Source organism: Spirabiliibacterium pneumoniae, from assembly GCF_014884995.1.
Taxonomy (GTDB): Bacteria; Pseudomonadota; Gammaproteobacteria; order Enterobacterales; family Pasteurellaceae; genus Spirabiliibacterium; species Spirabiliibacterium pneumoniae.
On the sequence record NZ_JABMII010000008.1, the window covers coordinates 1 to 57,671 of the forward strand.

Annotated in this window: 51 protein-coding genes and 1 riboswitch (1 of these 52 running past the window's edge); of the genes, 31 read left to right on the forward strand and 20 right to left on the reverse strand. The window is 47.2% G+C overall.

Going from position 1 to position 57,671, the window contains the following annotated elements; all coding sequences use genetic code 11:
* Positions 1–128 precede the first annotated feature (128 nt).
* Both lolA and HPC38_RS06180 read left to right on the forward strand, forming a co-directional pair.
* Entirely contained in the window at positions 129–740 is a 612-nt protein-coding gene (gene lolA, locus HPC38_RS06175; protein ID WP_208120420.1) for an outer membrane lipoprotein chaperone LolA, read from the forward strand.
* Between the two features lie 14 nt (positions 741–754).
* Complete coding sequence (locus tag HPC38_RS06180; protein WP_208120421.1) at positions 755–2,095, forward strand: replication-associated recombination protein A; 1,341 nt, start codon at positions 755–757, stop codon at positions 2,093–2,095.
* A 52-nt stretch (positions 2,096–2,147) separates the two neighbouring features.
* Here HPC38_RS06180 and lysC read toward each other — a convergent pair whose 3' ends face one another.
* Entirely contained in the window at positions 2,148–3,500 is a 1,353-nt protein-coding gene (gene lysC / locus HPC38_RS06185) for a lysine-sensitive aspartokinase 3 (protein ID WP_208120422.1), read from the reverse strand.
* A 73-nt stretch (positions 3,501–3,573) separates the two neighbouring features.
* A riboswitch (Lysine riboswitch) is annotated at positions 3,574–3,739 on the reverse strand.
* Between the two features lie 145 nt (positions 3,740–3,884).
* Positions 3,885–6,149, reverse strand: coding sequence for a 5-methyltetrahydropteroyltriglutamate--homocysteine S-methyltransferase (gene metE, locus HPC38_RS06190; protein WP_208120423.1), 2,265 nt, complete (start codon positions 6,147–6,149; stop codon positions 3,885–3,887).
* Positions 6,150–6,273: 124 nt separating this feature from the next.
* Between metE and HPC38_RS06195 the strand changes: the two genes are divergently transcribed.
* Positions 6,274–7,200, forward strand: a complete 927-nt coding sequence (locus tag HPC38_RS06195; protein ID WP_208120424.1) for a LysR family transcriptional regulator — start codon at positions 6,274–6,276, stop codon at positions 7,198–7,200.
* A 37-nt stretch (positions 7,201–7,237) separates the two neighbouring features.
* On the opposite strand, the gene HPC38_RS06200 is transcribed toward HPC38_RS06195, so the two are convergent.
* On the reverse strand, positions 7,238–8,095 hold the full coding sequence (locus HPC38_RS06200) for a fructosamine kinase family protein (protein ID WP_208120425.1): 858 nt from the start codon (positions 8,093–8,095) through the stop codon (positions 7,238–7,240).
* 255 nt (positions 8,096–8,350) lie between these two features.
* Here HPC38_RS06200 and thrS point away from each other — a divergent pair, with 255 nt between their 5' ends.
* The 9 genes from thrS to HPC38_RS06245 all read left to right on the forward strand — a co-directional run bounded on the left by thrS (position 8,351) and on the right by HPC38_RS06245 (position 14,848).
* Positions 8,351–10,282, forward strand: coding sequence for a threonine--tRNA ligase (thrS, locus tag HPC38_RS06205; protein WP_208120426.1), 1,932 nt, complete (start codon positions 8,351–8,353; stop codon positions 10,280–10,282).
* A 174-nt stretch (positions 10,283–10,456) separates the two neighbouring features.
* Complete coding sequence (locus HPC38_RS06210; RefSeq protein ID WP_235977671.1) at positions 10,457–10,783, forward strand: hypothetical protein; 327 nt, start codon at positions 10,457–10,459, stop codon at positions 10,781–10,783.
* A gap of 212 nt (positions 10,784–10,995) precedes the next feature.
* Positions 10,996–11,526: a translation initiation factor IF-3 gene (gene infC / locus HPC38_RS06215; RefSeq protein WP_328805247.1), complete on the forward strand. Its 531-nt coding sequence runs from the start codon at positions 10,996–10,998 to the stop codon at positions 11,524–11,526.
* Positions 11,527–11,611: 85 nt separating this feature from the next.
* Positions 11,612–11,809 carry a 50S ribosomal protein L35 gene (rpmI, locus tag HPC38_RS06220; protein WP_208118049.1) on the forward strand — a complete coding sequence of 66 codons (198 nt, stop codon included), beginning with the start codon at positions 11,612–11,614 and terminating at the stop codon, positions 11,807–11,809.
* A gap of 34 nt (positions 11,810–11,843) precedes the next feature.
* Positions 11,844–12,197: a 50S ribosomal protein L20 gene (gene rplT, locus HPC38_RS06225; RefSeq protein WP_208120427.1), complete on the forward strand. Its 354-nt coding sequence runs from the start codon at positions 11,844–11,846 to the stop codon at positions 12,195–12,197.
* Between the two features lie 57 nt (positions 12,198–12,254).
* On the forward strand, positions 12,255–12,941 hold the full coding sequence (locus tag HPC38_RS06230) for a hypothetical protein (protein ID WP_208120428.1): 687 nt from the start codon (positions 12,255–12,257) through the stop codon (positions 12,939–12,941).
* 86 nt (positions 12,942–13,027) lie between these two features.
* Positions 13,028–13,609 (forward strand): LemA family protein, encoded by a 582-nt coding sequence (locus tag HPC38_RS06235; protein WP_208120429.1) that lies wholly within the window; start codon positions 13,028–13,030, stop codon positions 13,607–13,609.
* Between the two features lie 10 nt (positions 13,610–13,619).
* Complete coding sequence (locus HPC38_RS06240) at positions 13,620–14,075, forward strand: TPM domain-containing protein (protein WP_208120430.1); 456 nt, start codon at positions 13,620–13,622, stop codon at positions 14,073–14,075.
* Entirely contained in the window at positions 14,072–14,848 is a 777-nt protein-coding gene (locus HPC38_RS06245) for a TPM domain-containing protein (protein ID WP_208120431.1), read from the forward strand. The genes HPC38_RS06240 and HPC38_RS06245 overlap by 4 nt, the downstream gene beginning before the upstream one ends.
* 47 nt (positions 14,849–14,895) lie before the next feature.
* Here HPC38_RS06245 and artM read toward each other — a convergent pair whose 3' ends face one another.
* The 9 genes from artM to erpA all read right to left on the reverse strand — a co-directional run bounded on the left by artM (position 14,896) and on the right by erpA (position 24,130).
* Positions 14,896–15,582, reverse strand: a complete 687-nt coding sequence (artM, locus tag HPC38_RS06250) for an arginine ABC transporter permease ArtM (RefSeq protein ID WP_208120432.1) — start codon at positions 15,580–15,582, stop codon at positions 14,896–14,898.
* Positions 15,579–16,250, reverse strand: coding sequence for an arginine ABC transporter permease ArtQ (gene artQ, locus HPC38_RS06255; RefSeq protein WP_208120433.1), 672 nt, complete (start codon positions 16,248–16,250; stop codon positions 15,579–15,581). Before artQ ends, artM begins: the two co-directional genes overlap by 4 nt.
* Positions 16,251–16,262: 12 nt before the next feature.
* Complete coding sequence (locus HPC38_RS06260) at positions 16,263–16,985, reverse strand: arginine ABC transporter substrate-binding protein (RefSeq protein ID WP_208120434.1); 723 nt, start codon at positions 16,983–16,985, stop codon at positions 16,263–16,265.
* Positions 16,986–17,010: 25 nt separating this feature from the next.
* A complete protein-coding gene (artP, locus tag HPC38_RS06265; RefSeq protein WP_208120435.1) occupies positions 17,011–17,742 on the reverse strand; it encodes an arginine ABC transporter ATP-binding protein ArtP in 732 nt (243 codons plus the stop codon).
* Positions 17,743–17,924: 182 nt separating this feature from the next.
* Entirely contained in the window at positions 17,925–18,500 is a 576-nt protein-coding gene (gene lpcA, locus HPC38_RS06270) for a D-sedoheptulose 7-phosphate isomerase (RefSeq protein WP_208120436.1), read from the reverse strand.
* A 49-nt stretch (positions 18,501–18,549) separates the two neighbouring features.
* Positions 18,550–21,972, reverse strand: a complete 3,423-nt coding sequence (gene mfd, locus HPC38_RS06275; RefSeq protein ID WP_208120437.1) for a transcription-repair coupling factor — start codon at positions 21,970–21,972, stop codon at positions 18,550–18,552.
* 75 nt (positions 21,973–22,047) lie between these two features.
* Positions 22,048–23,412: an L-serine ammonia-lyase gene (locus HPC38_RS06280; protein ID WP_208120438.1), complete on the reverse strand. Its 1,365-nt coding sequence runs from the start codon at positions 23,410–23,412 to the stop codon at positions 22,048–22,050.
* Complete coding sequence (locus tag HPC38_RS06285; protein ID WP_208120439.1) at positions 23,412–23,786, reverse strand: YacL family protein; 375 nt, start codon at positions 23,784–23,786, stop codon at positions 23,412–23,414. The genes HPC38_RS06280 and HPC38_RS06285 overlap by 1 nt, the downstream gene beginning before the upstream one ends.
* 5 nt (positions 23,787–23,791) lie before the next feature.
* Positions 23,792–24,130: an iron-sulfur cluster insertion protein ErpA gene (gene erpA, locus HPC38_RS06290; protein ID WP_208120440.1), complete on the reverse strand. Its 339-nt coding sequence runs from the start codon at positions 24,128–24,130 to the stop codon at positions 23,792–23,794.
* Positions 24,131–24,265: 135 nt separating this feature from the next.
* Between erpA and map the strand changes: the two genes are divergently transcribed.
* Positions 24,266–25,069 carry a type I methionyl aminopeptidase gene (gene map, locus HPC38_RS06295; protein ID WP_208120441.1) on the forward strand — a complete coding sequence of 268 codons (804 nt, stop codon included), beginning with the start codon at positions 24,266–24,268 and terminating at the stop codon, positions 25,067–25,069.
* A complete protein-coding gene (glnD, locus tag HPC38_RS06300) occupies positions 25,062–27,635 on the forward strand; it encodes a bifunctional uridylyltransferase/uridylyl-removing protein GlnD (RefSeq protein WP_208120442.1) in 2,574 nt (857 codons plus the stop codon). Before map ends, glnD begins: the two co-directional genes overlap by 8 nt.
* Here the strand turns inward: glnD and HPC38_RS06305 are convergent.
* On the reverse strand, positions 27,632–28,294 hold the full coding sequence (locus HPC38_RS06305; RefSeq protein WP_235977672.1) for a histidine phosphatase family protein: 663 nt from the start codon (positions 28,292–28,294) through the stop codon (positions 27,632–27,634). The two genes, glnD and HPC38_RS06305, sit on opposite strands and share 4 nt — an antisense overlap.
* Complete coding sequence (cls, locus tag HPC38_RS06310) at positions 28,295–29,755, reverse strand: cardiolipin synthase (RefSeq protein WP_208120443.1); 1,461 nt, start codon at positions 29,753–29,755, stop codon at positions 28,295–28,297.
* 36 nt (positions 29,756–29,791) lie between these two features.
* Between cls and HPC38_RS06315 the strand changes: the two genes are divergently transcribed.
* Positions 29,792–30,460 (forward strand): TIGR01621 family pseudouridine synthase, encoded by a 669-nt coding sequence (locus HPC38_RS06315; protein ID WP_208120444.1) that lies wholly within the window; start codon positions 29,792–29,794, stop codon positions 30,458–30,460.
* A 2-nt stretch (positions 30,461–30,462) separates the two neighbouring features.
* On the forward strand, positions 30,463–31,299 hold the full coding sequence (gene ypfJ, locus HPC38_RS06320) for a KPN_02809 family neutral zinc metallopeptidase (RefSeq protein WP_208120445.1): 837 nt from the start codon (positions 30,463–30,465) through the stop codon (positions 31,297–31,299).
* Between the two features lie 26 nt (positions 31,300–31,325).
* Here the strand turns inward: ypfJ and HPC38_RS06325 are convergent, their stop codons facing one another.
* Entirely contained in the window at positions 31,326–33,170 is a 1,845-nt protein-coding gene (locus HPC38_RS06325) for an ABC transporter ATP-binding protein (RefSeq protein ID WP_208120619.1), read from the reverse strand.
* The gene (ttcA, locus tag HPC38_RS06330; protein ID WP_208120446.1) at positions 33,170–34,105 is read right to left on the reverse strand and encodes a tRNA 2-thiocytidine(32) synthetase TtcA; all 936 of its coding nucleotides are present in this window, start codon (positions 34,103–34,105) and stop codon (positions 33,170–33,172) included. The genes HPC38_RS06325 and ttcA overlap by 1 nt, the downstream gene beginning before the upstream one ends.
* 145 nt (positions 34,106–34,250) lie before the next feature.
* Between ttcA and HPC38_RS10575 the strand changes: the two genes are divergently transcribed.
* The 6 genes from HPC38_RS10575 (at position 34,251) to sbcB (ending at position 44,392) form a co-directional block, all read left to right on the forward strand.
* Entirely contained in the window at positions 34,251–35,414 is a 1,164-nt protein-coding gene (locus tag HPC38_RS10575) for a polysaccharide deacetylase family protein (RefSeq protein WP_208120447.1), read from the forward strand.
* Between the two features lie 87 nt (positions 35,415–35,501).
* The gene (gene mukF / locus HPC38_RS06340) at positions 35,502–36,830 is read left to right on the forward strand and encodes a chromosome partition protein MukF (RefSeq protein WP_208120448.1); all 1,329 of its coding nucleotides are present in this window, start codon (positions 35,502–35,504) and stop codon (positions 36,828–36,830) included.
* Positions 36,831–36,844: 14 nt separating this feature from the next.
* A complete protein-coding gene (gene mukE / locus HPC38_RS06345; RefSeq protein WP_208120449.1) occupies positions 36,845–37,606 on the forward strand; it encodes a chromosome partition protein MukE in 762 nt (253 codons plus the stop codon).
* On the forward strand, positions 37,606–42,087 hold the full coding sequence (gene mukB / locus HPC38_RS06350) for a chromosome partition protein MukB (protein WP_208120450.1): 4,482 nt from the start codon (positions 37,606–37,608) through the stop codon (positions 42,085–42,087). The genes mukE and mukB overlap by 1 nt, the downstream gene beginning before the upstream one ends.
* Positions 42,088–42,089: 2 nt before the next feature.
* Complete coding sequence (locus HPC38_RS06355; protein ID WP_208120451.1) at positions 42,090–42,968, forward strand: EamA/RhaT family transporter; 879 nt, start codon at positions 42,090–42,092, stop codon at positions 42,966–42,968.
* The gene (gene sbcB, locus HPC38_RS06360) at positions 42,965–44,392 is read left to right on the forward strand and encodes an exodeoxyribonuclease I (RefSeq protein ID WP_208120452.1); all 1,428 of its coding nucleotides are present in this window, start codon (positions 42,965–42,967) and stop codon (positions 44,390–44,392) included. Before HPC38_RS06355 ends, sbcB begins: the two co-directional genes overlap by 4 nt.
* Before the next feature lie 59 nt (positions 44,393–44,451).
* Here the strand turns inward: sbcB and asnS are convergent, their stop codons facing one another.
* Positions 44,452–45,855, reverse strand: coding sequence for an asparagine--tRNA ligase (gene asnS, locus HPC38_RS06365; protein ID WP_208120453.1), 1,404 nt, complete (start codon positions 45,853–45,855; stop codon positions 44,452–44,454).
* A gap of 223 nt (positions 45,856–46,078) precedes the next feature.
* Between asnS and HPC38_RS06370 the strand changes: the two genes are divergently transcribed.
* From HPC38_RS06370 to HPC38_RS06380, 3 genes are all read left to right on the forward strand, one after another.
* Complete coding sequence (locus HPC38_RS06370) at positions 46,079–47,287, forward strand: ROK family protein (RefSeq protein WP_208120454.1); 1,209 nt, start codon at positions 46,079–46,081, stop codon at positions 47,285–47,287.
* A gap of 92 nt (positions 47,288–47,379) precedes the next feature.
* A complete protein-coding gene (bioD, locus tag HPC38_RS06375; RefSeq protein WP_208120455.1) occupies positions 47,380–48,102 on the forward strand; it encodes a dethiobiotin synthase in 723 nt (240 codons plus the stop codon).
* Positions 48,103–48,265: 163 nt separating this feature from the next.
* Entirely contained in the window at positions 48,266–49,075 is an 810-nt protein-coding gene (locus tag HPC38_RS06380; RefSeq protein ID WP_208120456.1) for a hypothetical protein, read from the forward strand.
* A 36-nt stretch (positions 49,076–49,111) separates the two neighbouring features.
* Here HPC38_RS06380 and HPC38_RS06385 read toward each other — a convergent pair whose 3' ends face one another.
* The 3 genes from HPC38_RS06385 to HPC38_RS06395 all read right to left on the reverse strand — a co-directional run bounded on the left by HPC38_RS06385 (position 49,112) and on the right by HPC38_RS06395 (position 53,324).
* Positions 49,112–49,414 (reverse strand): HI1450 family dsDNA-mimic protein, encoded by a 303-nt coding sequence (locus HPC38_RS06385; protein ID WP_208120457.1) that lies wholly within the window; start codon positions 49,412–49,414, stop codon positions 49,112–49,114.
* A gap of 46 nt (positions 49,415–49,460) precedes the next feature.
* Complete coding sequence (gene ppc, locus HPC38_RS06390) at positions 49,461–52,100, reverse strand: phosphoenolpyruvate carboxylase (protein WP_208120458.1); 2,640 nt, start codon at positions 52,098–52,100, stop codon at positions 49,461–49,463.
* Between the two features lie 201 nt (positions 52,101–52,301).
* On the reverse strand, positions 52,302–53,324 hold the full coding sequence (locus HPC38_RS06395; RefSeq protein WP_208120459.1) for a branched-chain amino acid aminotransferase: 1,023 nt from the start codon (positions 53,322–53,324) through the stop codon (positions 52,302–52,304).
* Between the two features lie 386 nt (positions 53,325–53,710).
* Between HPC38_RS06395 and HPC38_RS06400 the strand changes: the two genes are divergently transcribed.
* The 6 genes from HPC38_RS06400 to argG form a co-directional block, all read left to right on the forward strand.
* On the forward strand, positions 53,711–54,592 hold the full coding sequence (locus HPC38_RS06400; protein WP_208120460.1) for a transcriptional regulator GcvA: 882 nt from the start codon (positions 53,711–53,713) through the stop codon (positions 54,590–54,592).
* Between the two features lie 10 nt (positions 54,593–54,602).
* Entirely contained in the window at positions 54,603–55,013 is a 411-nt protein-coding gene (locus HPC38_RS06405; RefSeq protein ID WP_208120461.1) for a DUF423 domain-containing protein, read from the forward strand.
* A gap of 2 nt (positions 55,014–55,015) precedes the next feature.
* On the forward strand, positions 55,016–56,101 hold the full coding sequence (gene rlmM, locus HPC38_RS06410) for a 23S rRNA (cytidine(2498)-2'-O)-methyltransferase RlmM (protein ID WP_208120462.1): 1,086 nt from the start codon (positions 55,016–55,018) through the stop codon (positions 56,099–56,101).
* 4 nt (positions 56,102–56,105) lie between these two features.
* Positions 56,106–56,921 carry a 4-hydroxy-tetrahydrodipicolinate reductase gene (dapB, locus tag HPC38_RS06415; protein WP_208120463.1) on the forward strand — a complete coding sequence of 272 codons (816 nt, stop codon included), beginning with the start codon at positions 56,106–56,108 and terminating at the stop codon, positions 56,919–56,921.
* A 37-nt stretch (positions 56,922–56,958) separates the two neighbouring features.
* The gene (locus HPC38_RS06420; RefSeq protein ID WP_208120464.1) at positions 56,959–57,402 is read left to right on the forward strand and encodes an META domain-containing protein; all 444 of its coding nucleotides are present in this window, start codon (positions 56,959–56,961) and stop codon (positions 57,400–57,402) included.
* 152 nt (positions 57,403–57,554) lie between these two features.
* On the forward strand, positions 57,555–57,671 hold the 5' end (the start) of the coding sequence (gene argG / locus HPC38_RS06425) for an argininosuccinate synthase (RefSeq protein ID WP_208120465.1). Its footprint extends 1,221 nt past the window's final position; 117 of the gene's 1,338 nt are visible here — the first part of the coding sequence; the start codon lies at positions 57,555–57,557; the stop codon falls past the right edge of the window.

Below are 57,671 nucleotides of genomic sequence, written 5' to 3' on the forward strand. Positions count from 1 at the left end.
AAGCACAGGGGATTGTCTCTGCGCCAACCAATGGCAAGCGCGAGATTTTAGCGCCGCGCAGCGACATCTAAGAAACTTCAACGTCAAAGTGCGGTCTAAGCAGCTAAGAGGTAACCAAGAGGATAGTTATGAAAGTGATGAATAAAGCCATGTTTGCGCTCGCATTGGGGGCGATTTCCAGTGTTGCGTTGGCAGATGCAGCGGGTGATTTGCAACAGCGTTTGTCGCAGGTGTCATCATACAAAGCAGATTTTGCTCAGCGTGTGACCACCGCGCAAGGCAAGCTGGTACAAGAAGGCAGCGGTAAGTTTCAAGTCAAACGCCCGAATTTATTTCGTTTAGATACCAAAGCGCCGCAAGAAACGCACATCATCGCAGATGGTAAAACCTTGTGGTATTACGATCCTTTTGTGCAACAAGTGACGGCAAAAAAAGTGACCGATGCCATTGTCAATACGCCATTTATTTTGCTCACCACCAATGATCCTGCTAAATGGCAGCAGTACCAAGTGAGCCAACAGGGCGATAATTTCACACTGGTGCCAAAGGCGAAAAATAGTAATATTAAAAAATTCCAGATTCGCATTGATGCTAACGGCTTGCTGAAAAATTTCAGCACCGTTGAGCAAGATGGGCAAGCTAATTTGTATCAATTGCGTAATATCAACAATTTACCGATTGACGCAAGTGTATTTAGCTTTAAAGTGCCAAAAGGCGTGGAATTAGACGACCAACGTTAATCAAAAGTGCGGTGATGAGCAATTTAACCTTCGACTTCGCCCCTGATTTCCGCCCGCTGGCAGCGAGAATGCGCCCACAAACGCTGGATCATTACTACGGGCAAGAACATCTTTTAGCACCTGATAAGCCGTTGCGGCGCGCCATTGAGGCAGGCTTTATTCATTCCATGATTTTGTGGGGGCCGCCTGGCACGGGCAAAACGACATTAGCGGAGATTATGGCGCAGCGCATTCAAGCGGAAGTGGAGCGCATTTCTGCGGTCATCTCAGGGGTAAAAGAAATACGCGCTGCGATTGAAAAAGCACAGCACAACCGCACTTGTGATAAACGCACCATTTTATTTGTTGATGAAGTCCATCGCTTCAATAAAAGCCAGCAAGATGCTTTTTTGCCCTATATTGAAGACGGCACTATTATTTTTATCGGTGCGACCACCGAAAACCCCTCTTTTGAGCTCAACAGCGCGATTTTATCCCGTGCACGGGTGTATCGTCTAAAAGGGCTGGATAGTCAGGCCATTTTGCAAGTGCTTGAACGGGCATTAAGTGATGAAAAGTGCGGTTATGGTGGACAGGCGATCACTATGGATGAAAATGTGCTGACCATGCTGGCGGATTATGTCAACGGTGATGCGCGTCTTGCCCTGAACTGCCTTGAATTGATGCTTGATATGGCGCTAGAGCAACAAGGTGCTAAACACTTGAGTGTACAACTGCTCACAGATGTGCTTGGCGAGCGACAAGCGCGGTTTGATAAACAAGGTGATCGTTATTACGATCTTATCTCTGCGCTGCATAAATCGGTGCGTGGTTCAGCGCCTGATGCCGCACTTTATTGGTATGCACGCATTATTACAGCAGGGGGCGACCCGCTTTATGTGGCGCGGCGGCTGCTCGCTATCGCCTCTGAAGATGTCGGCAATGCAGACCCGCGCGCGATGCAAGTGGCCATTGCCGCGTGGGATTGTTTCACCCGCGTGGGGGCGTATGAAGGTGAGCGCGCCATAGCGCAGGCGATAGTCTATCTTGCGGTTGCACCGAAAAGTAATGCGGTGCATACGGCGTTTAAAGCCGCCAAGCAGCTCGCCCTTGAAAGCCCTGATTTTGATGTGCCCGCGCACCTGCGTAATGCGCCAACGCGACTGATGAAAGATCTTGGCTTTGGCGCAGAATACCGCTATGCCCACCACGAAGAACACGCGTATGCCGCAGGCGAGAATTATTTCCCCCCTGAGCTTGCCGACACCCAGCTCTATTTCCCCACCGAGCGAGGCATGGAAGCAAAAATCAAACAAAAACTCGATTGGCTCAATGCGCTGGACGAAAACAGCGACACCAAACGCTACTCAAAATAAACCGCACTTTAACGTGCGGTTTGATTTTCTATTTTCTGCGGCAACCGCACTCTTATTCAAATAATTCGCTGTGCAATTTTACCACAATTTCATTAGCGTGTTCGCTTGGTACCAGTAGGCAGACATTGTTGGTGCTGGCGCCATAGCCGATCATTCGCACATTATATGGCTCAAGGGTGGTGAACAGGCGTTTTGCCACACCTGATGTCAGGTGCAAGTCGTTGCCGATTAACGCAACCAAATCTAGCCCTGAGTCCACCTTAACATGGCACACTTCACTTAATGCGTCCATCAATTCGCTAGATAGCATTGATGCGCCTGAAGAGGCTGAACCTGTTTTATCCAGCGTCACTGCAACGCTCACTTCGGACGTGGTCACGGTGTCAACTGAGATTTTGTATTTCGCTAAAATTGCAAAGACATTGGCTAAAAAGCCTTGTGCGTGCAGCATACTCAGGCTGGTCAGCGTGAGGAGTGTTTGATCACGGCGCAGCGCAATGGCGCGGAAGGTTGGGCGCGGTTGCGGATCGCGTGTCACCCAAGTGCCACCCGCTTCTGGCGCTTTACTTGAACCAACATAAACAGGAATATTACTGCGCACCGCAGGCAGCAAGGTGGCAGGGTGTAGCACTTTTGCACCAAAGGTTGCCATTTCGGCGGCTTCAGCAAAGCTCATGGTATCAATTTTTTGCGCTTGTGGCACAATGCGTGGGTCGGTAGTGTAGATGCCTGGCACATCAGTCCAAATCAGTACATCTTTAGCGTTAAGCATTTCGGCTAAAAGTGCAGCAGAATAGTCACTACCACCGCGACCGAGAGTGGTGGTTTTACCTAATTCATCACGCCCAATGAAACCTTGCGTGATCACCAGTTCGCCTTGATCGATCAAGGGTTTTAAGATGTTGTCACAGTTTTTCTGGGTTTTGGCATCATCAGGTGCAGCTTTACCGTAGTGACTATTGGTAGCGACCAGTTGGCGCACATCCACCCAAGTAGCACGGGTATTGAGTTCGTGTAGGATTTCAATAAAAATCTTGGTTGACATCATCTCACCATGGCTAATCAACTCATCGGTCAATGCAGGTGATGTGGCAAGGCTAGCAGCTTCCGCAAGGCCTTTGATGTTTGCTAATAGGCGGTCAATGTCAGTACAAATAGCGTGATTGTCTTTAATTTCATCTAAAATGGCATACTGAATTTGGTGTAATTGTGCAAGTAGTTCTTCACGTCGGGCGGCATCACAGCCGTTGGCCAGTTCAACTAAAATATTAGTGACGCCAGCAGAGGCGGAGAGCACCACTACACGGGTGTTAGGATCATTAATGACAATGCGAGCACAGGCTTGCATGGCAGGGTAGTTGGCAACACTGGTGCCGCCAAATTTTGCAACTGAAAGATGTGACATAAAATTTCCTGTAAAGTTAAACGATAAATAATGTTGTTATAGATTGCGTAAACAGAAAGGAAAGTGCGGTTGATGAGATTGAAGCACTCCATCACAAGCGTGATGACAGCCCTAGGGATTCAGCCCTAGCAGCCGATAAATGATATTGTCGGATATCACTCACCTCGGCAACGTTCCCCTGATTATCTCCGCCCGACGCGTTGAGATAACTGCCTGACCGTTGCGCCTCTTCTGTTCACTCGCAAACGTGAACCTGTATAGAAATAACGTTTTATCCGTGAGTTGTCAATACAAAAGTGATTCAACTGGCGAAAAACCGCACTTTACCTTTTTGATCAAAAAAAGCCACTGCAAGCAGTGGCTTTGAGGTTGTGTTTTGGTTGGTTAGTTCAACTCTTTACGTAATTGTTTGGTCACGCTTACCATCACTTCTAACGCGGCGTTGGTTTCAGGCCAAGCACGAGTTTTTAAGCCGCAGTCTGGGTTGACCCATAGGCGTTCAGCTGGAATAACATCTAAGGCTTTGCGCAATAGATGCTCAATCTCGCTGGCTTGTGGTACGCGCGGGCTGTGGATGTCGTAAACCCCTGGGCCAATGTCGTTTGGATATTTGAAGTCACCAAAGGCGGTGAGCAGTTCCATATCTGAACGTGAGGTTTCGATGGTGATCACATCGGCATCCATTGAGGCAATCGCTGGCAGAATGTCGTTGAACTCAGAATAACACATGTGGGTGTGAATTTGAGTGGAGTCTTCTGCACCGTGTGACGTCAAACGGAACGCTTCAGTTGCCCATTTAAGGTATTCATCCCAATCAGCACGTTTGAGTGGCAAGCCTTCACGAATGGCTGGCTCATCAATTTGAATGACTTTGATGCCCGCTTTTTCAAGATCAAGCACTTCGTCATTCAATGCTAAACCGATTTGTTTACAAACTTGTGAACGCGGAATGTCGTTGCGCACAAATGACCATTGCAGCATGGTAACTGGGCCTGTGAGCATGCCTTTCATTGGTTTTTTAGTCAGGCTTTGCGCATAGGTTGACCAAGATACTGTCATCGGCTCTGGGCGCACTACGTCACCAAAAATAATCGGTGGTTTAACACAGCGGCTACCGTAGCTTTGCACCCAACCAAATTTAGTGAAGGCGTAGCCATCGAGCAATTCACCGAAGTATTCCACCATATCGTTACGTTCGGCTTCACCGTGAACTAACACATCAAGATCCAATTTCTCTTGTTGTTCGACCACATAAGCGATCTCTTTTTTCATCGCTGCTTCATAGTCTTCAGCCGACAATGTGCCTTTTTTGAAGGCCGCACGGGCTTGGCGAATCTCGGTTGTTTGCGGGAATGAACCGATATTGGTGGTTGGCAATAATGGAAGTTTTAACCACTCTTGCTGTAATTTGATACGCTGTGCAAATGGAGATTTACGTTGATCTGCATTAGCTGGCAAATCTTTCAAGCGGGCAGCCACTTCTGGGCGGTGAATTGCTTTAGAGCTTGCACGCGCATCCGCAGCTGCTTGGCTGGCGTCTAATTCAGATTGTACTGCCGCGCGGCCTTCATTAAGTGCGGTTTTCAACACACGCAATTCATCAACTTTTTGCAAGCAGAAGGCAAGCCATGAGTAGAGATCTTGATCCAATTTGGTTTCAACCGATAAATCATACGGCACATGCAACAATGAGCAGCTTGGGGCAATCCATAAGCGGTCACCCAATTGTGCTTTTAATGGCTCAAGCACATCAAGCACCGCATTTAAATTCGCACGCCAGATATTACGTCCGTCGATCACGCCCGCAGACAGGACTTTGTCGTAGTCTTTGAACGCATCAATTTGTTCAGGCGCGCGCACCAAATCCAGGTGCAAGCCGTCCACTGGCAAACTTTTCAGTAAAGCCGCGTGTTCAGCAACTGAGCCGAAATATGTCGCAAGCAATAATTTAGCATCCACTTTGCTGAGTTGTGAGTAAGTGTCTTTGAAGGCATCTAGCCACGCTTGTGGCAAGTCAACGGCCAAAATTGGCTCATCGATTTGAATCCACTCGCAGCCAGCCTCGGCAACAGCACTTAGGATTTCAGCGTACACAGGTAACAGTTTTGGTAACAATGATAAACGGTCAAACGCCTCTTTACCTTTTTCTTTACCCAAGAATAAGAATGAAATTGGGCCTACCAAGGTCGCTTTCGGGGTTAAGCCGAGCGCTTTGGCTTCTTGCACTTGTTGCATATAATGCGCTGGATTGGCTTTAAATTCGGTGTCTTTTAAAAATTCTGGCACAAGGTAGTGATAGTTAGTGTCGAACCATTTTGTCATTTCAATCGCGTGCTGAGTTTTGTTGCCGCGCGCCAGCTCGAAAAATTGCTCTAACGTCAATTTTTGGCTGTCGAATCCAAAACGCGCTGGGATGGCGCCAGTGGCCACTTGTAGATCTAAAATATGATCATAAAAGGTAAAATCAGCTACAGCGACGTAGTCTGCGTTCGCCTCGGCTTGGTGTTTCCAGTTTTTCTCACGCAGCGCTTTGGCGAGATCCAATAAATCTTGCTCACCCAATTCTTTGCGCCAATAACGTTCTTGCGCGAATTTTAATTCACGTTTTGCACCCACACGCGGAAAGCCGCTTAAATGAAATGTCGTCATAGTTTTCTCCAGTTTTATTTTTTTAATCTCAAATAGACGTCTAAATGTCTATCTGTGATGCAGAATGCAAGATTTTAGGGTATTATGCAACATCATAATTTTCACATAACTATGAATTTGATTAATGAAGCCGATATTTTTAGAACTACGCCATTTGAAAACCTTAGTTGCTCTGAAAGAGGCGGGTAGTGTTTCGCTTGCCGCACAGCGAGTGTACCTTACGCAATCTGCACTGTCGCATCAAATCAAACAGCTTGAAGAGCAATACGGCTTAACACTGTTTGAGCGCAAAACCCAGCCGTTGCATTTCACCGCCGCCGGCGAGCGCCTGATCAAATTGGCCTACGACATTTTGCCGAAAATTGCCGAGGCGGAGCTCGACATTGTGCGGGTGAAGGAAGGTGATGCAGGGGAGCTGCGCATTGCGGTGGAGTGCCACACCTGCTTTGACTGGTTGATGCCCGCGATGGACGCCTTTCGTCAACACTGGCCGTTGGTAGAGCTGGATATTGTGTCAGGTTTTCACACTGATGCCATTGGGCTTTTGCTGACACACCGCTCGGACATGGCGATTGTGTCTGAAATTGAAGAAACGCCAGGTATTGTACATAAACCACTCTTTGCCTATGAAATGGTCGGGCTTTGCAGTAAAGATCATCCGCTAGCCAATAAAAACACTTGGCAGGCGGAGGATTTTATTGATGAAACCTTGATCACCTATCCTGTGCCTGATGACATGCTGGATTTGGTGCGCAAAGTGCTCAGCCCGAAAGGCATCCGCCCAGAGCGGCGCACCAGCGAGCTGACCATTGCCATTATTCAATTGGTGGCGAGCCGACGTGGCGTGGCCGCGCTACCGTATTGGGCGGTGTTGCCGTATCTTGAACGAGGTTATGTGGTGGCGCGCAAAATCACTCGCAAAGGCTTGTTCAGCCAGCTTTATGCTGCGATGCGTGAAACTGATGCTGAGCGCGCATTTATGCAGGATTTTTACCACACGGTTAAAGCCAAAAGTTTCGCCAGCCTACCAGGGCTTGCACCACTGGATTAAAATGCAAAGTGCGGTTTTTGACCGCACTTTCTGTCTTTTAGCTGATTAATTCGATATTTTCCATTGCGCGTTCAATATAGTCGCCCCCAAAACGGTGACTAAAATTGAGTAGATAATACAATTGATAAATGGTCTGGCGATAAGCATAGCCTTGATCGATTGGGCAAATGTCACTGTAGCCTTGATAAAACGCATCAAGATCACTCTCAAACAATGCATTGAGCGCTAAATCACACTCATGATCACCCCAATAACAAGCAGGGTCAAATAGTACTATGTCGTCGTCACTCACTCCACGATTTTTGGCATAAAATGCGCCATGTAAAAGTGCAGGTTTTGGTTGATGTTTGGCAAGGTGAAAACTCACCGCTGAGATAATGTTTTCAAAATTGCCAAAATGAATGCCTTGTTCTTTGCACAATTGCAACTGCCAACCGATACGATTTTCCGCAAAAAAGGTGCTCCAGTTTTTACGCCAAGCGTTAGGTTGGTAAACTGGCCCGAGCCAAGTGTCGTAGTCAAAACCATAGCTATCCGTTGTGCTATGGCTATGTAATTGGGCTAGTTTACGACCAAGCGCTTTTTGGTTTTTAGCAGAAATTGGGGAAAGTGGAAGATATTCCATCACAATAAAGCTGCTGTTTTCTGAGCAGCCTACGCCGTAAACGCGTGGCACGCGAACGGTTTTGGTCGCAGCCAGTGCTTCAAGCTGATCGGCTTCGGCGCGAAAAGTGGCGCGAAAAGTGCGGTCGTTGGCTTTCACAAACACGGGTAGCGTGCCGTCGTCAATCACCCACGCGTGGTGTTGCTCGCCGTCTTGCACCGCCTCTTTGGTTTTAATGGAATAATATGCACCGAGTTGATCGGCTAGCAATTGCGAAATGGCTTTCCACATAATCCACCCCCATGGCTATTATTCTAGTCTTATTGTATCCCATTTATCACTGTAAAAGGCGGATTTCCTAAAGCAAACCGCACTTTTGTGATCCAGCTCTCAATAAAAGTGCGGTTGGGCAAAAATGGTGCTATACTATTGCCCCTATTGGCTTGTGCTTGCCTCGACATTGTGGGTCAAGGCCGTGCAAGCTGTGATCATTTTTTCAACCACAAGTTGCCTTACGTAGGGGTGACCACTGTAAAAGGATATTTTATGCCAGTTATTACTTTACCCGATGGCTCAAAACGTGAATTTGAGCATGCTGTTTCCATTTATGACGTTGCCGCCAGCATTGGCAGCGGCTTAGCCAAAGCCTGCATTGCAGGGCGTGTGAATGGCGAGCGCAAAGACGCTTGCGATCTCATCACCGATGACAGCACATTGGAAATCATCACCGCCAAAGACGAAGACGGTTTAGAAATCATCCGCCACTCTTGTGCGCACTTATTGGGGCATGCCATCAAGCAGCTCTTCCCAGATGTGAAAATGGCGATTGGACCGACGATTGACAATGGCTTTTATTATGATGTGGATCTCGACCGTTCTTTGACCGCTGAAGATATCGAGGCACTTGAAAAACGCATGCTTGAGTTGGCAAAAACCGACTACGACGTGGTGAAAGAAGTGGTTGACTGGCAAAAAGCTTACGACACATTTAAAGCGCGTGGTGAAGAGTATAAACTGGCGATCTTGGATGAAAATATTCCAAAAGATGCCACTCCAGCGCTTTATCATCACCAAGAATATATTGATATGTGCCGTGGCCCACACGTGCCGAACATGAAATTCTGTCATCATTTCAAACTGCAAAAAGTGGCAGGCGCTTACTGGCGTGGCAATTCAGACAACAAAATGCTGCAACGCATTTACGGCACCGCATGGGCGGATAAAAAACAACTTTCTGCCTATTTGCAACGCCTAGAAGAGGCGGCCAAACGGGATCACCGCAAAATCGGTAAAGCACTTGACCTTTACCACATGCAAGAAGAAGCACCTGGTATGGTGTTTTGGCACAATAACGGCTGGACGATTTTCCGTGAGTTGGAAACTTTTGTACGCACCAAGTTGAAACAATACGACTATCAAGAAGTGAAAGGCCCCTTTATGATGGACCGCGTATTGTGGGAGCGCACAGGCCACTGGCAAAACTACGGTGATTTAATGTTCACTACCTCATCGGAAAACCGTGAATATGCCATCAAGCCGATGAACTGCCCAGGGCACGTGCAAATTTTCAACCAAGGCTTGAAATCCTACCGCGATTTGCCACTGCGCATGGCAGAGTTTGGCTCATGTCACCGCAATGAACCATCAGGCTCACTGCACGGCTTGATGCGTGTGCGCGGTTTCACCCAAGATGATGCGCATATTTTCTGTACTGAAGAGCAAGTGGAAGGCGAGGTGACCTCGTGCATCAAAATGGTGTACGACATTTACAGCACCTTTGGCTTTAAAGACATCGACGTCAAGCTCTCCACTCGCCCAGAATCGCGCATCGGCAGTGATGAAATGTGGGACAAGGCAGAGGCTGACCTTGCCGCCGCGCTTGAGCACAATGGCTTGCAATTTGAAATTCAAGAGGGTGAAGGTGCGTTCTATGGCCCGAAAATTGAATTCACACTGCACGACTGCCTTGATCGTGAATGGCAATGCGGCACTATCCAGCTCGACTTTGCGCTGCCTGGCCGCTTGAATGCCTCTTATGTGGCGGAAGACAACGAGCGCAGAACTCCGGTGATGATTCACCGTGCGATCTTAGGCTCCCTAGAGCGCTTTATCGGTATCATCACCGAAGAATACGCGGGCTTCTACCCAGCGTGGCTGGCGCCAACCCAAGCGGTGGTGATGAACATTACCGACAGCCAATCAGATTATGTGCACCAAGTGGCGAAAAAACTCTCTGACGCAGGCTTGCGGGTAAAAACCGACCTACGCAATGAAAAAATTGGCTTCAAAATCCGCGAACACACCTTGCAACGCGTGCCGTATATGCTCGTGTGCGGTGACAAAGAGATGGCGGAAGGCAAAATCGCCGTGCGCACTCGCAAAGGTAAAGATCTCGGCGCCATTGCTGTGGATGAGTTTGTGGAACAACTCAAACAACAAGTCCACAACCGTGAACTCAAGCTGACTGGCGAAGAGTAGTGAGAGAAAAAGCAAGCCTTGGGCTTGCTTTTTTATTGCGAAGAATAAACTATGAACAAGTTATTGAATTTTTTTATCCAAATGTAAACCAAGGCATTTCGTCTGTTTGTTCTTTGCCTATCTTTTTTATTTACCGTTGCAACTCCTTCGACTCCACCATTAGAGTGGAGATCTTTGCAAGATGTTGAACATAGCGATGTTCAATTTCCTAAAACGCTGGAGTTTGAAGGGCGAATTTATGAGGTCAGGTTTATGGATGAAAAAACACGTATTATTTTATATAATCATTATAATCGAAAGGATAGAAAAAGCTTTGGGGGCTGTGTTTTTGGTGCAACTTATTATCTGTACTATGATCCGATAATTCATAAAATTATAGCTTCAGTTCAAGATGTTTATGGGCTTTATCCTGCATATCTTGCTGGTGGTTATAAAAGCGTTGGAGATACAGATAATGATGCAAAATTAGACGACTATTTACAGCAATATTATAATTTCTAATAAGGAACTCTTTTATGAGTACTGGGAATAAAAGATTGTCAGCATCTGCCTTGTATTCTGATAGCCCACGAAAGCAAAGTGCGGTCAGCGCTTGCAAATCACTTGAAGAGTGCGTATAATCCACACGTTATGCTTTTTCTAAAAGCGGATCGCTGTTGTCTTTTTGAAGGCGACGATTATTTGACTAGTAAAGGAATGAGATTATTAAGACTGTGAAAAGAGTTCAAACAAACCGCCCGAATCGTATTAATGATGAAATCAAAGTGAAAGAAGTTCGTTTGATTGACGCCGAAGGCGAGCAAGTTGGGATTGTCGATATTCAAGAAGCGTTGGACAAAGCGGAAGCTGCCGCGCTTGATTTAGTGGAAATCAGCCCGAATGCGGAGCCACCTGTGTGCCGCATTATGAACTACGGTAAATTCCTCTACGAAAAAAGTAAAATTGCCAAAGAGCAAAAGAAAAAGCAAAAAGTTGTTCAGGTCAAGGAAATCAAATTCCGACCTGGTACAGACGAGGGTGACTATCAGGTAAAACTACGCAGCCTGACTCGTTTCCTCGAAGATGGGGATAAAACCAAAATCACTATCCGCTTTCGCGGACGTGAAATGGCCCATCAACAAATCGGGGTCGATCTGCTTGAGCGTGTAAAAAACGATCTCGCAGACATCGCCGTGGTGGAGTCCGCTCCATCAAAACTGGAAGGCCGTCAAATGGTGATGGTGCTTGCCCCTAAGAAAAAGTAATGAGGCTTGCAAGTTAAGAGTGCAACCGCACTTTTACGCCTGATTATCTTGTTTGATTAACATACAATGCGGAGTTATCCAAATTATGCCAAAAATTAAAACAGTACGCGGTGCTGCGAAGCGTTTCAAAAAAACAGCTTCTGGCGGTTTTAAGCGTAAACAATCTCACTTGCGTCATATTTTGACCAAGAAATCAACTAAACGTAAACGTCATTTGCGCCACAAATCCATGGTTGCAAAATCAGACCAAGTATTAGTCGTTGCTTGTTTGCCGTACGTCTAGTTCATCTTAGTTAAAATATTCAAGGAGATTCCCTATGGCCCGTGTAAAACGTGGTGTTGTTGCTAGAGCTCGTCATAAGAAAGTTCTTAAGGCTGCTAAAGGTTATTATGGTGCACGTTCACGCGTGTATCGCGTTGCTTTCCAAGCGGTTATCAAAGCAGGTCAATATGCTTACCGTGACCGTCGTCAACGTAAACGTCAATTCCGTCAATTGTGGATCGCGCGTATCAACGCAGCGGCTCGTCAAAACGGATTGTCATACAGCCGTTTCATCAATGGTTTGAAAAAAGCCTCTGTTGAAATCGACCGTAAAATTTTGGCAGACATTGCTGTATTCGATAAAGTGGCTTTCGCTGCTTTGGTTGAAAAAGCAAAATCTGCACTATAACTTGATTTTCAAGTGATAAAAAGGAACGCTTGCCGTTCCTTTTTTTATGGAGTTTTTATGCGATTAAGACAAATTATTATGTTAGCAAGTTTCGGTACGCTGTCATTTGCCGTGTGGGGAGAGGCGTTTGAGCCGATTCATTTTGCTAAAGGCAGCTCGAGTGCGCAGTTAGTCGGTGATATTCAAGCAAATAATAGCAAGGTGTATCGTTTTTGGGCGAAAAAAGGGCAATTATTGACCGTCGCGAATCTCGTTGATTCACCTGTGGAGTACGCGCTGTTGCCCATCAAGCATAATGTTGAGCAAATTTTATCTGGGCGTTATCAAGTGCTGCCTTATACGGGCATGTATGAATGGCGAGCGGTGCTTAACCGACAATTTGCACGCACCCATTCTAAAGACACATTTCATTACGCTGTCCGTTTTAAAATTGAGAATGTCACGGAGCCAAACGTGTTCCCGCCAATGCAGATAAATTACCGCTGCAGTAATGCACAATTTTTACCAGTACACTTTTTGTTGGAAGAAGGTAAAAGTGCGGTTGGGTTGAATTGGCAAGGTAAATCATTAAAATTAATCCAATCTGGGAAATACAGTCAGCCAAATAATCCTGTTTATGCCAATGAGCATTATATGTTAAGCCTAGGTACACTGGATAATGGCAATTTAATGCAATCGCAGGTGTATTCATTGTTATCATTAGATGATGACAAGGCGGTCCTGCAAGATTGTGTCGTAGAGTAGTCATTGCATTTTTAGCAAAACTTACGCACAATAGGGTTTTGACTTAACCGCACTTTGATAAGTGCTTTTTATTTTAAGGAAATATCATGAAAAAATGGTTGGTTATTATTGTCATCGCGGTGATTGCTGGCTTCACGTTGATGTCAAGCTACAACGGCTTAGTGCGCGCGGAAGAGCAGATTAACTCTGTGTGGGCGAATGTGGAAACCCAATATCAACGCCGCGCTGAATTAATTCCGAATTTGGTTAACACCGTGAAAGGGCAGGCCAATTTTGAGCGTGAAACGTTAACCGCCGTGGTTGATGCTCGCTCTAAAGCGTCACAAACACAAATTGATCCAGCGAATATGACGCAAGAGCAATTAAATCAATTCCAACAAAACCAAGGTGAGGTTAGCTCAGCATTGTCGCGTTTGTTGGTCACTGTTGAGCGTTACCCAGAATTACGCGCCAATGAGGGCTTTTTAAACCTGCAAGCTCAGCTTGAAGGCACTGAAAACCGCATTAATAAAGCACGTAACGATTTCAATGCCGCTGCGAAAGAATACAACCAAAAAGTGCGCCAATTCCCAACCAAATTGGTGGCAATGCTGTTTGGCTTTAAAGATAAACCGTATTTCAAAGCGCAAGCAGGCTCTGAAAACGCACCTGTCGTGAACTTTAACTAAAAGTGCGGTTATGCCTTTATTTGCTAAATCAGCTATTGACAGCCAAGCGGTAGAGTCTGCTATTGCGATGCTAGAAAATCGCACCTCGGCGGAGTTGCGTGTGGTTATTGAAAAAAATGCTAAGTTTAGTGATGTGCTTGCACATGAAAGTCCTGTTGTGGCGCGTGCTGAGCAAGTATTCAATGAACTTGGTATGCAACAAACTGCCGCCCATAATGGGGTGTTGATTTATGTGGTGCTTAATCAACGGCAATGTGCGGTGATTGGTGACTATGGCATTGATCGTTTTGTGCAGGCGGATTTCTGGCAGCAGTGTTGCGATGTGATTTCGCAACACGCCAGCGTTGATGCGCTTACGCAAGGTATTAGCCAAGCTATTGCGATGATTGGTGATAAGTTGGCGGTGCATTTCCCTTATCAGGATGGTGATGTCAATGAATTGCCCAATGAGGTGGTTATTCGATGAGATTATTTTACCGCACTTTGCTGTTGCTCCTTGCTTTTGTCGCTTGTGTTGCACAGGCGGCGTATGACTTTCCAAACGTGCCTAAGCCATTTCGTTATGTTAATGATTACACTCACACATTGACAGCGGCGCAAGCACAAACGTTAGAAAGTTATTTACAAGATTATAGCCGTAAGACCAGCTCGCAAATCACGGTGGTGATGCTCCCAAGTGTCGGGGATAATGATATTTCGGAATATGCTTTTGCGTTAGGTGATCACTGGGGTGTTGGGCGCAAAAATTTGGATAATGGCGTACTGATGCTGATTGCCAAAAACGATCGCAAAATGTTTATCGCCACAGGGCGTGGGCTGGAAGGTGCGCTGCCCGATGCGTTGCTCTCACAGCTCATTCGTCATGAAATCACGCCGCAATTTAAGCAAGGCAATTATTTTCAAGGCATTGCGAACGGTTTGCAAGCCATCATGAAAGCCAGCGTTGGTGAGTATGCACCACAAAAAGTAGAAGATGATGACAACATAGCAGGTTGGATTTTTGGCCTAGCAGTGCAGCTGTTTATTTTCTTTGTGTTTATTCAAATTTTGCGTGGGCATCGCAGCGTTTATGTCAGCCCAAGCAATGTGGAAAGTGCGCTAAGACGCTCTCGCTCTCGCCATGACCGTGGCGGATTTGGTGGTGGTTTTGGCGGCGGCTTCGGCGGAGGCGGCTTTGGTGGCGGCGGCGGATTCGGTGGTGGTGGATTCGGCGGCGGTGGTGCTGGCGGTAATTGGTAAAATAAAAAGTGCGGTCCGAAAAACCGCACTTTTATTTTAGGTAATCATCAGTTAGCTTTGCTAGTTTCTAACCGTTCAAACCGCAATACATAATTTTCTAGATAACGCAGTAGCACAGTGGCAATGGCGGTGATGACGAGATAAATCACCCCAGCTAAACCGTAGATCAGCAAAGCGTCGTATTGTGTGCCATAAAGCTGACGAGCATAGCCCATGATATCCATAATCGTGATGGTCGAGGCTAGTGATGTGCCTTTGAACACCAAGATGATTTCATTGGTATATGACGGCAGCGCACGTTTAAGGGCGAACGGCACCAAGATGCGCAAGGTCTGCCAGCGACTTAAGCCCAGTGCCGCAGTGCCTTCCCATTGGCTTTTTGGAATAGCTTTTACTGCGCCATAGAACAATTGGGCGGAATAGGCGGCAGAATTCAGTGCCAGTGCTAACATAGCGCAAAACCATGCATCAGAGAGCAGATGCCAAAATGGGCTGTCGATAATCCACTGAAATTGCCCAGGACCTGCATAGATCAAAAAGATTTGCACCAATAGTGGCGTGCCAGTGAACACGGTGATATAGCCATTGACCAGCATTTTGAGCCAGCGCAAATTGGAGGCCAAAACAAAGGTGAACACAATGGCAAGGACAAACGCCACAATCAGTGATACGAGAGTGAGCAATAAACTGGTTGGAATACCTTGTGCGATAGTGGAAAAATAGTCGCTGATCATGCGCCCTCCCGCTCAAAACGTGTAAAGCGTTGCTCAAGATGACGAATGCCCATTTTGCTGACGATCGTGATCAGTAAATACAACACTGCCGCCAGTCCATACCATGTGAAAGGTTGGTGCGTGTTGGCGTTATTCAGCTCAGCTTGACGCATAATATCACTGACTCCAATTAAAGATACCAGTGCAGTATCTTTGAGCAGTACTAACCATTGATTGCTCAGCCCAGGTAACGCATGGCGCCACACTTGTGGCATAATGATATAAATAAAGGCTTGTGCACGGGTTAATCCTAATGCCGCAGCAGATTCCCATTGCCCGAGAGCAATGGCTTGAATTGCTCCTCGTAGAGATTGCGAAGCATAGGCGGCGAAGATGATAGCAAGGGCAACCACCCCACAGCCAAAGGCGCCAAACTCCACATAGTCACCTGTTATCATAAACAGCACTTGAGTAGAGCCATAATAGATCAAGAACACCACCAAAATTTCAGGCAACCCCCGAAAGAGCGTAAGCAAAACGGAGGTGCTTACCCGTAACCATTTAAATTTCGCTGTTTCCAGCACTACAAAGAGGATGGCTAGCACCATTCCCAATAGCAATGCACACAACGCCAGCCCTATGGTCATAAGGGTGGCGTTGCCCATCAGCGAAAGGAAGTTATTAAACATAATGCCAGCTTATTATTTTCCGCTCATCCATTTATCATAGATTTTTTGATATTCACCGTTGGCTTTGATCGCTGCTAGACCTTTGTTTAGCTCATCTAAAAGTGCGGTATTACTTTTATTAACTGCAATCCCCATGCCTGTGCCGAAGAATTTCGGATCAGTGACTTTTTCACCAGCAAAAGCAAGATTGTCATCTGATTTCATCCAATCGGCTAATACGGCGGTGTCACCAAAAATTAAATCAATACGACCATTTTTTAAATCCAAGACCGCACTTTGCAGTGTGGCGTAAGCATTGGCCTTATATTGTTTATCATTTTCAGCCACATATTGTTGGAAAGTTGTACCATTTTGTACGCCCACAGTTTTAGCACTTTCACGAGTGGCTTTGCCTTTCACGCCGATAAAGCTGGCAGAGCTATCGTAGTACGGGTTAGAAAAGCTGACTTGTTTCGCGCGATCTTCTGTGATGTCGATTGCAGAGATAGCTGCATCAAAGCGTTTAAATTTTAAACCAGGGATCAAGCTGTCAAAAGCTTGATTTTGGAAGCTACAGTTTGCTTTGATTTCAGCACAAATCGCGTTAGCAACGTCAATATCAAAGCCGACAATTTTGCCGTTAGAATCGGTGTTTTCAAACGGCGGATAAGTTGGCTCGGTTGCAAATGTAATGTCTAATGCGCTTGCGCTCATGGCAGTTGTGGCTAAAAGTGTGGTTAAAATAACTTTTTTCATGGTATCTCCTAGATAAATAGATTTATTAGTGGGATAGATATTGTGCAAAGGCCTCAGTTTTTGGATTTTCAAAGCAACTTGAGTCTCCAGTTTCAATAATGTGGCCTTTTTCCATATAAATGACTTTGGTTGCAACTTTGCGAGCAACGTTTACTTCGTGAGTAACAATCACCTGAGTGATACCCAACTCTTGTAACTCCTGAATAATAGAAATGACTTGGGCTGTAATGGCTGGATCTAGTGCTGCAGTCGGCTCATCAAATAATAAGACTTGAGGCTTCATCATCAGTGCACGGGCAATGGCTACACGTTGTTGCTGACCACCAGATAAATGTAAGGGATAACGATCAGCATGCTCTTCAACTTGTAAACGCTTAAGTAAGCGTTGAGCCCGTTCAATTGCATCTGCTTTACTCATTCGAAGCACTTTCATGGGGGCCTCAATCAAATTTTGCATGACGGTATAGTGCGGCCACAAATTGTATTGTTGAAACACCATGCCAACATCAGTACGCAATTTTCGGATTTTTTCTACATCAGTTTTAGCTAAGCTTAAGTCAAACTCATTACCAGCAATGGTTAGTTGACCAGATTGAGGTGTTTCAAGCAGATTAAGGGTTCGAATTAAGGTACTTTTCCCCGCACCACTCGAGCCTAATAGAACGACAATGTCACTGCTTTTAGCCTCAAAATTAATATCAAAGAGGGCTTGTGTTTTGCCGTAGAAAAAATTGAGATTTTCAATACGAATACTCATCTATACTGCCTTTGCTAATAAATGTGACTAAATAGTAATGATAATTTACTTTTTATGCAAATAATTTTTCATAAAAAAGGCTAAACATGGCATAAAAATTCATTTATTTGCATTTTTTATGAATAAATAAGCGATGCAACACTATAAAAAATAAAGTAAACTGTACTTTTTATCTCTGATTATTACGCCATTTCCTGTTCAATTAGCATAATCAAAATATGAATAATTTTAATGTGCACTTCTTGAATACGATCGGCAAAACCAAAGTGCGGTACGCGAATTTCGACATCCGCAAGCCCCGCCATTTGCCCACCATCTTTGCCCGTTAGAAGAATAACTTTCATGCCTTTCGTGCGCGCAGCAGTAATAGCGTTGAGGATATTTTTCGAATTACCCGAGGTTGAAATGCCAAACAGCACATCATCTTGTTGCCCGACGGCTTCGATATAGCGCGAAAAGACAAAATCAAACCCAAAATCATTGCTCACACAGCTTAAATGACTCGGATCCGATATCGCAATGGCAGGGTAGCCTGGGCGATTTTCACGATAACGCCCTGTCAGCTCTTCAGCGAAGTGCATGGCATCACAGTGAGAACCGCCATTGCCGCAAGAAAGCACCTTGCCGCCTTGTTTAAAGCTCGCGCTCAATAATTTTGCGGCCTGCTCGATTTGCTCGATATGTTTGTCATCATTTAAAAACGCATTTAACACATCGGCCGCTTGTGTCAGCTCCGCTTTGATTTGATTGAAATACATATTTTCTCCTTTGTTGAAAATACAGCGTTCACGCTGTGATACTAACCTATTATTTGATTTTGTCCAACAACTCGCTGATAAATGCCAAGCGCTCAACCGCACTTTCAAGTGGCTTGTTAAAGCGAAACTTGCTTGGGCCGTCAAAGCGATAAACGCCGGGATCTTCACGAATTAGTGTTAAAAATGGCTGCGGATCGAGTTCAACCGACGGTTTAAATTCAATGTGCCCACCTTGCGCGTAGGCTTCGATTTTTTGGATGCCGAGCAATTTGGCAGATTGGCGTAGTTGAGCAATCTTGATCAAATTTTTGGCAGACTGTGGCAAGGCGCCAAAGCGGTCAATTAACTCGACTTTCAATTCATCTAGCTCCAGTTCGGAATGCGCGCTGGCAATGCGTTTGTAGAACGACAATCGCATATTGACATCGCCCAAATACGTTTCAGGCAACAGGGCGGGAATGCGCAGGTCAATTTCTACTTGCTGTGAGGTTAGCTCATCTAGGGTTGGCTCACGGCCATTTTTAAGGGCGTCGACCGCACTTTCGAGTAATTCCATATAAAGTGAAAAGCCAATGGACTCAATTTGCCCGCTTTGCTCCGCACCTAATAGCTCGCCAGCACCACGAATTTCCAGATCGTGGGTCGCCAACACAAAGCCTGCGCCAAGATTATCAAGGCTTTCAAGTGCTTCTAAGCGTTTGCGCGCATCAGCCGTCATGCGTTTAGGATGCGGGGTGAGCAAATAGGCGTAGGCTTGGTGATGCGAGCGCCCAACCCGTCCACGCAATTGATGCAACTGCGCCAGCCCGAATTTATCGGCACGTTCAATGATAATGGTGTTCGCCGTTGGCACGTCGATGCCTGTTTCGATAATGGTAGAGCAGACCAGAACATTGTAACGCTGGTGATAGAAATCACTCATCACGCGCTCCAGCTCACGTTCGCGCATTTGCCCATGCCCGATAGTGATGCGTGCCTCTGGAATAAGTTCCGCCAAAGACTCAGCACAATTCTCAATGGTGGAAACATCATTGTGGAGGTAATACACTTGTCCGCCACGCAGAATTTCACGCAACACCGCCTCACGAATGGTAAGCGGATCACTTTGACGTACAAAGGTTTTGATGGTCAGCCGTCTCGCTGGTGGTGTAGAGATGATCGAGAGATCTCGCATGCCGCTCATTGCCATATTTAAGGTGCGCGGAATCGGTGTAGCAGTGAGAGTGAGAATATCAATGTTGGCACGCAGCTGCTTGATTTTTTCTTTTTGCCGCACGCCAAAACGGTGTTCTTCGTCCACCACCAGCAGCCCAAGCTGTTTGAATTTCACATCGGATTGCAGCAATTTGTGCGTGCCGATCAAAATGTCCACCTTGCCTTCGGCCAGATCGGACAAAATCGCTTTTTGCTCTTTAGCGGTTTTAAAGCGTGACAGCATCTCTACATTCACGGGCAGGTTAGCAAAACGATCTTTAAAATTATCAAAGTGCTGTTGTGCCAGCAGTGTGGTAGGTACTAGCACGGCCACTTGGCGGTTGTTGTTGACCGCCAAAAACGCCGCGCGCATTGCCACTTCTGTTTTCCCAAAGCCCACATCGCCACACACTAAGCGATCCATCGCTTTTGGCTGGCACATATCGCTGATCACTGCATTGATCGCCATGGCTTGGTCGGGCGTTTCCTCAAAAGGGAAGGTGTCACAAAATTGTTTAAATTCGTCGCGCTGATAGTTAAAGGCAAAACCTGTTTGCGTTTCTCTTTTGGCATATACATCTAATAGTTCGGCGGCCACATCGCGAATTTTTTCCGCTGCACGGTTGCGTGCTTTAACCCAGGCATCACTGCCGAGCTTATGCAACGGCGCGGTTTCATCATTACCACCGACATAGCGGCTTAATAAGTGCAACGAGGACACAGGCACATACAACTTAGCGTCGTTGGCATAGTGTAACAATAAGTATTCTGCCGTAATACCACCCGCTTCAAGGGTAGTTAAGCCGCCATAACGCCCCACACCGTGTTCCAAATGCACCACAGGTTGCCCGATTTTCAGCTCAGCCAGATGGCGAATGAGGGTGTCTGGATTGATGCTTTTGCGTGCATCGCGTTTACGTTGCTGCACGCGCTCGCCAAGCAAATTAGTTTCCGTGATAAGGGCGTAGGCATCATTGGCGATAAAGCCGTGTTCAAGCTGGCTAATCATCAAGTTGACCGCACTTTTACATTCGCTCAACGTGGTGGCAAAGTGCGGTTTCAGTTTAAGTGGCTTGAGCAAGTCCAGCAAGGTTTCGCGCCGTCCTTCCGATTCCACGGAAAAGATAATCCGCCCCGTAAAGTGCTCTTGAAATTGGCGCAGCAATTGTAGCGGCTCTTTGCTTTGGTGCGCCAACGTCAGGCTTGGCAATGGCTCAACGGCTAGGTTGCTTTGTTTGACTGAGTTGCGTAAATTTTCAGGCGTAAAGGTGATTTGCGGGTAATTTTTCAGCGCATGATTGACAGCCTCTGCACGCAGCCACAAGTCGTCAGGTGGCAGCAGTGGGCGCATGGGGTCAACTTTGCGGCTTTCAAAGCGAGTGACCGCATCTTGAAAGAAACGCTCGCTTTTTTCAGCGCAATCACGGTAATTGATGAAAAGCGCCTTTTCAGGCAGATAATCAAACAAGGTGGCCATCTGCTCGAAAAAGAGCGGTTGCCAATACTCAATGCCTGCCGCCAGCGTGCCTTTGCTGATTTGTTGATAAATATGCTCGCTATCACGGCGAATTTCAAAGCGTTCACGAAATTGGGTGCGGAAAAATTCGATGGCTTTGTCATCGGTTGGAAATTCGTGCGCGGGTAAAAGATCGATTTTCTCAATTTTTTCTAGGCTGCGTTGTGAATCCACATCGAAGGTGCGAATAGTATCAATTTCATCATCAAAGAAATCCAAGCGAAAAGGCGTGTTGCTGCCCATCGGGAAAAGATCGACAATCGCGCCACGAATGGCAAATTCACCATGCTCAAGTACTTGCTCGACAGCGCGATAACCCGCACTTTCTAATTTGCGCCGAAATTGCTCAATGTTCAACTTGTCATTAGGTTTGATGAGCAACACATTATTTTGTAAAAAGTGCGGTGGGCACAAGCGCTGCATTAAGGTATTGACTGGCAAAATAAAAATACCGTCGCGCGCATGTTGTAAGAAAAAGAGTGCACTTAATCGCGCTGAAATAATGTCTTGATGAGGGGAAAAACTATCATAAGGCAAGGTTTCCCAATCGGGGAAAAAGCGAACGTGCTTGTCAGTGAGTGTGCGCAGTTTTTTTTCTAAATTCAGCGCGCTGCGGGTGTCGGTGGTGACCACAACACACAAGCCTGTGTGTTGTTGCGCCATTTGAGTAATGGCGAGTGCGTCACTGTCGCCAATATGATTGCCTAATCGTTTGTGATCCCCTGCTTTTTGTGGCAAGGGAAGGGAAAATAATGCGTGCATAGCGTCTCTGATAAACCCAAGAAAGGCATAGTTTACCCAAGCGCTTTGAGAAAAGCAAAGTGCGGTTGCTATGCGTTAATCACACGGCACAATTTTAATAGCAAGGCCGCCCGTTGAGGTTTCACGGTATTTCGCATTCATATCTTTGCCCGTTTCAAACATCGTTTCGATCACTTTATCTAGGCTCACCGATGGGCGCGTGGTGCGCCTTAACGCCATGCGGCTGGCATTAATGGCTTTAACCGCAGCAATGGCATTGCGCTCAATGCAAGGCACTTGCACCTGCCCGTTAACGGGGTCGCAGGTGAGGCCTAAATTATGCTCCATGGCAATTTCAGCGGCAATGCACACCTGCTCAGGACTGCCGCCTAAGATTTCAGTTAAGCCCGCCGCTGCCATAGAACACGCTACGCCCACCTCACCTTGGCAACCCACTTCGGCGCCTGAAATGGACGCATTCATTTTGTACAGAGAGCCAATAATGCCACAGGTGAGCAAATAACGCTCAATGGTGTCGTCATTGAGTGGGGAAATAAATTGCTGATAATACGCCAGCACCGCAGGCACAATCCCGCAGGCGCCGTTTGTTGGCGCAGTCACCACGCGCCCGCCGGCTGCATTTTCTTCATTGATGGCAAGGGCAAACATATTCACCCAATCGATAATTTTCATGGGGTCATTTGATAATGTGTTGTTTGATTCTAACACCCGACGAAGTGCGGTGGCGCGACGGGGGAGTTTTAATTTACCAGGCAGGATGCCTTCCGTGTGCATGCCACGTTGCATACATTCCCACATGGTCGCCCAAATGTGATGTAAATAGTGTTTGACTTCTGCTAGCGGGCGCAGGGCAGTTTCATTTTTTAACATCAGTGTTGAGATAGCAAAACCTTGTTCTTGGCAATAGGTTAAAATGTCCTCTGCACTGCGGTAGGGATAAGGCACACTTTGCGGATTGTCATCAACTTGGTTAAAGTGCGCTTCATCAACGATAAAACCGCCCCCGATAGAATAATAAGTTTGAGAGTAACAAAGTTGCTCGCCTTGAAATGCGCGAAAGCGCATGCCATTTTCATGAAGCGGTAAAAAAGTGCGGTGAAACACCAAATCGCGCGCCGTGTCAAACGCAATGCTTTTATCTTCACGCAAGCACAAACGCCGATGTTGTTGAATGCTGGCGATAAAGTGCGGTATGGTGTCAATCTCAACATTATCAGGGGTGAAGCCAGCCAAGCCAAGCAACAAGGCAGTGTCAGTATTATGACCAAGGCCTGTAAGTGACAATGAGCCATAAACACCGATTTCAATACGATCAATCGTGGCTAACAGATGTTGCGTTTCAAGTTCATCAACAAAGGCGCGAGCCGCTTTCATCGGGCCGACCGTGTGAGAGCTTGATGGGCCAATCCCCACTTTAAATAAATCAAAAACCGAGATCATCAACGCCCCGCTAAAAAGGCCTGAAGATGATCTAAAAACACCACAAAATCATCACTACCACAATAGGCTATCAACTCGGCGTCGTATTCATGCAGTGTGTCGTCAAGTGTGAGGGCATCACAAGGCAGGCTAAGGGCGTGGGCTTGTACACAAACATCCATTGCATCAAAGCTGAGATCAAATTCATGTCCATGTAGTATTTCAGGTGTGCGAGTGTGGTGTGCAATGGCGTGTTCAACGCGCGCTTTCAGCGCTGAGATGGCCGCTTGCGAGTGTGGCAGCTCATCACAAGCCCAACGCGCCAGTGCCTCATGCCCCATGGAGCATGTCACCACCAGCGCACGTTGAGCATCAAATGCAAATTGATAATCCATCAGCCTCAAATGCTAAATGACGAGCCACAGCCACAGGTGGTGGTGGCGTTAGGATTGTCAACAATAAAACGCGATCCTTCCAAGCCTTCGGTGTAATCTACAGTGCCGCCGATTAAATACTGCAAACTCATTGGATCAATCACCAAGCCAACACCATTTTTTTCAATGGTCAAATCACCATCGTTGACTTTTTCATCAAAGGTGAAACCATACTGAAAACCGCTGCAACCGCCGCCAGTGATATAAACACGCAGTTTCAAATTTGGGTTTTCTTCATCCGCAATCAGCGCCTTGACCTTGTTCGCTGCTGCATCTGTGAATGTTAAAGGAATTGCATCGTTCATAAATATCGCGCCATTAAATTAAGAATTGGCGGATTATATCACAATTTTGCGCCATCTGTTCAAGTGGATTTATTGCTTACAATCATAATGAGGTGCGCTATAATTCAAAGACAACGATCAAACAAAGGATTTCTAATGGCTATTCCAATTCGTACAGCGCAAGAACTTGAGAAGATCCGCACGGCTTGTCAATTAGCCCAAGCGGTATTGGTGATGATTGAACCTTATGTCAAAGCGGGTGTGAGCACGGGTGAGCTTGACAAAATTTGTCATGACTACATCACCCAAACGCAGCAGGCAATTCCTGCGTGTCTGAACTATCACGGTTTTCCAAAATCGGTGTGTATTTCCATCAATGAAGTGGTGTGCCACGGCATTCCAAGTGATGATCGCGTGTTGAAAAACGGCGATATTGTCAACATTGATGTCACCGTCATCAAAGATGGCTATTTTGGTGACAATTCCAAAATGTATTTTGTGGGCGAGCCGAGCATTAAAGGCAAGCGGCTGTGTGAAGTAACACAAGAGTCGCTTTACAAAGCACTTCATATCGTGCGCGCTGGTATTCGTTTAAATCAGATCGGCAAAGTTATTCAGCAGTATGTTGAGAGCAAAGGTTACTCCGTGGTGCGTGAATATTGTGGGCATGGTGTGGGCAGCGAGTTTCATTGCGATCCACAAGTGTTGCACTATTATGCCGACGATGGTGGCGTGATTTTACAGCCTGGTATGGTGTTTACGATTGAGCCAATGGTTAATGCAGGGCGCAAAGAAATTCGCTTAATGGGCGATGGGTGGACGGTAAAAACCAAAGACCGCAGCCCGTCAGCGCAATATGAGCACCAAATTGTGATCACCGAAGACGGCTGTGAGATTATGACTATTCGTGATGAAGAAATCGCGGAAGGTCGCATTGCCCGCATTATGCACAATGGCTAATGTGCTTACTGTTGAGGGCGTAAAAGCGGCCTTAAATGCGCTGAAGGCGCATGAAATCAGCGCATTGTCCACCGCCGATGTGACCGCACTTTTGCACGCCCGCAGCTGTTTCTTTGATCACATCATACGCACACTGTGGCAACAATTTGCATTGAGCCAAAGCACGTTGTGCTTAATGGCAGTGGGGGGCTATGGGCGTGAAGAAATGTTTCCACACTCGGATCTTGATCTCCTGCTGTTGAGTGAAACCGCACTTTGTGAGCCTGAAACTGCGCGTTGGCAATCTTTCACCCAATTTTTATGGGATTGTGGTCTCCATCTAGGGCAAGCGGTGCGTACGTTAAGCGAATGTGAGCAAGACGGGCAACGTGATTTAAGTATCGCCACCACGTTTTTTGAAGCGCGTTTATTGTGCGGCAATGTTCAGCTGGCGCAGGCGTTGAAAGCGATAACTGAGCAGCCAACGTTTTGGCCTTTGGCTGAATATTATCATGGGCGTATGGCCGAGCGTGAGCAACGTTATGCGCGCTATCACAACACCAGTTACAATCTTGAGCCAGATGTGAAATACAGTCCTGGCGGCCTGCGAGATCTGCATTTGCTAAGCTGGTTGACTCGTCGTCACAACGGCGATCAAAGCCTTGAACAAATGCGTCAGTCGAGTTTTATTTACCCAGAAGAGTTTGAGCTGCTGTTTCGCGCGCAGCAGTTTTTATTCAAAGTGCGGTTTGCATTGCATTTGCTGCTCAAACGCGCCGATAATCGGTTATTATTTGCACATCAGGTTCGAGTTAGCGAGTTGTTAGGCTTTGAGCAAAGCCAAAGCAATCGTGCGGTTGAGACAATGATGCGCCAGTATTTCCGCCACACGCATCATGTGATGGCATTGAGCGAAATGCTGTTGCAAGACTACGCCGAGCAATTTCTGCACCCTGCTGAACATGAAACAGGCAAGGCATTGGATGATGATTTTTTCTTGCAGGGCAATGCCATTCGAATTGGTGACAACGTCACTTTTTCTGAAAGGCCTGAACGCATTATCACGCTGTTTATTCACCTTGCGGGGGCACCGGCGCGTTATATTCATGCCTCCACATTGCGCCAGTTGCGCCGCGCACTATCACGACGCAGACACTATCTAATTGAGCATGAAGCTGTGCGTCGCGCCTTTATCACGCTGCTAAATCAGCCGAAGGCCATTGCCCGTGCGCTGGTGCCCATGCGTCAGTTTGGGGTGCTGAACGCCTATTTTAGTGCGTGGGACAAGATTGACGGACTGATGCAGTTCGATCTCTTCCACGCCTACACGGTGGACGAACACACCTTGCGCGTGTTACTTAAGATCGAAAATTTTTTGAGTGCCCCAGCGCAAACAGCGCACCCATTGTGTGCGGCGATTTTCCCCCAATTGCCAAATCGTACACTGCTTTACATTACCGCACTTTTTCACGACATCGCAAAAGGCCGTGGTGGCGATCACGCAGAGCTGGGCGCTATTGATGTGTATGAATTTGCTAAACAGCACTTTTTTGGGGAAAGTGAAGCGGAAACCATGGCGTGGCTGGTGCAAAATCATTTGGTGATGTCCATCACCGCTCAACGGCGTGATATTTATGACCCTGATATCATCAACCAATTTGCACGACGGGTAAAAAGCCAAGTGCGGTTAGATTATTTGTTGTGCCTGACCGTGGCAGACATTAGCGCCACCAATAATCAATTGTGGAATAGCTGGAAGCGCTCACTGTTGCAAACGCTTTATCAATTCACCACACAGCAGTTAACCCAAGGTAGTGACGCGCCGTTAGACATCTCTGAGCAGATCCTCACTCACCGATTGCAAGCATTAGATGCGCTACGTGATGACATTCAAGCCCAGTGTTTGGATAAAGCGCAAGTGCAGGCGTTTTGGGCGCGCTGCCCACAGGATTACTTTTTACGCAATAACGGCGCACAGCTGGCGTGGCATTTACGCCTAATTACGCCTAATACCGAGTTGGTGTGTAAGGCCAGTAACCGCTTTAGCCGTGGTGGTTCGGAGCTTTTTGTTTATTGCCCTGATCAACCTTATGTGTTCAATAAAATTGCGCGCACACTGGAGGCGAAAAAGGTTTCTATTCATGATGCGCAAATCATCACCAGCCACGACGGCTATTGTTTAGACAGCTTTATTTTCACTGAGCACAATGGCGAGTTGGTAAAATTCGACCGCCGCCGCGAGATTGAAAGTGCGGTTGAAGCCGCGCTACTCGGAGAATATCAACCCGCCACACCACGGCAAAACACACGCTTAGATCACTTTGCCATCACTACGCAAGTACGGTTTTTAAACCGTGACAAACGCGATCAAACCGAGCTTGAAATTTTCACTCTCGACAAACCTGGCCTGCTTGCCCAAATTAGTGCGATTTTCAGCGAACTGAATTTAAGCCTGATCAACGCTAAAATTATGACCATTGGCGAAAAAGCAGAAGACTTTTTTATTTTGCAAAATGCTGACGGTGAAGCGCTCACCCCTGCGCAGTGTGAGCAGCTTGAAACCGCACTTTATCACGCGTTGGATTAAAAACTAGCGCGTGTTAGATGATAGGTGTCGTTACAGCGTAACAATTCAAAATTACCTTTGCTGTCAACGTATTGCTGAATATAGCGCACGTGATTAATGGCGGTGTTTAAAACAGAAAAACTTTGCGCAGGGTCACGGTGTGTTTGCCATGTGCCGCCTTGTAAAATATGCAGTAATAAGCGCAATGTGTGCCCGTGCGATACCAACAAGATCGCCCCGTGTGAGTGCTGCTCGATGATACTTGCAAAGCAAGGTATCAGGCGATGATAAAGCTGTTCAAAGGTTTCTCCGCCGTTGGACGTTGCGTGATAGTTTGCTGGGTCGTGGCGCATGGTTTGAAATTCGGGCAGTTTGCTTAATTTTTCCACACTTTGCCCCTCCCAGCGACCAAATCCTTGTTCATTTAGCCCTGCAAGTGGCTCAACAGGCAAAGTGCGGTCGCCTAAAATCAGCCTAGCCGTCGTGATTGCGCGGGGTAATTGGCTGGCGTATGCCGCGCAAAAATCCACCTCTTTTAGGGCTTGAGCCGTAGCTTTTGCGCCTGCAATGCCTGCGGCAGTTAAGGGCGAGTCACCATGGCCTTGCAATAAGCCAAGTTCATTCCATTGGGTGCGCCCGTGGCGGATAATGTAAAAATCAAGTTGTTTATATGGCATCATTTAAAGCAGTGGACTAAATAAAAAACAAACCCGTTCTAGCAGGCGTTGATAAAGAGGGCGTTTGGCCCAGTGTTGCTGATTGAGCAAGTGCGATTGCGTGATGTAGGCGTGCTGTAGCTGATTAACTTCTTCGCCAAAGCGTAAATCGTCAACAATCATCGTTACCTCAAAATTAAGCATAAAGCTGCGTGCGTCCATATTGACGGTGCCCACCAGCGCAAGACGGCGGTCAATTAAAATGCTTTTGGTGTGCAATAGTCCGCCATCAAATTGATAAATGTTGACGCCCGCGCTGAGCAATTCATCAAAAAAAGTGCGGCTCGCCCAATGCACCAGCCAAGAATCGTTTTTCTTCGGCACAATTAAATTGACTGTTACACCACGAATAGCGGCTGTGGCAAGGCTGCTGGCGATGGTGTGGCTCGGCACAAAATAGGGCGATGTGATGGTGATCGACTCGCGCGCGGAGCTGATGGCCAGCAGCAAAGATTGGCTCATCATACTTTCAGGAAACCCAGGGCCTGATGGCAGAATTTGCACACCGTGGGTGTCGCTTGGCTCAAGGGGCTTGAGCGGGCATTGTGGCAGCAGGTTAATAGCATTGCCTGTTTCCATTTGCCAGTCAAGATGATGCACCCCTTGTAAAATTAACGCCACAGGCCCTTGCATACGCACCATAATGTCGACCCATTGCCCCACATTGCTGTCGGCTTTGAAATAGAGAGGATCCACCATATTCATGCTGCCCGTGTAGGCGATGTAGTCATCAATCACAACGATTTTGCGATGCTGGCGCAAGTCGGCCCGGCGAAAAAACATCCGAATCAGGTTCGCGTGTAAGGCCTCTTCAATATGAATGCCGCGGCTGCGCATTTGTCGGCAACGGCGGCTCGCCAAAAAGACCTTGCTGCCCACGGAGTCCAGCAGTAATTGCACTTTCACGCCGCGCGCAACCGCACTTTCAAGTGCGCGGTTGACCTCTTCCACCCAGCCACGTTGCGCCCAGATGTAAAACGTCATGGAAATGCTGTGTTGCGCGCGTTCAATGTCTGCAAGCAAGCTTTCATAAATCGCTTTAGGAGTATTGAGAATATGCAGCTCATTGCCCAATACACACGGAATGCCGAGCGCCTTGCGGCACAGGGCAAAGAGCGGTTTGAAACGCAAGTGCTCGTGGCGCAAGGTGAGGTTGGAGCACTCATCAAAGCTGTGAAACCACTGCTGATAAAGCGGTGTGAGCTTTTTAAAGGTTTCTGCCCGGCGGCGGCCGAGTTTAATTTCACCGAGAATTAAATAAGCGATAATCCCAAAAATGGGGATCATAAAAATAATCAAAAACCATGCCAGTGTGACCGACACCGCTTGTTTTTTAAACGCTAAACGGGCGGTTATCCCAATGCCGAGAACCCAAAGTGCGGTTGGAATGACAATGCTTAAAATTTGCGAAAGGGAGCTATTCATACTATATTTAATTTTTAATAACGGCTGAGGGGGAGTATGACAACATCTTTTCATATTGTCTATCAACATCCTGATTTTCTGGTGTTAGATAAGCCACCTGGGCTGTCTGTCCACAAAGATGAACACGAACGGGGTCTAGTTGAGCGCGTAGCAGATGCCACAGGACATGAAAAATTGTGGTTGGTGCATCGCCTTGATAAAGTGACATCGGGTTTACTGATTTTAGCTAAAAATGCACAAAGTGCGGTGCAGTTTCAGCAATTATTTGCGCAAAAAGCCGTTGAGAAACAGTATATTGCACTGGCCATGGGTAAGCCAAAGAAAAAACAAGGCTTGATTATAGGCGATATGCAAAAAGCGCGCAATGGCAGCTGGCGGCTGAGTAAAACACAGGAAAATCCTGCGATAACGCGTTTTTATAGTCAATCAGTGATGCCAAATTTGCGCCTTTATCACCTGTGGCCGAAAACGGGCAAAACGCACCAATTGCGCGTGGCGATGAAAAGTCTCGGGGTGCCGATTTTAGGTGATAGGCGTTATGCTGGCGAGCAGGCTGACCGCACTTATTTGCATGCTTATGCGCTGCAATTTGCGTATAATGGGCAAACGATTGCAATATCCTGCGCACCAAAGTGCGGTCAATGGTTTCAAGATGCGCGTGTCCAGCAGGCAATCAACTTATTACATAAACACAATACGGGGTAGTTATGCGTTGGAGAGGAAGACGAGAAAGCGGCAATATTGATGACCGCCGTGGGCAAGGTGGTGGTTTTATTGGCGGCGGTAAAGGCGGCATTGTCGGGTTGATTATTGTGCTAGTGGGCGCGTATTATGGCGTGGATCTTTCAGGGCTGGTTGGCGGTTTTGAAGGAGAGGCGCAAACACAAAATTATACGCCAACAGCGCAAGAACAGGAGCTGGCGAGTTTTTCTAAAGTGGTGCTTGCCGATACGGAAGATGTGTGGGGCAACTATTTCAGCCAGTTAGGGGAGCGCTACAATCCGCCGACGATGGTGCTTTACACCCGCGCCACACAAACAGCTTGTGGTACAGGCCAGGCGGCAATGGGGCCGTTTTATTGCCCTGACGATCAGCGTGTTTATCTCGATTTATCGTTTTATCAAGATATGCAACACAAGCTCAAAGCCTCAGGTGATGCGGCGTTTGCTTATGTTATCGCCCACGAAGTCGGGCACCATGTGCAAAATTTGCTCGGCATTTTGCCGAAAGCGCATCAAGTGATGCAACGCAGTGGTAGCAAAACGGCAGCGAACCAAATCTCGGTGAAAATCGAGTTGCAGGCCGACTGTTTTGCTGGCGTGTGGGGGCATTATGCTAACGAACAAGGTATTATGGAACCTGGCGATTTAGAAGAAGCCTTTAACGCAGCACAAGCGGTGGGGGATGATCGTTTACAAAAACAAAGTCAAGGCTATGTGGTGCCAGACAGTTTTACCCACGGCAGTGCGAAACAACGGATGTACTGGCTCAAACGTGGGCTGGAAAGCGGCGATATTCGTCAGTGTAATACGTTTGACAGTTAACGAAAGTGCGGTTTGACCGCACTTTTTTACGCTTGCTCTTCTGCCAAAAAGCCGCCACTTTGGTGTGCCCAGAGTTTGGCGTAAACGCCCCCTTGAGTGAGCAGTTCGCTGTGGCTGCCTTGCTCAATGATTTGCCCTTTATCCATCACGATCAATCTATCCATGGCGGCAATGGTGGACAGGCGGTGTGCGATCGCAATTACCGTTTTGCCTTGCATCAGTTTTTCAAGGTTTTCTTGAATGGCGATTTCCACTTCGCTATCGAGCGCGCTGGTGGCTTCGTCGAGTAATAAAATTGGTGCGTCTTTGAGCATCACTCGTGCGATGGCAATCCGCTGCCGTTGCCCACCTGAGAGTTTTACGCCACGTTCGCCGACATGGGCATCATAGCCTGTACGGCCTTGCGCGTCGCTCAGTTGTGGAATGAAACTGTCGGCGGCAGCTTTTTGCGCTGCGCGATACATTTCCGCGTCGCTGGCTTGTGGGCGACCGTAGACAATGTTTTCCCGCACGGAGCGATGCAGCAAAGAGGTGTCTTGCGTCACCAGCCCAATTTGTGCGCGCAGGCTTTCTTGGGTCACGGCCTTGATGTTTTGCCCATCGATTAAAATTTCCCCATCATTGACATCATAAAAGCGTAGCAATAAATTGGTCAGGGTTGATTTGCCTGCGCCAGAGCGCCCAACAAGACCGACCTTTTCGCCAGGTTTGATGTGCAAATTGAAATGCGAGAGCAAAGTGCGGTTGGCGTCATAGTTGAAGGTGACATTGTTGAATTGAATATCGCCCCCTTTCACTACTAATGGCTTGGCATCACTTGCGTCAATCACCGTGTGCGGTTTACTTAAGGTGGAAATGCCGTCTTTCACAGTGCCGAGATTTTCAAACAAGCGCGCCGCTTCCCACATCATCCAGTGAGAAAGGCCATTGACACGCAGTGCCATCGCAGTGGCGGCAGCAATGACTCCGACGTTGACCGCACTTTGATACCACAACCACACACCGATGGCGGCGGTGCTGGCGGCGAGCGAAGTATTTAATATATGGTTGCACACTTCAAGGCGACTGACGAGGCGCATTTGCGCGTGCACGGTGAGCATAAACGATTGCATCGAGGCTTTGGCATATTGGGATTCACGTTGCCCATGGGAAAATAATTTCACTGTGGCAATATTAGCATAAGCATCTGTTACGCGCCCTGTCATCAGCGAGCGGGCATCGGCTTGTGCGCTAGCGGTTTGCGCAAGGCGTGGTACGAAATAGATCATCATCAGGGCAAAAAGCACTAACCAGCTGACGAAAGGCACAATCAGCCAGCCGTCGAATTGCAGCAAAATGACGCCGCTGGAAATAAAATAGACAGCCACATAAACGACCATATCCGCGAAAACCATCACGGTATCGCGCACAGCAAGGGCCGTTTGCATCACTTTAGCGGAGACGCGGCCAGCAAATTCATCTTGATAAAACGCTAAACTTTGCCCTAGCATTAAGCGGTGGAAATTCCAGCGCAACCGCATAGGGAAGGTGCCTTGCAAGGTTTGAAATTGGATCAGACTTTTTAGACCCAACCAAACGGGGCTAAGAGCAAGCATGATGCCAATCGCCCAAAGGCTTGTGCTGTGTTGACTTAAAAAGGTCGCAGGAGTGGATTGCCCTAGCCAGTCAACCAAAAGCCCCATAATTTTAAATAATAGTGCGGAGAAAATCCCCATGCCCGTGTTGAGAATAATCAGTGCTAGTAGCCACCAGCGTAAGCCCGCCAGCCCCGACCAGATAAACGACAACACGCCACTTTTTGGCGTTTGTGCTGCGCTATCGGGGTAGGGGTCAATGCGGCGTTCAAAAAAGTGAAACAGGCGATTGAACATCACTCCACCGCCTTAATCATAATTTCGCCATCGGCACGGTAGTCGTCTTGTTCTTCGTCCACAAAAGGAGCAAAGTGCGGTTTGTCAAAGGCGATGTCGCCTTCGTCGTCTAAGGTGGTGTCTTGCGTGAGGGTAGTGAACGGGAAGTGGCGCGTATCGCATAAGTGTGACAACGTCACGTTTTGCATCGCACGGAACATACTTTCTAGCCGCCCAGGGTGAGATTTATCCCAGCCTTGCAGCATCTCTTTCACCACTTGGCGTTGCAAATTGGGCTGTGAGCCACACAAATTGCACGGAATGATCGGGAACTGCTTAATCTCGGCATAGCGCACAATGTCCTTTTCTTTGCAGTAGGCCAGCGGGCGGATAACAATATGTTTGCCGTCATCGCTTAACAATTTAGGCGGCATGCTCTTCATTTTGCCCCCGTAAAACATATTCAAAAAAAGCGTTTCGAGCATGTCATCACGGTGATGCCCGAGTGCGATTTTTGTTGCGCCTTGCTCGCTTGCCGTGCGGTATAAAATGCCACGGCGCAGGCGTGAGCATAACGAACAAGTGGTTTTACCCTCAGGGATTTTTTCTTTCACAATGCCGTAGGTGTTTTCTTCCACGATCACATAATCCACGCCGATGCTTTCAAGATAGTGCGGCAACACTTCTTCAGGGAAGCCTGGCTGTTTTTGATCGAGATTGACCGCCACAATGTCAAAATGAATCGGCGCATTGAGGCGCAGATTGAGTAGAATATCCAGCAGCGTGTAGCTGTCTTTGCCGCCTGAGAGGCAAACCATCACTTTATCGCCGTCTTCAATCATATTGAAATCAGCAATGGCGTTGCCCACGTTGCGGCGTAGGCGTTTGTGGAGTTTGTTGGCGTTGTAAGTTGCTTTGCGGTTTTGGTTCAACGACATTGTTTCTTGCTCTTGCATATCATTAGACTAAAAAGTGAAAATTGCGCATAGGATACTGGCTAATGACAGCTTTTGCTAGTCTTTAGCCCGATTTTGCCTAGTTTTTAACGCAAAAAGCGCTTATAATTTCACGCCTGAAATTTATAACCCAATGAGAGCAGCCGTGTCATTCACCCTCGATAACCGCACTTTGGCTTTTGCCATCGCCTTGCTAGGCGGAGTTAGTGCGTATGCTAGTCCATGTCCCATCAGCGCGAGCTTGCTGGGCAAAACGGTGAATGTTGGCGAAGTGTTGCGAGGGCAAACATTGCAGGTGCGCGGGCCGAGCAATAATGGCAAGGTGGCGATTACTTTTGGTAACACCTTAGGCTTTGTGCCGCAAGAATGTGTAGGCAAGGTGCCTGAGCGTGATCGTACTCGCAAGGTGACCGATTATGTCATCACCCGCACAGCCGCGGTGATTTATCAAAAAGCTGATCGTCAATCAAGCAAACTGGCGCGCCTTGATGCGGGGTTGCGATATCCGATTATGGGCAAAGCGCAAGGAGACTTTTACCCGATTCAAATTGGTGGACGAAAGGCGTTTTTGGATAAAAGTGCGGTCGAGCTGGATAAAGGCGTGCCAGTTTTAACCTATCACCACCTATTAAAAGATCAAGAAAATATCCGCTTTCAACGCACCTCAACCACCACTTCAGTCAGCGCGTTTAAACACCAAATGCAGCTGATCAAAGCCCTTGGCTACCGTACGATTTCGCTCTATGATCTTGAGGGTTATTTGCAAGCCACCGAAAATTTACCAGACAAAGTGGTGGTGCTGACCTTTGATGATGGGCTGGAGTCGGTACACCGTTATGCTTACCCGATTTTGAAAGCGCTGAAGATGCAAGCAGTGATTTTTATGATTACCTCACGCATTAAATATACGCCGCAAAAATGGGATCCTGAACATTTACAATTTATCAATCGTAAAGATTTGCGCAAAATGCAAGATGTGTTTGATGTGCAAAGCCACACCCATTTTTTGCATCGCTATTCCAAACTGCGCCCTGTGATTTTCCAGCGTAACTATCACAATATTTTTATGGATTTAAAACGTGCACGTCAAATTTTGCACGCTTTCAACCCGCGGGCTGATTATTTAGCCTATCCGTTTGGCGCACACACCGAAACCGCCCGCCAAGCCGCGCGCGATCTCGGGATTCGCATGGCGTTCACCACCAAAATAGGCAAAGTGCGGTTTGGTGATGATCCTTATCAGCTTAAGCGTTTGTATCTAATGAAAAACGACAGCGACAGCTATATTATCGAAAAATTGCGCGATTAATTGGGCGTTTTAGGCTGTTGTTGGGTGAAATTTAAGTTATAATTAAACACTTTAATAGACCTTGATCCCACTACGCGAGTTGATTTTATGACAGAAACAGCGCAAACCATCCCAGAACTGGTGAATTGGGCGAAACAGCGTGAGTTCTCTTTGCAACTTTCTACCGAGCGGCTAGCTTTCTTGCTGGCCATTGCCATCTACAATAACGAACGCATTGACAGCGAAATGATCGAACATGATTTGTTTGATCTCTTCCGTTTGGTGTCTCAACAGTTTGGGCAGTCAGATGACACGGTGACGCAGCGCGCCAATAATGCCATCAACGAGCTGGTTAAACAGCGTTTTTTAAATCGTTTTAGTAGTGAATTTACCGAAGGGCTTTCCATTTATCGCTTAACGCCTTTGGGTGTGGGGGTGTCGGATTATTATATTCGTCAGCGCGAGTTTTCCACATTGCGCTTGTCTGTTCAGCTTTCCATCGTGGCAGATGAAATTCAACGTGCCTCAAATGCTGCAGAAGAAGGGGGCGATGAATTGCATTGGCGACGCAACGTTTATGCGCCGCTGAAATATTCGGTTGCGGAGATTTTCGACAGTATCGATCTCTCGCAGCGGATTATGGACGAAAACCAACAAGGCATTAAAGATCAAATCGCTCAGTTGCTGACACAAGATTGGCAAACCGCACTTTCAAGCTGTGAGCAGCTGCTTGATGAAACATCAGGTAACCTGCGGGAACTGCAAGATACGTTAAGTGCGGCGGGCGACAAGCTGCAAGCGCAATTGTTGCGCATTCAAGATTGTATTATCGGGCGTGATGAGCTGGATTTTGTGGCACAATTGGTGGTGAATTTGCAAGCTAAGCTCGACCGCATCATTAGCTGGGGGCAGCAGGCGATAGATTTGTGGATCGGCTATGACCGCCATGTGCATAAATTTATCCGCACCGCTATTGATATGGACAAAAACCGCGTGTTTTCCCGCCGTTTGCGTCAATCTATTCACAACTATTTCGATGCTCCGTGGTATTTATGGGTGGCCAATGCGCAGCGTTTAGTTGACTTGCGTGACGAAGAAGCAGTGCTTAGCGAAGAAGATGCGTTGGGAGAACTGCCAGCGGAATTAGAATTTGAATCTTTGGCGGATGTGCATGAGCATATTGTTGAGCAAATGCAAGCGCTATTAATTGCCTACCGAGAGCAAGAAACACCGATTGATTTGGGGCAGGTTTTACGCGAACAGTTGGCAGCGCAGCCACTGTCACGTCATTTTGATGTGGCGCGCATTATTGTGGATCAAGCCATTAAACTTGGCATGTCGAGTGATGACTTAAGTGCCATTAGCACGCCTGCGTGGCAAAATGTGAATGACTACGGCGCGCAAGTCCAAGCGCACGTGATCGATAAATATAAATAAGCAAGGTTTTTGAGATGAACAGTGAAAATACCCAAAACGATGTCATGCCAGTGAAATTATCTCAGGCAATTGCCAATCCGCTTTTTCCCGCAATCGACAGTCAGCTGCGTTCAGGGCGGCATATTAGCGTGGATGATTTAGACAATCACGCGTTCTTGATGGATTTTCAATTTGAATTAGAGCAATTTTATCGTCGTTACAATGTTGAACTCATTCGTGCGCCAGAAGGTTTTTTCTACCTGCGGCCAAAAGCAACCACGCTGATTTCGCGTAGCGTACTCTCAGAGCTTGAAATGTTGGTGGGCAAAGTGTTGTGTTACCTTTATCTCAGCCCAGAGCGTTTGGCGCAGCAGGGCATCTTTAGTAATGAAGATGTGTATGACGAGCTGTTAAACCTTGCTGATGAAAGCAAATTATTAAAAGCCGTTAATCAACGTTCATCGGGTTCTGATTTAGATAAACAAAAACTCGCCGAGCGTACCCGTGCAGCACTCAATCGCTTAAAACGACTCGGCATGATCACAACCGTAGGCGATCAATACAGCGGCAAATTTGTGATTTCAGAAGCGGTATTTCGTTTTGGAGCCGAAGTACGTGTAGGCGATGATCCGCGTGAGGCGCAAGCGCGATTGCTGCGTGAGGGGGAAATAGCAACGCCTGAAGCGTTAGCACAAGTGCCGTCGCAAGACGAAACAGCGCAAGATGACGACAGCATGGACGAAGACGATAAAGACATGAATTTAGCCAGTGACGACAAGCTTGAGGACGAAGAATAATGGAACAGTTTGAGCAAAATAGTGACAACGTAACAACAACCGTCGCCAATCCTTTTGCCCTTGAGCGCGATCTCCCGCGGGGTAAATTCCGCGCTTTGACCTTGATTAACTGGAACGGTTTTTTTGCCCGCACCTTTGATTTAGATGCCTTAGTTACGACGCTTTCAGGCGGTAATGGGGCGGGGAAATCCACCACAATGGCAGGCTTTGTCACGGCATTAATCCCCGACTTAACGCTTTTGCATTTTCGCAACACCACAGAAGCGGGTGCCAGCGGTGGTTCGCGTGATAAAGGCTTGCACGGTAAACTACGCCCAGGCGTGTGTTATGCCACCATTGATGCGTTAAATTCCCGTCAACAGCGCGTGCTTGTGGGGGTTCGGCTGCAACAAATCGCTGGGCGCGATAAAAAAGTGGACATCAAGCCGTTTTCGATTCAAGGATTGAGTTTGGACGTGGATTTGACCGCACTTTTCACCCAAGCGGTGAACGACAAACAAGCCCGTGTGCTCAATTTGCAGGAGCTTAAAGAGCGCTGCGATGCGCAAGATGTACAGTTTAAGCAATACAATTCCGTCACCGACTATCACTCGATGATGTTTGAGCTTGGTCTGTTGCCAAAACGCTTGCGCTCAGCGTCTGACCGCAGCAAATTTTATAAATTGATCGAGGCTTCACTTTATGGTGGGATTTCGAGTGCTATTACGCGCTCTTTGCGGGACTATTTATTGCCCGAAAATTTAGGCGTGCGCAAAGCCTTTCAGGATATGGAAGCGGCATTGCGTGAAAACCGCATGACGCTCGAGGCTATTAAAGTCACCCAATCGGATCGTGATTTATTCAAGCATTTAATTAACGAATCCACCGCCTATGTGGCGTCAGATTATATGCGCAACGCCAATGAGCGGCGCACGAATGTGGACATTGCGCTCAATTTCCGACAACAGTTGTTTAAAGCCCAAAGTGATTTGTTGAATGCACAACAACGGGTGGTGGATTATGCCCGAGAGGCTCAGGAGCTGAGTGAAGTGCAAGCGCGCTTGGAAATCGACCACCAAAGTGCGGTCGACCAGCTTAATTTGGTGCAAAATGCCGTGCGCCATCAAGAAAAAATTAATCGTTATCAAGACGAAGTGCAAACGTTGCGTGAAAAACTCGAAGAGCAGCAGATAGTGGTGGAAACCGCCCGTGAGGCGCTGGAAGAGGCGCAGCTCGCACTTGAGCAAAGCGATAATGATGTTGAAGACGTGCGCAATCAGCTGGCGGACTATCAAGAGGCGCTCAACGCGCAACAAACCAAAGCGGTGCAATATCAGCAGGCGCAAAAAGCCATGGAGCGCGCGCAAAGCGTGTGTGGTTTGCCTGCGTTATCGCTGAAAAACTTGGATCAATACTGCGATGAATTTGAGGCGCAAGTTGAGCAGCTCACCGAAAGTGTGTTAGCGCTTGAACAGCGTTTATCCGTGGCCAGCGCAGGGCACAATCAATTTGAAAAAGCCTTTGGGCTTTTAAGCGAGATTGCAGGCGAACTTTCTCGTGCGAATGCCTATGCGCAGGCCAAAGCCTTGCTTGACGCCTATCCACAACAAAAAGCGATGGCGCAAAGTGCGGTCTCCATTCGCGCTCGGCTTAATGAGCTTGAAAACAAACTGATGGCGCAGCAAAGCGCGCGGCAAATGCTCGCACAGTTCAACCAGCGCAGTGGCTTGGATTTGCAAGACGCGGCAGCATTAGACGATTACTTAATCCAAATGCAAGATGTGCTCGATGATCTCACAGCAAGTTTGAGTGAAGCGGGTGAAACGCGCTCAGGTCTGCGTGAAAAACGCGAACAATTGACCGCACTTTATGCCGAACAAGAGCGCAAAGCGCCAGCGTGGCTCACAGCACAATCTGCCCTTGAGCGTGTGCGTGAGCAAAGCGGGCAGGCGTTTGATGACAGCCAAGATGTGATGAATTTTATGCAGTTGCAGCTGGAAAAAGAGCGTGAACTGACCTTTGAGCGCGATCAACTGCAAGGGCAAAAAACACAACTGGAGCAGCAAATTAGCCGTTTAAGTCAACCTGACGGCTCAGAAGATGCGAGGCTCAATGTGCTCGCTCAGCGCTTTGACGGTGTGTTGCTTTCTGAGCTTTATGAGGACGTGGCACTTGACGATGCGCCGTATTTTTCTGCACTTTATGGCCCCGCGCGCCATGCGATTGTGGTGCGTGATCTTGAAGCGGTGAAAAAACAGCTTGCGCAGTTAGAGGATTGTCCAGATGATCTTTATTTGATTGAAGGCGATCCAGCCGCATTTGATGACAATGTATTCAGCGCACAAGAGCTCGACGCAGGCGTTGTAGTGCAAGTGAGCGAGCGTGAGGTGCGCTATTCCAAATTCCCAAGCGTGCCGCTATTTGGGCGCGCTGCACGGGAAAAACGCTTAGAAGAGCTACAAGCGGAGCTTGTCGAGGTGAACGAACGCCACGCGCAGTTGGCTTTTGATGTGCAAAAATGCCAGCGGCTGCACCAACACCTAAGCCAATTCGTTGGCTTGCACTTAGCGCTGGCGTTTATGCCTGACCCTGAGGCGCAAATGCAATCATTGAGAGCACAACGCAATGATATTGAACGTGAAATTAATCAAATCAGCGCCAACGAGCAAGACATTCGTAATCAGTTAAATGAAACCAAAGAGCAAGTACGGTTATTGAATAAACTCGCACCGCACTTTGAGTTGCTGGCTGATGATGAGCTGATAGAGCAAGTGGAAGAATACCGCGCGCAACTGCTTGAGGCAGAAGATGATGTGCAATTTGTGCGTCAATATGGCGCACAACTGGAACAACTGCAGCCGATTGCCAGCAGTTTGCAAAGTGACCCGCAACAATTTGAGCGCTTGCAGCAGGATTACGACACCACGCTTGCCCAGCAAAAACGCGCGCAACAGTGCCTTTATGCGCTTTCCGACGTGCAGCAGCGCAAAGCGCACTTTGCCTATGCGGATCAATTACAAAGCGAAGGCTCAACACTTAATCAACAGCTGCGTGAGCGTTTAGAGCAGCTGCAAGCCCAGCGCCAGACCCTGCGAGACAGTGTGCAGCAAAAACAAAAAGCCTTTGGTGAATACAATCAGGTGAGCATTGCGCTGAAAAGCTCACTCGACGCAAGACAAGGCATGCTGCAGGAGTTGCTTTTTGAAATGGATAAAATTGGTGGGCGAGCCGATGCGCAAACCGAGCAGCGTGCGCTTAAACGCCGAGATGAGCTACACCAACAACTGGCACAAAATCGCCAACGTCACAGCTATTTGGAAAAACAATTAGCGTTGTTAGATGCTGAAAGTGACAATCTCAACCGCACTATTCGCAAAGTCGAGCGAGATTATCGCACCCAACGTTCGCTAGTAGTAGGGGCGAAGATGAGCTGGTGTGCGGTGCTGCGCCTTTCGCGCAACAGTGATGTGGAAAAACGCCTCAACAAGCGCGAGCTGGCGTATATGAGCGCCGATGACTTGCGCTCCATGTCGGATAAAGCCCTTGGCGCTTTGCGCACGGCAGTGGCGGATAATGAATATTTGCGCGATAGTCTGCGCCAGTCTGAAGACCCACGCAAACCCGAGAACAAAGTGCGGTTTTTCATTGATGTATATCAACATCTGCGTGAGCGTATTCGCCAAGATATTATCAAAACCGATGATCCTATTGATGCCATTGAGCAGATGGAAGTGGAACTTTCTCGCCTGACTGAAGAGCTGACCAACCGCGAGCGTAAACTGGCGATTTCCAGCGAAAGTGTGGCGAATATTATGCGCAAAACCATTCAGCGAGAACAAAATCGCATCCGTATGCTCAATCAAGGGCTGCAAAATATCGCATTCGGGCAGGTGAAGAGCGTACGCTTAGTGGTGAACATTCGTGACACTCACGCTATTTTGCTCAACGCACTTTCTGGTGAGCAAGAGGAATACCAAGATTTGTTTAACAATCAACAAATCACCTTCTCCGAAGCGTTGGCGAAGCTCTATCAACGCGTTAATCCGCATATTGATATGGGCCAACGCAGCGCGCAAACCGTGGGGGAAGAGTTGTTAGATTATCGTAATTACCTCGAGCTGGAAGTGGAAGTGTTCCGCGGCGCGGATGGTTGGCTGCGCGCTGAAAGTGGCGCGCTCTCCACTGGGGAAGCGATTGGTACGGGCATGTCGATTTTGCTGATGGTAGTACAAAGCTGGGAGGAAGAATCACGCCGCATTCGCGCTAAAGACATTCTGCCGTGCCGCTTGTTGTTCCTAGATGAGGCAGCAAGGCTGGATGCGCGCTCGATTTCCACCTTGTTTGAACTGTGCGAGCGGTTGGATATGCAATTATTGATCGCCGCCCCTGAAAACATCAGTCCAGAAAAAGGCACCACCTACAAGCTCACGCGGAAAGTGGCAAACAACCACGAATATGTGCATGTGGTGGGCTTGAAAGGCTTTGGCGCGCGGGAAGAATAATAATGCTGTTTTTATTGATTGCTATTGCTTGTAGTGTGGCGGTGTCGGTGTTTTTGAAACTCGCCCGCCGCCAAAGCATTGATATTCGTCAGGCGATAGCCTTTAATTATCTGACCGCACTTTTGCTCACCTTCACGTTGCTCAAGCCTGATCTCAGCGCCGAGCATGTGCAAGTGGCGATGAATCAAGGCGCAGGGGTGTTGCTACTGGCGCTAGGCATTTTGTTGCCAAGCGTATTTTTGGTGCTATTTCGTGCAGTGGAATGCGCTGGCATTGTGCGTACTGATGCCGCCCAGCGTTTGTCGCTTTTTTTACCCATTATTGCCGCCTTCACATTATTTGGTGAAACGGTGTTAATGACGCGCATTTTCAGTCTGGTGCTGGCGTTTGCCGCGCTGTTTTGCTTGTTATGGAAGCCCGATCCCAACAATCACACCACGAAAAGTGCGGTCATTTTGTTAGTGGTGTGGTTTGGCTTTGGCATTATCGACATCTTGCTCAAGCAAATTTCCAAACTAGGCCAAGCACTGCCGCTGACATTATTTGTAATTTTTGCCATCGCCGCTTGCGTGATGTTCGCCTATTTGCAGGGTCGGCAGCTGCTCACTGGCATGCGCTGGCAGGGTAAAAGTATGCTGTCAGGCTTACTCTTAGGTGGGCTGAATTTTATGAACATTTATTTCTACCTGCTCGCCCACCGCACATTTAGCCAAAATCCAACGTTAGTGTTTGCAGGCATGAATGTGGGCGTGATTTGCTTAGGCTCGTTGATTGGCTTGTGGGTGTTTAAAGAAAAGATGAGCCGCATCAATTTTGCGGGCGTTGGTCTTGGCATTGTGGCAATTTTATGCCTATTTTATCTTGATTCTTGGGTGGCATGATGGCAGAACAGACCTTTTTTTTCTATGATTATGAAAGTTTTGGCGTTGATCCTGCGCGCGATCGCCCAGCCCAGTTTGCAGGCATTCGCACCGATGGAGATTTTAACCCCATCGGCGAGCCTGTTATGTTTTACTGCAAGCAAACCAATGACTATTTGCCACAACCTGAAGCGGTATTGATTACGGGTATCACACCGCAAAAATGCAACCAAGCAGGGCTTGATGAACCGCACTTTGCTGAAAAAATTTTAAACGAGTTCAGTCAACCGAACACTTGTATTTTAGGGTATAACAACATTCGTTATGATGATGAAATGACCCGTTATACCTTTTTTAGAAATTTTATCGATCCTTATGAATACAGCTGGAAAAACGGCAATTCGCGCTGGGATTTGCTCGATCTTGTGCGGGCGTGTTTCGCATTGCGCCCTGAGGGGATAAATTGGGTTTATGATGATAATGGCTTGCCGAGTTTTCGTTTAGAACTGTTGACCAAAGCCAATGGCATTGCGCATGAAAATGCCCATGATGCGATGTCTGACGTTTATGCCACCATTGCGATGGCAAAGTTAATCAAAGCCAAACAACCGCGCTTTTTTGACTACTTTTTTAATTTAAGGCATAAAAGTGCGGTGCGTGAGCTGCTTGAATTGAAAAACATGACGCCACTTGTGCATGTGTCAGGTATGTTTGGTGCAGCGCGCAGCAACACCAGCATCATTGCACCGCTGGCAGAAAATCCGCTCAATCCCAATATGATCATCTGCTGTGATCTCAGCGCAGATTTAGAGGATCTACTATACCTTGATGCCAACACGTTGCGCGAGCGCCTTTACACCTCAAAAATTCAGCTGGAAGAGCAAGGCATAAACCCTGTACCGCTTAAAGGCGTACACCTTAATAAATGCCCGATTTTAGCTCCACTCAACACGCTGTTGCCAGAAACAGCTGAGCGCCTCGCACTTGATCGCGATGCCTGCCTTGCTAACTGGCAAAAATTACGCCAAAGCACGGAAATTCGCGATAAAGTGGCGGATATTTTCAATGTTGAACGCACCTTGGCGCCTGACATCAACGTGGAAACCGCACTTTATGCGGGCTTTTTCTCCCATGCGGATAAAAATAATCTTGCCATTTTGCGTAGCCTATCGCCTGAACAACTCGCCAACCACAACCTCGCTTTCAGCGACCCACGCATTCCCAAATTGCTATTTCACTACCGTGCTCGCCATCATTATTCGACCTTAACTCGCACCGAGCAGCTTAAATGGCAAAAATATCGCCAACAAAAACTCGCCCAAGGCATTGATGATTACGCCTTACGCCTTGAGAATCTACTCAACGAATACGCCGAAGACAACGAAAAATCCCAGTTACTTCAACACGTCCTAGCCCACGTTCAAAGCGTCACACGGGATATTTGATAACGTTTTAACGGCACTAAAAAACCGCACTGATAAAGTGCGGTTTTGGTTTCTTGTTGCTAGAAGCTCGCGTTGCGAGGGTAGCGTGGGAATGGAATGACGTCGCGGATGTTTTGTACGCCAGTGACGTAGACGATAAGGCGTTCAAAGCCGAGGCCGAAGCCGGAGTGTGGCACGCTGCCGTAGCGGCGTAGGTCGCGGTACCACCAGTAGTCTTCAGGGTTTAAGCCCATTTCAAGCATGCGTTTGTCAAGCACTTCAAGGCGTTCTTCCCGTTGTGAGCCACCGATAATTTCGCCGATGCCAGGGGCGAGGACGTCCATAGCGGCAACGGTTTTGCCGTCGTCGTTCAGACGCATATAGAATGCTTTGATGTCTTTCGGGTAGTTTTTCACCACCACAGGGGAGTGAAAGTGCTCTTCTGCAAGATAGCGTTCATGCTCCGAAGACAAATCAATGCCCCATTCCACTGGGAACTCGAACTCTTTGCCTGAATTGAGTAGGACGTCGATAGCGTCAGTGTAGTCGATTTGGGCAAAATCGGAGTTGATGAACGCTTGCAGGCGGTTGATCACGTCTTTATCTACGCGTTGTTCAAAGAATTTTAAGTCATCCATGCGTTCTTCAAGTACCGCGTTGAAGACATATTTAAGCATGTCTTCAGCTAATTTGGCGTTGTCGCTTAAGTCAGCAAAGGCGACTTCAGGCTCCACCATCCAAAACTCAGCCAAGTGGCGGCTGGTGTTGGAGTTTTCAGCGCGGAAAGTTGGGCCGAAAGTGTAGATTTTGCTCAGCGCGCAGGCGTAGGTTTCACCATTGAGCTGACCAGAGACCGTCAAAAAGGCCTCTTTGCCAAAGAAATCTTGCTTGAAATCCACCAAGCCGTTATCACCACGCGGGAGATTTTCTACATCCAAGGTGGATACACGGAACATTTCACCAGCACCTTCGGTATCGGAGGCGGTAATCAGCGGGGTAGCGACCCAATAAAAGCCACGCTCATGGAAGAAGCGGTGAATGGCTTGCGCTAAGCAGTGACGTACGCGTGCCACTGCACCGATTAAGTTGGTGCGAGGGCGCAGGTGAGCCACTTCACGCAAATATTCAACACTGTGGCGTTTGGCCGCCATTGGGTAGGTTTCAGGATCATCAACAAAACCAGTCACTACCACATCGCTGGCTTTTAGCTCCACCGCTTGCCCTTTACCTTGGGATTCCACCACTTGACCTGTGATAACCACGGCGCAGCCAGTGGTGAGGTTGAGCACGTCTTGCTCGTAGTTAGATAAGCTATTTTCTACCACCACTTGAATAGGGTCAAAGCAGGAACCGTCGTAAACAGCGACAAATGAAAAACCCGCTTTAGAATCACGACGGGTGCGCACCCAGCCGCGAATAGTAACAGTTTCACCGACGCTAACCGCACTTTGCAAAACCGCTTTAACTGATGCTATTTTAGCCATTATTTCCTCTAAATCTTATTTTAAATAATGGGTGTTAGTTTACTTATTCCCACTGAAATTACAATTGAAATCTAGTCAAAGTGCGGTTTTTTCTTGCATAATTGCTAAGCAATTAGAGCGCTGTTTCGTGAGTTAAGTAGCATAATTTTAATTGCTTTGTTGTCAAAGTCTAATTTTGTGGGTATAAAGTCGTAATCACGAATAAAAAAGCAGGATAGGTAGTATGCCAAAGTCAAAGCATGATTGTTATATTAGCCGCATCAATTTGCGTCATTTGGGAACTATATACCGTTTGATTGAGCAATTTGAGTTAATTTCGCGTATTGATTTGTCCAAAATTGCGGGTTTTGCTCCTGCGAGCATCACCAATTTAACTCGCGAGCTGATTAAAGCACACTTTATCGAAGAGCGAGCCGTGCAAAATACTATTGTGCGAGGGCGCCCAGCGGTGGGCATTTGTCTGTCGCCACATTATTGGCAATATCTCGCGATCACATTAGCAGAGACAACCATTGATATCAGTTTGTGTGAGCTTGATGCGCGCGTGGTGGAGCACCAGCAAATTCACTATAACCCTGCACAAGGCGTGGAAAAGGTGATTATGAACACGATTGAAGCCTTTGTGAATAAGCATATTGATCAGGTGACCAATCTGTTGGCGTGTTCATTGTGCATTTTAGGGCGGGTGGATAAAGTGCAACAAAAGGTTTATCTTGGCCACACCGTGTTAGGCGCAGAGTTACAAGAACATTTGCAAGCTCATTACGATTTTCCTATTTTGGTGGCAGAGCATTTTGCAATGTGGACATTTGCTGAGAGCCATCTTGGCAACGCTATTCATTCAAACAATGTGATTTTCTTGCAATTTGATGATGCAATCAATATCAGTGTGTTGAGCGAAGGTAAGATGATTCGTAATGAAAAACAAAAACGGATGAATATTGATAAAGTCGCGCTGCCGAAAATCAGTGATTTAAGTGATAAAATTGCGCAAGATGTGCCAGAAATTGAACGTCATTACCTGTATAATCAAGTGAGCAATAAGGCGATTTATCAGCTAGTGGATCTATTGCTGCCGAATGATTTGCCAAACGATGAAAGTAAAATTGGCTTTTTGTGTGAGCAAGCACAAGCCGAAGATCCACAGGCTATCCGTATCATTCATCACTTAGCCGACAGTGTATCGTATTTATTGATGTATTTGACCAATATTTTTGCCTCCGAAAAGATTATGATCAATACGCGTTTACTGGCAGTGAAGGAGCTGTTTTTGCAACGTTTAGCACTGAAATTACAAGATGCATTGCTTTCGGATGAACAACAAGTGGAGATCATTACCTCCAAGTTTAGCTGGAATGACCCAGCCATCGCCTCGTCGGCGGTTAAACAAGAGCTTTATAGTGGCGATTTATTTGCTCAAATTATCCGGTAATATGCTTTTTTCGTGAAAACTTGTTTTGGCTCAAGAAATGCTGTTTCATTTTTGCCTACAATTTCTCCTATGTTTTGACATAGGGAAAAATCATGAGCTGTTTTTTTGTGACTGGCACAGACAGTGGTGTGGGCAAAACGGTGGTCAGCCGTGCAATTATTCAGGCCATGCAACAGCAACATTGTCAAATTGTGGGTTATAAGCCCGTTGCCTGTAATAGCCATTCGTTTAGTTATTTCAACCAAATCAATGAAGAAAACGAGCAAAATGCGGACGTGCTCACGCTACTTGAAAGCACGCAGCAGGCGGTGAATTATCAAGACATCAATAGTTATACGTTGCATGCTGGCCAAGAGCCAGGCATTATCGATTTGCTTAGTCAATGCCAATCTATCGACATCAACAAAATTAACCGCGATCTTGATGTGCTTGCCAGCCGTTTTGAATCCGTGTTAGTGGAGGGCAGTTTTGGCTGGAAGACGCCCATCACGCAACAACTGTTTTTCTCTGACTGGGTGATGCAGCGCAAAATGCCCGTTGTATTAGTGGTCGGAATAAAAGAAGGTTGCATTAATCATGCCTTGCTTACCGCAGAGTCCATCGTGCAGTGTGGTGTCACATTGTTGGGCTGGGTGGCTAACCGTATCAATCCTGGAATTAGCAATTATCCTGCGATCATTGAGCTATTGATGAAAAAGCTCAATGCACCACTATTGGGGCAAATTCCATATTTGCATCATCCAGAGAGTAAAGATCTCGCCCATTTTATTACCAACCACGAGCGGCTGAATTATTGCCGTACGGTCATTAGCTAAAGTGCGGTCACCGCACTTTTGCGATTATTTCATCATTTAATAATAAACTCACGTTATTATTGTGTCTTTTTTATGCAAATAGAAGTGAGAACTATTCCTATATTAAAAAACAGTGGCTATAATCCCACTCCCTTTTAACAATAAAAATAATAAGGTTATTAAAATGAAAAAAATCACATTCGGTTTATTGTTGGTTTTAGCCACACCGGCGGCATTGGCAAGTCATTGGGAGTACACATTAGGCGGTGAAGTTTATCGTGAAACCTACCGTGAATATGTCAATGGAAGTGAACGTTTTATGCAGCAGCGCGCGCATATGCACGGACTAAGTGGCGCGGCGACTTACCATTTCAATCCGCAAAGTGCGGTAATTTTAGAAGGGCGCTATGTTAAAGGTAAAAGTCATTATGTTGGCAGCGAAGGTCCAAGTGAGGAAAAACCAGAAGGCACGCCTTATGGATCGGTGACTATTCACGGTACACCACGTAACAGCTATGATTTGCGCGCCCTTTATCAGCATCATTTTTATGCTATGCAACGTGATTGGCGTGTGCAAGTGGGGGGTGGGTATCGTATTTTAAACGATCTCAATAGCCGTAAAGACGCAGAGGATTATGATCGTAAAAACCGTTTAATTTACGCTCATATTGGCGTGAGCACTGATTTTGCGCTGCCAAACGGTTTCACGTTATCTCCAAAAATTGGCTACAATCAGCTGATTCGCGCGCGGCAGTATTCTTACATCGAGCAAACAGCCATTAATAAGCAACGCAATGGCAAAGGTTTAGAGTTTGAGTTGGGGCTGAGTAAAGTAGTTGGCAAAGGTAAGGTGACATTTTCACCGTTTTACCGTGGCTGGAAGGTGTTTGATTCCAATCGCATTGTACAAAATACCGACGGTGAAATCGGTGAGATTGTCGAACCGAAAAACATCACCCACGAAGTGGGCGTGAAACTTTCCTACACCTTTTAATAAGTAAAAGTGCGGTCAGACCGCACTTTACTTTTGCTACCAAACAATATGAAAATCGGGGGCATCGGGGTTGGTGCTCACCAGCACTTTGGCAAACACATGCGTAAGCGCGCCGTTGGCATCTTCAAGCCCAATCCACACTTCAGCAAAGGCCTCGGGGTCAATGAGTACGCCAATTTCTTCATCCCAATTTTCTGCGGTGTCCATCAGTTGTAGGCTGCCATGTTCGGCAAACTGTGCATTGAACAGTGCGATTTGTTGCTCATTTAGGTTTTCGCCTGCCATTTCAAGAAAAATGGCATAGGCACTGTCTAAAATTTGCTCGTCGGTAAGTGTCATAAAACCTCGCAGGCAAAGTGCGGTTAAACCGCACTTTGAATTTTTATTAGCCTGTATTGCGCATGCCAGCGGCAATGCCCGTGATGGTGATCATCAATGCTTGATTGAGATTAGCATCTTGTTCGGCTTCGTCCACTTGGCGTAAGCGATGGAGCAACTCCACTTGCAGCAAGTTGAGCGGGTCAGTGTAAACATTACGCAGTGCGATAGACTGTGCAATCCACGGCAAATCCGCCATCAGCTGGTCACGGTGAGAAAGTGACAGCAGCGTTTGCACATCAGCTTGCAGTTGCGCGCGCAAATGCTCACCCAGCGGCCAGAGAGATTTGTCTACCAAACGTTGGTCGTAATATTCCGCCAGCCACAAGTCTGATTTACTAAACACCATTTCCAGCATACCGACACGGGTGGAGAAAAATGGCCATTTTTCACACATTTCTTCCACGACCGCACTTTTGCCTTGTTCAAGCAGCTGTTGAATGGATTGCGCTGCGCCAAGCCAAGCTGGCAGCATCAAGCGGTTTTGCATCCAAGCGAAAATCCAAGGGATTGCACGCAGGCTTTCCACGCCGCCTTTCGGATTGCGTTTTGCAGGGCGTGAACCCAGCGGAAGGCGGGAGAGTTCTTGCTCTGGGGTGGCAGAACGGAAATACGGGACAAAATCTGGCTGCTTGCGCACCACATCGCGATAAGCCTCACAAGAGAGGGTAGAGAGCTCATCCATAATATCGCGCCAGCCTTGTTGTGGTGATGGCGGCGGCAACAAATTGGCCTCTAAAATAGCACTGGCATAAAGCTCAAGGCTGTCGATAGCCACTTGTGGCAGCCCGAGTTTGAAGCGGATCATTTCCCCTTGCTCAGTCACGCGCAGGCCATTTTTCAAGGATTTAGGCGGTTGAGAGAGCAACGCGGCATGTGCTGGTGCACCACCACGGCCAATAGTACCGCCACGGCCGTGGAAAAGCGTTAGTTCAATATGTAGGCGTTCGCATAAGTTGACCAAGGCTTCTTGCGCCCGATATTGAGCCCATGAGGCCGCCATCATGCCAGCATCTTTGGCGGAGTCAGAATAGCCAATCATCACCATTTGTTGGTTATTGATAAAGCCACGATACCAACCCACGTTGAATAGCTGTTCCATCACGCTTTCAGCGTGGTCAAGGTCATCTAGCGTTTCAAACAGTGGTGCTACTGGGATGCGTTTGGTGTTGCCTGCTTCTTTCAGCAGCAAATGTACCGCCAGCACGTCAGAGGCACTGCGCGCCATAGAGATCACATAAGCGGAAATCACGCCTTCATTTTGTTCCGCCACCACCTTGCAGGTGTCGAGCACTTCGCGCGTTTCTTCGCTTGGGTGCCAATCAATCGGCACTAATGGACGACGTGAGTTCAGCTCACGAATCAAAAACGCCTGTTTGTCTTCTTCTGACCATTGCGCATAATCGCCTAAGCCGATATAACGGGTGATTTCAGCAATGGCCTGTGTGTGGCGGGTGCTTTCTTGGCGAATATCCATACGTGACAACGTCACACCGAAACAGCGAATGCGGCGCAACGTGTCTAGCAGCAAGCCGTTAGCGATGATACGCATACCGCACTTATTCAGTGATTGATACACATCCAACAACGGCTCCCAAAGTTGTTCATTGCGGGTGATGATGTGCTCTTGGGTGGTGCGTGGCTGTTTGTCGCTGAGCAAGTCGTTAAAGTGATTTTGTGTTAGTTTCAACTTGGTGCGTAGCGCTTTCACGACATGGCGGTAAGGCTCTTCGTGCTCGCCATATTTTGCTGTAAACTCGGGTGAGGCCTCAACCATGGAGAGCTCGTCACATAGCAGCTTGATGTCTTCCAAAAAGAGTTCGGCTGCTTTGGCGCGAGCAAGGTTGAGTACGCGGCGAGTGATTTTGCTGGTGACAAACGGGTTGCCATCACGATCACCTCCCATCCACGATGAAAAGCGCACTGGCGTGAATTCAACTGGGAGATGGAAGTCAAAAAATTCCACTGTGCTGTCGTTGAGTTGACGCAGAAAGTTAGGCACCGCATGCCATAAGCTGTTTTCAATCACGCTATAACCCCATTTGGCCTCTTCAAACGGGGTTGGGCGCTGGGTGCGGATTTCATTGGTGTGCCATGCTTCTGCAATCAAACGTTTGAGTTGGCGCTCAATGCTTTTGCGCTCTTTGTCAGTCAAATCAGAGTGTTCAAGCTGGCTTAAACATTTGTTGATTTCAACGTGTTTGTGGGTGAGCGAGCGGCGAGTGACCTCGGTTGGGTGAGCGGTCAGCACTAATTCGATGAGTAAATTATCAATTGCAGCCAGCACATCTTCTTTCGCAAGATTCTGTGCTTTGAGTTTCTCAAATAAGCAGCTAATGGAACGTTGGCTCAGTGCAAGATCGTTGTGGTGGCGCGAGATAGACTGATATTGCTCAGCAATGTTGGTCAGATTCAGAAAGTGGCTAAAGGCGCGCACAACAGGAATAATTTGATCACTTGAGATGTTATCTAAAATAGATAAGAGTTGTTCACGGGCAAGATTATCCCCCGCACGAGAATTGCGGGAAAGCACGCGAATTTTTTCAATCAAGTCCAAAATCTCGCTGCCTTGTGCTTCACTGATGGTATCGCCAAGAAAGCGCCCAAGCATGCTGATGTTGTTACGCATCTCACTATACTGCTGCATAAATTATCCTTAGTTGTAAAGTCATAATGTTGAATTTTGTGATAGATTTAACAAAAAAAGTGCGGTTTATGCAATGATATTAATCAAATTTATATCATTTTTGGAAATGTATTTTGTTTTTAATATTAAAAGTGCGGTTTTGTTAGATAATTTTTAAATTGGTGGGTGAAAAAATGCCCTTGCGAGCAAGGGCAGATGAGATTAATCCACTTTGACGATCCAACCTGCTGGCGCGCTTTTATCGCCAAACTGGATGCCAGTCAGTTCATCATAGAGTTTTTGTGTGATTGGGCCTACCTCGGTTTCAGAATAGAATACGTGGAAGTTATCACCATATTGAATGCCGCCGATAGGGGTGATGACGGCAGCCGTACCACAAGCACCCGCTTCGGCAAACTCATCAAGTTTATCAATATAGACATCGCCCTCAATCGCTTCAAGGCCAAGGCGAGCGCGAGCGAGTTCTAGCAATGAGTACTTGGTAATGCTAGGTAAAATCGACGGCGAATAAGGGGTGACAAATTTATTATCACGGGTGATACCAAAAAAGTTGGCTGAGCCCACTTCTTCAATTTTGGTATGTGTCTTCGGATCAAGGTAGATACAATCGCCAAATTTACGTTCATGTGCAAGATGGCCTGGCAATAAGCTGGCAGCGTAGTTGCCACCGACTTTGGCAGCACCTGTGCCGTTAGGGGCTGCGCGATCGTAGTCAGAGACAATAAAGTTGGTCGGTTGCATGCCGCCTTTGAAATAGGCACCCACAGGGCAGCAGAACACAGTGAAAATAAACTCAGGCGCTGAGTGTACGCCGATGTTGTCGCCGACGCCGATGATCAAAGGGCGAAGATATAAGGTTGCGCCAAAGCCATAAGGGGCGACAAAGCGCTCGTTGGCTTTCACCACTTGCTTACACGCATTAATAAACATCTCAGTTGGCACTTCTGGCATCAACAATCGTTGACAGCTTTTTTGCAGCCGTTGCGCATTTTGATCGGGGCGGAAGAGGTTAATTGAGCCGTCTTTGCAGCGATAGGCTTTCAAGCCTTCAAAGCTCTGTTGACCATAGTGAAGTGCGGTTGACCCTTCACTGATATGCAGCGTGTTATCTTGTGTCAACTCACCTTGATTCCATTTGCCGTCTTTCCAATGGGCGATGTAGCGATAATCGGTTTTCACATAGCTAAATCCAAGATTAGCCCAATCAATAGTGCTGTCTGTCATAGGTTGTCCTTAAAATGTATTGAGTGATGAATTATTTTTAACCCTTTTGCGTGTGAAATCAATCTTTAATTTGCATTTGGCTAATTTGCCGACATATCATACAGTCAGGGAAAGAATTTTACGTCCAAGGAATAGCGTGAGATGGATTTTATGATAGTATAACGCAGATAAAAAAAGCCACCCAAGTGGGTGGCCTATAAATCAAAAAATATACAGGAAGTTAAGAGTAGAACTCAAATCTAGAAAACTAGATAAAACACAACATCATACTTAAAGCAGCAGTCAATTGCTTAAGTAATGGTTGTATTTTAAGAGCTATCAGCGCCTACAACAATCTATATTTTTTTATCGCTTGCATTAGTTTTTTTTATGAGTAAGGACGTTGTATGCAGAATAAAAATTTGCCGCCACTCAATGCGCTCAAGGCGTTTGAAGCCTCAGCACGGCTGTTGAGCTTCACTAAAGCGGCAGATGAGCTGTTTGTCACACAGGCTGCGATCAGTCACCAAATAAAATTATTGGAAGACTATCTAGGTCTAGCATTGTTTGTGCGGAAAAATCGTACGCTTATGCTTACAGACGAAGGCAGCACCTATTTTTATGATGTGCGTGCAGCATTGCAACGCCTTGCGCAAGCTACGCGCAAAATCAAAAATCAACGCTCTAGTGAGCATTTGACCATCAAGGTGCCACAAACTTTCGGCATGGCATGGTTAATACCGCACTTGGGCGAATTTAACCAGCGCTATCCGCAAATTGAAGTGGCTATTCAAGGGGTGGATTATGATGAAAGTGCGGTCATTACCGATGCTGATGTGGCGATTTTCTATGGGCGGGGTCATTGGGCAGGGCTTGAGAGCCATCAGTTATTTTCAGGCAAATTATCGATTTTGGCCGCGCCGAGTCTGCTGGCACAAAAGCCGTTGACCTCTCTTAATGCACTCAAACAGCACAATTTGTTACATATTCACAGTCGTGAAAACTGGCAAAATATGGTGGCGCACTTGGGCGTGGAGGATATTGATATTGCTCATGGTGTGGTGTTTAGCCACACGTTTATGGCGCTTCAAGCGGCAATTCATGGGCAAGGGGTGGTGCTGGCAAATACTATTCTAACGCAAAAATACCTCAACGAAGGCTTGTTAAACGAGGTGTTTTTAACCGATGTAACAGATCCCAAATCGTTTTATGTAGTGTATCATAGCGATAACAAAGACAAAGCGCCCGTGCTGGCGTTTGTTGATTGGATTAGCCAACACCGTCAATAGGAGAGCAAATATGGGGAATCGATTTTTAGTGTTAGCTGCGCTGAGTGGCTTATTTTCAGTCGCTTTTGGGGCTTACAGTGCGCATGCTTTGGTCGGGGATATGACCGCACTTGCGCAAGATTGGCTTATCAAAGCGCAAAACTATCAGTTTGTCCACACGTTAGCGTTGTTGGCGCTGGGTTTTTTCGTGGCTGCGACCAAAAACCAAGTGCAGCCGTCATGCCGTCGCATGGGGCTTAACTGGATTGGCTACAGCTGGGCGGTGGGTATTGTTTGCTTTAGTGGCAGTTTATACTTAATGGCAGCAACAGGCACAGAGGCGGTGAAATACCTCACGCCAATTGGTGGCGTGGCGTTTTTGCTTGGCTGGGGCGCGCTTGCGGTGATCAGCATTGGCAACTGCATTAAACCGCGGGATTAAGTTTGAACGCGTTACTTATCTATTGCCGTGCAGGCTTTGAAAAGGAAGTGGCGGCAGAAATCAGCGATAAAGCCGCACAAGCAGGGGGCTTTGGTTATGCGAAAGTGGTATCCGATAGTGGCTGGGTACTGTTTAGCGTGCATCCGCCTGTCAAGGCATCATTTTTAGCCAAAGCCATTGACTTTAAACAACTCATTTTTGCACGTCAGCTGATTGTGGTGTGCGATGAATTGACACAATTACCGCTGTCTGATCGCATCACACCGATCATATCCAGTTTGCAAACCCAGTTTACTGATGAATTATTGCGCCGCAGTGACACGCTATGGCTGGAAACACCAGACACCAACGAGAGCAAATCGCTTGCCACCTTTTGCCGAAAATTGACGGTGCCGCTACGCAGCGCGATGAAAAAGTGCGGTTGGTTACAATATCGTGGTGTGGTGGGCGTGAGCGTGCATTTGCTCTTTTTAGCCAATAACCACTGTTTTTTGGGCTATTCATATAATGATAATCATTCACCGCACTTTATGGGCATTGCGCGTTTGCGATTCCCACACGACGCCCCCAGCCGTTCAACGTTAAAGTTAGACGAGGCGATCACCACCTTTTTGCCAGGTCAGCTGGCGCAAAAACGCCTGCGTGAGGGCATGCAAGCGGTGGATCTTGGCGCTTGTCCTGGGGGCTGGACATACCAATTAGTTAAACGTGGACTGTTTGTTTATGGGGTTGATCACGGCAAAATTGCGCCGAGCTTGATGGCAACGAGCAAAGTGGAACACTGCGCCGAAGATGGCTTTGTGTTTAAGCCTCCGAGGCACGCTAATATCGATTGGCTGGTGTGTGATATGGTTGAGCAGCCTCAGCGCATTAGCGCGCTGATATGTAAGTGGCTGACCCAAGGCTGGGCGCGTCAGAGTATTTTTAACCTTAAATTGCCGATGAAAAAACGTTATCAAGAAGTGATGCGTTGCTTTGAGTTGATCGATCAAAACCTCACTCAAGCAGGACTTACTTATGAACTGCAAGCTAAGCAGCTTTATCACGACCGAGAAGAAATTACCGTTTATATCAATATAAAAGGATAACGCAATGACACAATTACGCATTGCCGTCGCAGGTGCAGGCGGCCGAATGGGAAAAAATTTAATTAAAGCCGTCAGCCAAGCTGACGGCGTGGTGCTCACTGTGGCTCTTGAGCGTCAAGGATCTACGTTGACAGGCGTGGACGCTGGCGAGCTGGCAGGGATCGGGCGCAATGGTGTGCGGGTGAGTGATGATATTGAGGCGGTGATCAAGGATTTTGATGTGTTGATTGATTTCACTCGCCCTGAGGGCACGCTGGCATATTTACAGCACTGCGTGGAGCACCACAAAAAAATGGTGATTGGCACAACTGGCCTTGATGCCAGTGAGAAAGCCGTGTTGGCGCGCGCAGGCAAGCAAATTGCCATTGTGTTTGCCTCTAACTATTCTGTTGGGGTGAATTTGGTGTTTAAATTGCTTGAAAAAGCAGCGAAAGTGATGGGTGAGTATTGCGATATTGAAGTGATTGAAGCCCACCATCGCCACAAAGTGGATGCACCGTCAGGCACCGCACTTTCTATGGGTGAGCATATTGCGAAAACCCTCGGGCGAGATTTGAGCAAGGACGGCGTATTTTGCCGTGAGGGTATAACCAGCGAGCGCAAGCAAAATGAAATTGGCTTTGCCACCATTCGTGCCGCCGACGTGGTGGGTGAGCATACGGTGTGGTTTGCCGATGAGGGTGAGCGAGTGGAAATTGCCCACAAAGCCTCTAGCCGAATGACGTTTGCCAACGGTGCAGTGCGCGCGGCCAAGTGGCTAAACGCACAAAAGTGCGGTTTGTTTGATATGACCGATGTGCTCGATCTCAATAGCCTTTAGTGCTAGAATGGCGCGAGTTTAACCCACAGGAGACGTTATGCTAAAACTGACCGCACTTTTGTTGTCGAGCCTGTTTTTGGCAGCGTGTACGCCATCGATGTCAACATCATCAACTTTGCAGCAGGCACCCATTGATGCCTTGCTCAAACGCACTTGGCAGGTGGTCGCCCTTGATGGTAAACCTGTGCGCGCGCAAGATTATCAACTGCAAATCGATGATGACGGTAGACTGAGTGCTTATTTTGGGTGTAATCGCATTCTTGGCACCCTGAAACAGGCGCACGACGGGGAGTTTCAGCTTATAGAGAATGTAGCCAGCACGCGGATGTTATGTCGACATGATGATGAACAGCAAGGCATAAAGGCGCTGCAAAGTGCGGTACGCTATGATGTGGTGACACGAAAAGCGCCATTTGAGCAACTGATGCTGCGCGATGCCACAGGCAAGGTGCGGTTGGAAGCACTTTTTCAGATTTTTTGATCATAACCGCACTTTTTAGTGCGGTTTTTTATGATGTTATTTTTAATGAATATTTATTCTTAAAAGTGAATATTTATTATGGACAACAGGATTAAAAATTTGGATAATGCATAGCATTATCTTTTATCAACACCAAATCAATAGGGATTATTATGTCTGCGACAATTCTTGAATCGTTACCGAAAGGTAAAAAAGTGGGAATCGCTTTTTCAGGCGGTTTAGACACCAGCGCCGCACTTTTGTGGATGCGTCAAAAAGGCGCCGTGCCT

Bases quoted from the DNA above. Each gene is read 5' to 3' on its own strand.
- lolA (WP_208120420.1), top strand. From the start codon at position 129: ATGAAAGTGATGAATAAAGCCATGTTTGCGCTCGCATTGGGGGCGATT.
- HPC38_RS06180 (WP_208120421.1), top strand. From the start codon at position 755: ATGAGCAATTTAACCTTCGACTTCGCCCCTGATTTCCGCCCGCTGGCA.
- lysC (WP_208120422.1), bottom strand. From the start codon at position 3,500: ATGTCACATCTTTCAGTTGCAAAATTTGGCGGCACCAGTGTTGCCAAC.
- metE (WP_208120423.1), bottom strand. From the start codon at position 6,149: ATGACGACATTTCATTTAAGCGGCTTTCCGCGTGTGGGTGCAAAACGT.
- HPC38_RS06195 (WP_208120424.1), top strand. From the start codon at position 6,274: ATGAAGCCGATATTTTTAGAACTACGCCATTTGAAAACCTTAGTTGCT.
- HPC38_RS06200 (WP_208120425.1), bottom strand. From the start codon at position 8,095: ATGTGGAAAGCCATTTCGCAATTGCTAGCCGATCAACTCGGTGCATAT.
- thrS (WP_208120426.1), top strand. From the start codon at position 8,351: ATGCCAGTTATTACTTTACCCGATGGCTCAAAACGTGAATTTGAGCAT.
- rpmI (WP_208118049.1), top strand. From the start codon at position 11,612: ATGCCAAAAATTAAAACAGTACGCGGTGCTGCGAAGCGTTTCAAAAAA.
- rplT (WP_208120427.1), top strand. From the start codon at position 11,844: ATGGCCCGTGTAAAACGTGGTGTTGTTGCTAGAGCTCGTCATAAGAAA.
- HPC38_RS06230 (WP_208120428.1), top strand. From the start codon at position 12,255: ATGCGATTAAGACAAATTATTATGTTAGCAAGTTTCGGTACGCTGTCA.
- HPC38_RS06235 (WP_208120429.1), top strand. From the start codon at position 13,028: ATGAAAAAATGGTTGGTTATTATTGTCATCGCGGTGATTGCTGGCTTC.
- HPC38_RS06240 (WP_208120430.1), top strand. From the start codon at position 13,620: ATGCCTTTATTTGCTAAATCAGCTATTGACAGCCAAGCGGTAGAGTCT.
- HPC38_RS06245 (WP_208120431.1), top strand. From the start codon at position 14,072: ATGAGATTATTTTACCGCACTTTGCTGTTGCTCCTTGCTTTTGTCGCT.
- artM (WP_208120432.1), bottom strand. From the start codon at position 15,582: ATGATCAGCGACTATTTTTCCACTATCGCACAAGGTATTCCAACCAGT.
- artQ (WP_208120433.1), bottom strand. From the start codon at position 16,250: ATGTTTAATAACTTCCTTTCGCTGATGGGCAACGCCACCCTTATGACC.
- HPC38_RS06260 (WP_208120434.1), bottom strand. From the start codon at position 16,985: ATGAAAAAAGTTATTTTAACCACACTTTTAGCCACAACTGCCATGAGC.
- artP (WP_208120435.1), bottom strand. From the start codon at position 17,742: ATGAGTATTCGTATTGAAAATCTCAATTTTTTCTACGGCAAAACACAA.
- lpcA (WP_208120436.1), bottom strand. From the start codon at position 18,500: ATGTATTTCAATCAAATCAAAGCGGAGCTGACACAAGCGGCCGATGTG.
- mfd (WP_208120437.1), bottom strand. From the start codon at position 21,972: ATGCACGCATTATTTTCCCTTCCCTTGCCACAAAAAGCAGGGGATCAC.
- HPC38_RS06280 (WP_208120438.1), bottom strand. From the start codon at position 23,412: ATGATCTCGGTTTTTGATTTATTTAAAGTGGGGATTGGCCCATCAAGC.
- HPC38_RS06285 (WP_208120439.1), bottom strand. From the start codon at position 23,786: ATGGATTATCAATTTGCATTTGATGCTCAACGTGCGCTGGTGGTGACA.
- erpA (WP_208120440.1), bottom strand. From the start codon at position 24,130: ATGAACGATGCAATTCCTTTAACATTCACAGATGCAGCAGCGAACAAG.
- map (WP_208120441.1), top strand. From the start codon at position 24,266: ATGGCTATTCCAATTCGTACAGCGCAAGAACTTGAGAAGATCCGCACG.
- glnD (WP_208120442.1), top strand. From the start codon at position 25,062: ATGGCTAATGTGCTTACTGTTGAGGGCGTAAAAGCGGCCTTAAATGCG.
- HPC38_RS06305 (WP_235977672.1), bottom strand. From the start codon at position 28,294: ATGATGCCATATAAACAACTTGATTTTTACATTATCCGCCACGGGCGC.
- cls (WP_208120443.1), bottom strand. From the start codon at position 29,755: ATGAATAGCTCCCTTTCGCAAATTTTAAGCATTGTCATTCCAACCGCA.
- HPC38_RS06315 (WP_208120444.1), top strand. From the start codon at position 29,792: ATGACAACATCTTTTCATATTGTCTATCAACATCCTGATTTTCTGGTG.
- ypfJ (WP_208120445.1), top strand. From the start codon at position 30,463: ATGCGTTGGAGAGGAAGACGAGAAAGCGGCAATATTGATGACCGCCGT.
- HPC38_RS06325 (WP_208120619.1), bottom strand. From the start codon at position 33,170: ATGTTCAATCGCCTGTTTCACTTTTTTGAACGCCGCATTGACCCCTAC.
- ttcA (WP_208120446.1), bottom strand. From the start codon at position 34,105: ATGCAAGAGCAAGAAACAATGTCGTTGAACCAAAACCGCAAAGCAACT.
- mukF (WP_208120448.1), top strand. From the start codon at position 35,502: ATGACAGAAACAGCGCAAACCATCCCAGAACTGGTGAATTGGGCGAAA.
- mukE (WP_208120449.1), top strand. From the start codon at position 36,845: ATGAACAGTGAAAATACCCAAAACGATGTCATGCCAGTGAAATTATCT.
- mukB (WP_208120450.1), top strand. From the start codon at position 37,606: ATGGAACAGTTTGAGCAAAATAGTGACAACGTAACAACAACCGTCGCC.
- HPC38_RS06355 (WP_208120451.1), top strand. From the start codon at position 42,090: ATGCTGTTTTTATTGATTGCTATTGCTTGTAGTGTGGCGGTGTCGGTG.
- sbcB (WP_208120452.1), top strand. From the start codon at position 42,965: ATGATGGCAGAACAGACCTTTTTTTTCTATGATTATGAAAGTTTTGGC.
- asnS (WP_208120453.1), bottom strand. From the start codon at position 45,855: ATGGCTAAAATAGCATCAGTTAAAGCGGTTTTGCAAAGTGCGGTTAGC.
- HPC38_RS06370 (WP_208120454.1), top strand. From the start codon at position 46,079: ATGCCAAAGTCAAAGCATGATTGTTATATTAGCCGCATCAATTTGCGT.
- bioD (WP_208120455.1), top strand. From the start codon at position 47,380: ATGAGCTGTTTTTTTGTGACTGGCACAGACAGTGGTGTGGGCAAAACG.
- HPC38_RS06380 (WP_208120456.1), top strand. From the start codon at position 48,266: ATGAAAAAAATCACATTCGGTTTATTGTTGGTTTTAGCCACACCGGCG.
- HPC38_RS06385 (WP_208120457.1), bottom strand. From the start codon at position 49,414: ATGACACTTACCGACGAGCAAATTTTAGACAGTGCCTATGCCATTTTT.
- ppc (WP_208120458.1), bottom strand. From the start codon at position 52,100: ATGCAGCAGTATAGTGAGATGCGTAACAACATCAGCATGCTTGGGCGC.
- HPC38_RS06395 (WP_208120459.1), bottom strand. From the start codon at position 53,324: ATGACAGACAGCACTATTGATTGGGCTAATCTTGGATTTAGCTATGTG.
- HPC38_RS06400 (WP_208120460.1), top strand. From the start codon at position 53,711: ATGCAGAATAAAAATTTGCCGCCACTCAATGCGCTCAAGGCGTTTGAA.
- HPC38_RS06405 (WP_208120461.1), top strand. From the start codon at position 54,603: ATGGGGAATCGATTTTTAGTGTTAGCTGCGCTGAGTGGCTTATTTTCA.
- dapB (WP_208120463.1), top strand. From the start codon at position 56,106: ATGACACAATTACGCATTGCCGTCGCAGGTGCAGGCGGCCGAATGGGA.
- HPC38_RS06420 (WP_208120464.1), top strand. From the start codon at position 56,959: ATGCTAAAACTGACCGCACTTTTGTTGTCGAGCCTGTTTTTGGCAGCG.